At 71.7% G+C, this 55971-nt stretch carries 50 protein-coding genes and 1 tRNA gene (1 of these 51 only partly in view); 22 read left to right on the top strand and 29 right to left on the bottom strand.

All coding sequences use genetic code 11. The features are described 5' to 3' along the window. The 6 genes from lgt to ACIRVF_RS26930 form a co-directional block, all read left to right on the top strand. Positions 1 to 639, top strand: the 3' portion of a protein-coding gene (gene lgt, locus ACIRVF_RS26955) for a prolipoprotein diacylglyceryl transferase (RefSeq protein WP_402822858.1). 447 nt of this gene lie to the left of the window's left edge; the window shows 639 of its 1086 coding nt (coding positions 448-1086); its start codon lies beyond the left edge, outside the window; the stop codon is at positions 637 to 639. Positions 640 to 801: 162 nt separating this feature from the next. Continuing rightward, on the top strand, positions 802 to 1524 hold the full coding sequence (locus tag ACIRVF_RS26950) for a VIT1/CCC1 transporter family protein (RefSeq protein WP_402823025.1): 723 nt from the start codon (positions 802 to 804) through the stop codon (positions 1522 to 1524). Positions 1525 to 1985: 461 nt separating this feature from the next. Further along, the gene (gltB, locus tag ACIRVF_RS26945; RefSeq protein ID WP_402823022.1) at positions 1986 to 6587 is read left to right on the top strand and encodes a glutamate synthase large subunit; all 4602 of its coding nucleotides are present in this window, start codon (positions 1986 to 1988) and stop codon (positions 6585 to 6587) included. Next, positions 6580 to 8040, top strand: a complete 1461-nt coding sequence (locus ACIRVF_RS26940) for a glutamate synthase subunit beta (RefSeq protein ID WP_402822855.1) — start codon at positions 6580 to 6582, stop codon at positions 8038 to 8040. The genes gltB and ACIRVF_RS26940 overlap by 8 nt, the downstream gene beginning before the upstream one ends. A gap of 504 nt (positions 8041 to 8544) precedes the next feature. Further along, positions 8545 to 9411, top strand: coding sequence for a helix-turn-helix domain-containing protein (locus ACIRVF_RS26935; RefSeq protein WP_402822852.1), 867 nt, complete (start codon positions 8545 to 8547; stop codon positions 9409 to 9411). A 48-nt stretch (positions 9412 to 9459) separates the two neighbouring features. Further along, the gene (locus tag ACIRVF_RS26930; RefSeq protein WP_402822849.1) at positions 9460 to 10917 is read left to right on the top strand and encodes an aldehyde dehydrogenase family protein; all 1458 of its coding nucleotides are present in this window, start codon (positions 9460 to 9462) and stop codon (positions 10915 to 10917) included. A gap of 19 nt (positions 10918 to 10936) precedes the next feature. Here the strand turns inward: ACIRVF_RS26930 and ACIRVF_RS26925 are convergent, their stop codons facing one another. From ACIRVF_RS26925 to ACIRVF_RS26895, 7 genes are all read right to left on the bottom strand, one after another. Then, entirely contained in the window at positions 10937 to 11872 is a 936-nt protein-coding gene (locus ACIRVF_RS26925) for an AraC family transcriptional regulator (protein WP_402822846.1), read from the bottom strand. A 21-nt stretch (positions 11873 to 11893) separates the two neighbouring features. Continuing rightward, positions 11894 to 12820 carry an NADP-dependent oxidoreductase gene (locus tag ACIRVF_RS26920; protein ID WP_402822843.1) on the bottom strand — a complete coding sequence of 309 codons (927 nt, stop codon included), beginning with the start codon at positions 12818 to 12820 and terminating at the stop codon, positions 11894 to 11896. Positions 12821 to 12882: 62 nt separating this feature from the next. Continuing rightward, on the bottom strand, positions 12883 to 13032 hold the full coding sequence (locus ACIRVF_RS26915) for a hypothetical protein (RefSeq protein WP_402822840.1): 150 nt from the start codon (positions 13030 to 13032) through the stop codon (positions 12883 to 12885). Positions 13033 to 13105: 73 nt separating this feature from the next. Beyond that, positions 13106 to 14935, bottom strand: coding sequence for a bifunctional metallophosphatase/5'-nucleotidase (locus tag ACIRVF_RS26910; protein ID WP_402822837.1), 1830 nt, complete (start codon positions 14933 to 14935; stop codon positions 13106 to 13108). Positions 14936 to 15191: 256 nt separating this feature from the next. After that, complete coding sequence (locus ACIRVF_RS26905; RefSeq protein ID WP_402822834.1) at positions 15192 to 15743, bottom strand: hypothetical protein; 552 nt, start codon at positions 15741 to 15743, stop codon at positions 15192 to 15194. After that, positions 15730 to 17385, bottom strand: coding sequence for a VWA domain-containing protein (locus ACIRVF_RS26900; RefSeq protein ID WP_402822831.1), 1656 nt, complete (start codon positions 17383 to 17385; stop codon positions 15730 to 15732). Before ACIRVF_RS26900 ends, ACIRVF_RS26905 begins: the two co-directional genes overlap by 14 nt. Beyond that, a complete protein-coding gene (locus ACIRVF_RS26895) occupies positions 17382 to 18479 on the bottom strand; it encodes a substrate-binding domain-containing protein (protein WP_402822828.1) in 1098 nt (365 codons plus the stop codon). Before ACIRVF_RS26895 ends, ACIRVF_RS26900 begins: the two co-directional genes overlap by 4 nt. A gap of 302 nt (positions 18480 to 18781) precedes the next feature. Between ACIRVF_RS26895 and pyk the strand changes: the two genes are divergently transcribed. From pyk to ACIRVF_RS26880, 3 genes are all read left to right on the top strand, one after another. Beyond that, complete coding sequence (gene pyk / locus ACIRVF_RS26890; RefSeq protein ID WP_402822825.1) at positions 18782 to 20212, top strand: pyruvate kinase; 1431 nt, start codon at positions 18782 to 18784, stop codon at positions 20210 to 20212. A 110-nt stretch (positions 20213 to 20322) separates the two neighbouring features. Beyond that, positions 20323 to 20682, top strand: a complete 360-nt coding sequence (locus ACIRVF_RS26885; RefSeq protein WP_402822822.1) for a type II toxin-antitoxin system RelE/ParE family toxin — start codon at positions 20323 to 20325, stop codon at positions 20680 to 20682. After that, positions 20679 to 20978, top strand: a complete 300-nt coding sequence (locus ACIRVF_RS26880) for a helix-turn-helix domain-containing protein (RefSeq protein ID WP_402822819.1) — start codon at positions 20679 to 20681, stop codon at positions 20976 to 20978. The genes ACIRVF_RS26885 and ACIRVF_RS26880 overlap by 4 nt, the downstream gene beginning before the upstream one ends. Positions 20979 to 21035: 57 nt before the next feature. Here the strand turns inward: ACIRVF_RS26880 and ACIRVF_RS26875 are convergent. Continuing rightward, positions 21036 to 21118: transfer RNA gene (locus ACIRVF_RS26875), tRNA-Leu, on the bottom strand. Positions 21119 to 21212: 94 nt separating this feature from the next. Between ACIRVF_RS26875 and ACIRVF_RS26870 the strand changes: the two genes are divergently transcribed. Beyond that, the gene (locus ACIRVF_RS26870) at positions 21213 to 21869 is read left to right on the top strand and encodes an ANTAR domain-containing response regulator (RefSeq protein ID WP_402822817.1); all 657 of its coding nucleotides are present in this window, start codon (positions 21213 to 21215) and stop codon (positions 21867 to 21869) included. Between the two features lie 60 nt (positions 21870 to 21929). Here ACIRVF_RS26870 and ACIRVF_RS26865 read toward each other — a convergent pair whose 3' ends face one another. From ACIRVF_RS26865 to ACIRVF_RS26840, 6 genes are all read right to left on the bottom strand, one after another. After that, positions 21930 to 22646: an ABC transporter ATP-binding protein gene (locus tag ACIRVF_RS26865; protein ID WP_402822814.1), complete on the bottom strand. Its 717-nt coding sequence runs from the start codon at positions 22644 to 22646 to the stop codon at positions 21930 to 21932. Further along, complete coding sequence (locus ACIRVF_RS26860) at positions 22643 to 23464, bottom strand: ABC transporter ATP-binding protein (protein ID WP_402823019.1); 822 nt, start codon at positions 23462 to 23464, stop codon at positions 22643 to 22645. The genes ACIRVF_RS26865 and ACIRVF_RS26860 overlap by 4 nt, the downstream gene beginning before the upstream one ends. Positions 23465 to 23472: 8 nt before the next feature. Continuing rightward, complete coding sequence (locus ACIRVF_RS26855; RefSeq protein WP_402822811.1) at positions 23473 to 25407, bottom strand: branched-chain amino acid ABC transporter permease; 1935 nt, start codon at positions 25405 to 25407, stop codon at positions 23473 to 23475. A 5-nt stretch (positions 25408 to 25412) separates the two neighbouring features. After that, positions 25413 to 26342, bottom strand: coding sequence for a branched-chain amino acid ABC transporter permease (locus ACIRVF_RS26850; protein WP_030281863.1), 930 nt, complete (start codon positions 26340 to 26342; stop codon positions 25413 to 25415). A 144-nt stretch (positions 26343 to 26486) separates the two neighbouring features. Continuing rightward, positions 26487 to 27728, bottom strand: coding sequence for a branched-chain amino acid ABC transporter substrate-binding protein (locus ACIRVF_RS26845; protein WP_402822808.1), 1242 nt, complete (start codon positions 27726 to 27728; stop codon positions 26487 to 26489). A 673-nt stretch (positions 27729 to 28401) separates the two neighbouring features. After that, a complete protein-coding gene (locus ACIRVF_RS26840; RefSeq protein ID WP_402823017.1) occupies positions 28402 to 28866 on the bottom strand; it encodes a PaaI family thioesterase in 465 nt (154 codons plus the stop codon). A 251-nt stretch (positions 28867 to 29117) separates the two neighbouring features. Between ACIRVF_RS26840 and polA the strand changes: the two genes are divergently transcribed. Further along, on the top strand, positions 29118 to 31805 hold the full coding sequence (gene polA, locus ACIRVF_RS26835; protein ID WP_402823014.1) for a DNA polymerase I: 2688 nt from the start codon (positions 29118 to 29120) through the stop codon (positions 31803 to 31805). An 82-nt stretch (positions 31806 to 31887) separates the two neighbouring features. On the opposite strand, the gene ACIRVF_RS26830 is transcribed toward polA, so the two are convergent. Then, positions 31888 to 32430, bottom strand: a complete 543-nt coding sequence (locus tag ACIRVF_RS26830; RefSeq protein WP_402822805.1) for a GNAT family N-acetyltransferase — start codon at positions 32428 to 32430, stop codon at positions 31888 to 31890. A 97-nt stretch (positions 32431 to 32527) separates the two neighbouring features. Further along, positions 32528 to 33439 (bottom strand): S41 family peptidase, encoded by a 912-nt coding sequence (locus ACIRVF_RS26825; protein ID WP_402822802.1) that lies wholly within the window; start codon positions 33437 to 33439, stop codon positions 32528 to 32530. Between the two features lie 57 nt (positions 33440 to 33496). Here ACIRVF_RS26825 and ACIRVF_RS26820 point away from each other — a divergent pair, with 57 nt between their 5' ends. Next, the gene (locus ACIRVF_RS26820) at positions 33497 to 34003 is read left to right on the top strand and encodes an ArsR/SmtB family transcription factor (protein WP_402822799.1); all 507 of its coding nucleotides are present in this window, start codon (positions 33497 to 33499) and stop codon (positions 34001 to 34003) included. A gap of 39 nt (positions 34004 to 34042) precedes the next feature. Here ACIRVF_RS26820 and ACIRVF_RS26815 read toward each other — a convergent pair whose 3' ends face one another. From ACIRVF_RS26815 to ACIRVF_RS26800, 4 genes are all read right to left on the bottom strand, one after another. Beyond that, the gene (locus ACIRVF_RS26815) at positions 34043 to 34795 is read right to left on the bottom strand and encodes a hypothetical protein (protein WP_402822796.1); all 753 of its coding nucleotides are present in this window, start codon (positions 34793 to 34795) and stop codon (positions 34043 to 34045) included. A gap of 201 nt (positions 34796 to 34996) precedes the next feature. Beyond that, entirely contained in the window at positions 34997 to 35731 is a 735-nt protein-coding gene (locus ACIRVF_RS26810; RefSeq protein ID WP_402822793.1) for an alpha/beta hydrolase, read from the bottom strand. A gap of 246 nt (positions 35732 to 35977) precedes the next feature. Further along, positions 35978 to 38488, bottom strand: a complete 2511-nt coding sequence (gene hrpB, locus ACIRVF_RS26805; protein WP_402822790.1) for an ATP-dependent helicase HrpB — start codon at positions 38486 to 38488, stop codon at positions 35978 to 35980. 5 nt (positions 38489 to 38493) lie between these two features. After that, positions 38494 to 39450: a class I SAM-dependent methyltransferase gene (locus ACIRVF_RS26800; protein WP_402822787.1), complete on the bottom strand. Its 957-nt coding sequence runs from the start codon at positions 39448 to 39450 to the stop codon at positions 38494 to 38496. Positions 39451 to 39788: 338 nt separating this feature from the next. On the opposite strand from ACIRVF_RS26800, the gene rpsA reads away from it, so the two are divergent. After that, positions 39789 to 41279 (top strand): 30S ribosomal protein S1, encoded by a 1491-nt coding sequence (gene rpsA / locus ACIRVF_RS26795; RefSeq protein WP_238740199.1) that lies wholly within the window; start codon positions 39789 to 39791, stop codon positions 41277 to 41279. A 224-nt stretch (positions 41280 to 41503) separates the two neighbouring features. Then, positions 41504 to 43753, top strand: a complete 2250-nt coding sequence (locus ACIRVF_RS26790) for an MMPL family transporter (RefSeq protein ID WP_402822784.1) — start codon at positions 41504 to 41506, stop codon at positions 43751 to 43753. A gap of 3 nt (positions 43754 to 43756) precedes the next feature. On the opposite strand, the gene ACIRVF_RS26785 is transcribed toward ACIRVF_RS26790, so the two are convergent. Then, positions 43757 to 44188: a MarR family winged helix-turn-helix transcriptional regulator gene (locus ACIRVF_RS26785; protein ID WP_402822782.1), complete on the bottom strand. Its 432-nt coding sequence runs from the start codon at positions 44186 to 44188 to the stop codon at positions 43757 to 43759. Positions 44189 to 44249: 61 nt separating this feature from the next. Between ACIRVF_RS26785 and ACIRVF_RS26780 the strand changes: the two genes are divergently transcribed. Together ACIRVF_RS26780 and coaE are read left to right on the top strand one after the other, a co-directional pair. After that, positions 44250 to 44894 carry an MBL fold metallo-hydrolase gene (locus tag ACIRVF_RS26780; RefSeq protein ID WP_402822779.1) on the top strand — a complete coding sequence of 215 codons (645 nt, stop codon included), beginning with the start codon at positions 44250 to 44252 and terminating at the stop codon, positions 44892 to 44894. 32 nt (positions 44895 to 44926) lie between these two features. Then, entirely contained in the window at positions 44927 to 45526 is a 600-nt protein-coding gene (gene coaE, locus ACIRVF_RS26775; protein ID WP_402822776.1) for a dephospho-CoA kinase, read from the top strand. Between the two features lie 20 nt (positions 45527 to 45546). Here coaE and ACIRVF_RS26770 read toward each other — a convergent pair whose 3' ends face one another. Then, a complete protein-coding gene (locus tag ACIRVF_RS26770; RefSeq protein ID WP_402822773.1) occupies positions 45547 to 46011 on the bottom strand; it encodes a sensor histidine kinase in 465 nt (154 codons plus the stop codon). Between the two features lie 253 nt (positions 46012 to 46264). Between ACIRVF_RS26770 and ACIRVF_RS26765 the strand changes: the two genes are divergently transcribed. Continuing rightward, entirely contained in the window at positions 46265 to 46804 is a 540-nt protein-coding gene (locus tag ACIRVF_RS26765; RefSeq protein WP_402822770.1) for a GNAT family N-acetyltransferase, read from the top strand. Positions 46805 to 46820: 16 nt separating this feature from the next. Here the strand turns inward: ACIRVF_RS26765 and ACIRVF_RS26760 are convergent, their stop codons facing one another. Beyond that, on the bottom strand, positions 46821 to 47549 hold the full coding sequence (locus ACIRVF_RS26760) for a hypothetical protein (protein ID WP_402822767.1): 729 nt from the start codon (positions 47547 to 47549) through the stop codon (positions 46821 to 46823). Between the two features lie 70 nt (positions 47550 to 47619). Between ACIRVF_RS26760 and ACIRVF_RS26755 the strand changes: the two genes are divergently transcribed. Further along, positions 47620 to 48510, top strand: coding sequence for a LysR family transcriptional regulator (locus tag ACIRVF_RS26755; RefSeq protein WP_402822764.1), 891 nt, complete (start codon positions 47620 to 47622; stop codon positions 48508 to 48510). Positions 48511 to 48638: 128 nt separating this feature from the next. Next, entirely contained in the window at positions 48639 to 49196 is a 558-nt protein-coding gene (locus ACIRVF_RS26750; RefSeq protein WP_402822761.1) for a hypothetical protein, read from the top strand. 128 nt (positions 49197 to 49324) lie between these two features. Here the strand turns inward: ACIRVF_RS26750 and ACIRVF_RS26745 are convergent, their stop codons facing one another. Further along, positions 49325 to 50140 carry a hypothetical protein gene (locus ACIRVF_RS26745; protein WP_402822758.1) on the bottom strand — a complete coding sequence of 272 codons (816 nt, stop codon included), beginning with the start codon at positions 50138 to 50140 and terminating at the stop codon, positions 49325 to 49327. A gap of 659 nt (positions 50141 to 50799) precedes the next feature. Between ACIRVF_RS26745 and ACIRVF_RS26740 the strand changes: the two genes are divergently transcribed. Both ACIRVF_RS26740 and ACIRVF_RS26735 read left to right on the top strand, forming a co-directional pair. Then, positions 50800 to 51165 carry a hypothetical protein gene (locus ACIRVF_RS26740; protein WP_402822755.1) on the top strand — a complete coding sequence of 122 codons (366 nt, stop codon included), beginning with the start codon at positions 50800 to 50802 and terminating at the stop codon, positions 51163 to 51165. An 88-nt stretch (positions 51166 to 51253) separates the two neighbouring features. After that, on the top strand, positions 51254 to 51862 hold the full coding sequence (locus tag ACIRVF_RS26735; RefSeq protein ID WP_402822753.1) for a hypothetical protein: 609 nt from the start codon (positions 51254 to 51256) through the stop codon (positions 51860 to 51862). Between the two features lie 81 nt (positions 51863 to 51943). Here ACIRVF_RS26735 and ACIRVF_RS26730 read toward each other — a convergent pair whose 3' ends face one another. From ACIRVF_RS26730 to ACIRVF_RS26720, 3 genes are all read right to left on the bottom strand, one after another. After that, positions 51944 to 53209: an alpha/beta hydrolase gene (locus tag ACIRVF_RS26730; protein ID WP_402822750.1), complete on the bottom strand. Its 1266-nt coding sequence runs from the start codon at positions 53207 to 53209 to the stop codon at positions 51944 to 51946. Between the two features lie 97 nt (positions 53210 to 53306). Then, positions 53307 to 53831 carry a DUF6879 family protein gene (locus ACIRVF_RS26725; RefSeq protein ID WP_402822747.1) on the bottom strand — a complete coding sequence of 175 codons (525 nt, stop codon included), beginning with the start codon at positions 53829 to 53831 and terminating at the stop codon, positions 53307 to 53309. A 10-nt stretch (positions 53832 to 53841) separates the two neighbouring features. Beyond that, positions 53842 to 54315, bottom strand: coding sequence for a hypothetical protein (locus tag ACIRVF_RS26720; protein WP_402822745.1), 474 nt, complete (start codon positions 54313 to 54315; stop codon positions 53842 to 53844). A gap of 127 nt (positions 54316 to 54442) precedes the next feature. Between ACIRVF_RS26720 and ACIRVF_RS26715 the strand changes: the two genes are divergently transcribed. After that, positions 54443 to 54880 (top strand): MerR family transcriptional regulator, encoded by a 438-nt coding sequence (locus ACIRVF_RS26715; RefSeq protein ID WP_402822742.1) that lies wholly within the window; start codon positions 54443 to 54445, stop codon positions 54878 to 54880. A gap of 159 nt (positions 54881 to 55039) precedes the next feature. Here ACIRVF_RS26715 and ACIRVF_RS26710 read toward each other — a convergent pair whose 3' ends face one another. Beyond that, positions 55040 to 55558 carry a DUF6879 family protein gene (locus tag ACIRVF_RS26710; protein WP_402822739.1) on the bottom strand — a complete coding sequence of 173 codons (519 nt, stop codon included), beginning with the start codon at positions 55556 to 55558 and terminating at the stop codon, positions 55040 to 55042. Beyond that, a complete protein-coding gene (locus tag ACIRVF_RS26705) occupies positions 55530 to 55772 on the bottom strand; it encodes a hypothetical protein (RefSeq protein ID WP_402822736.1) in 243 nt (80 codons plus the stop codon). Before ACIRVF_RS26705 ends, ACIRVF_RS26710 begins: the two co-directional genes overlap by 29 nt. Positions 55773 to 55971 lie beyond the last annotated feature (199 nt).

Below are 55971 nucleotides of genomic sequence, written 5' to 3'. Positions count from 1 at the left end.
CTGTACGGGCGGCCGACCACGCTGCCCTGGGGCCTGGAGATCCACAAGGTGCTGCCCGACGGCGAGGTCGTGAGCGGGGTCTTCCACCCGACCTTCCTGTACGAGTCGATCTGGGACGTGGCCGTCGCGCTGCTGGTGATCTGGGCCGACCGGCGCTGGAAGCTGGGACACGGCCGGGCGTTCGCCCTGTACGTGGCCGCGTACACGGTGGGCCGGTTCTGGACCGAGTGGCTGCGGATCGACGAGGCGCACGTCTACTTCGGCCTGCGGCTCAACGACTGGACGTCGATCGTGGTGTTCCTCGGCGCCGTGGCGTACTTCGTGATCGTCGGGAAGAAGCGGCCCGGGCGCGAGGACCCGGCGAGCATCGACCCGGCGGCGCACGCCGAGGCGGAGCAGGCCGGGGAGAAGGCGGCCGGGGAGAAGGCGGCCGGGGAGAGGGCGGCCGCGCACGAGGCGGCCGGCGAGAAGCCCGCCGGGGGGAAGGCGAAGGGCGAGGAGCCGAGCGAGAAGGTCGACGGGGAGAAGCCGTCCCGGATCGTGGACGGCGACGGGGGCGAGGAAGCGGACCCGCAGCCGGCCGTCACGGCCTCCGCGGCCGCCGAGAAGACCGGCAAGGACGCCGGGAACCCCGTCTGAGCAGGCACTTCCGCTGACTGAGGCTGCCCTTCGCGAAGCTTGCGAAGGGCAGCCTCAGCATCGTTCGGGAAGCCTTATCTTGCTGGAAATGCCCAGGTCAGGCGGGCTACGGTCGTGGTGACGAACCAAAGACCGAGGGGAAGAACCGTGACTGCGAGCACCCTGGAAGCCGAGCCGGTCCAGCACCCGCGGATACCCGCGGCCGACCACCACCGGGACGTCAACGGCGGCTGGCTGCGGCCCGCGGTCTTCGGCGCGGTGGACGGCCTGGTGTCCAACTTCGCGCTGATGACCGGTGTGGTCGGCGGGGCGGTGTCCAACGGCACGGTGATCCTCACCGGGCTGGCGGGCCTGGCGGCCGGTGCCTGCTCGATGGCGGCGGGGGAGTACACCTCGGTGGCCTCGCAGCGGGAGCTGGTGCAGGCCGAGATCGAGGCCGAGCGGCTGGAGCTGAGCCGCAACCCGCACGGCGAGCTCGCCGAGCTGGCGCAGCTGTACGTCTCGCGCGGGGTGGACCCGGAGCTCGCCCACGAGGTGGCCCGGCAGCTGTCCCGGGACCCCGAGCTGGCGCTGGAGATCCACGCGCGGGAGGAGCTGGGGATCGACCCCGGCGACCTGCCCTCGCCGCTGGTCGCGGCCGGCTCGTCCTTCCTGTGCTTCGCGCTCGGCGCACTGCTGCCGCTGCTGCCGTACCTGCTGGGGGCCACCTCGCTGTTGCCCGCGCTGGTGCTCGCGGCGCTCGGCCTGTTCGGCTGCGGCGCGGTGGTGGCCCGGGTGACGGCGCGCAGCTGGTGGTTCAGCGGGCTGCGGCAGCTGGTGCTGGGCGGGGCCGCGGCCGGGGTGACGTACCTTCTCGGGGTGCTGATCGGCGGGCACGTCGGGTAGCCCGCGGATGCCCGGGCGGGGCGACGGCCGGTCGACGAGACTGCATGGTTATGCCGGGCAGTGCGTGACGTTTCACACATGGACGTCGCGCGCTGCCCGGCTTCGTCTCACCATCCGGCCCTCGGAGCCGCGGAATCGCATCCGGCGGGGCCGGTCTCGGAATGGATTCCCAGGTGCCCATGATCGGCTTGTGTGGCGATCCGGTTTCGCCCCTGTTTCGGGCCGTAGGTCGTTGGGCACAATCGTCGGGACGTGCACTGTGGCACGTCCTCTTCCTCCAGCCCGCTGACCTGCGCGTCCGTCCGCCATGTGGACGGGGCATTCCGCTTCTCGGGATCCTGGGCAACCATGTAACTTGCACGACATCGCACCACCGCACCACCGCATCAGGGCCAACGTCGTCCCTACTTGCACCAACTTGCCGAAAGACGACGACGGGAGAGCCGATGCTGTCTGCATCCATGCACTCCGCCAACGAGCCCCAGGCCGGCGCCGCCCGCCAGCCGTACGCGCTCGTGCCGGATGCGCGACCTGCTGCTCAGGGCCTGTACGACCCGCGAAACGAGCACGACGCCTGTGGCGTCGGTTTCGTCGCCACGCTGACGGGCATCGCCGACCACACGATCGTCGAGCAGGCGCTGAACGTCCTGCGCAACCTGGAGCACCGCGGCGCCACCGGCGCCGAGCCGGACTCCGGTGACGGCGCGGGCATCCTCACCCAGATCCCGGACGCCTTCCTGCGCGGGAAGGTCTCCTTCGAGCTCCCGGCCGCCGGCTCCTACGCCGTCGGCATCGCCTTCCTGCCGGACGAGGACGCCGCCGACGCCGCCGCCGTCGCGCAGATCGAGGCGATCGCCGCCGAGGAGGACCTGACCGTCCTCGGCTGGCGCGACGTGCCGGTCACCCCGGACCTGCTCGGCGCCACCGCGCGCAGCGTGATGCCCCGCTTCCGGCAGCTCTTCCTGGCGCACGGCGAGAAGGCCGGCATCGAGCTGGACCGCGTCGCCTTCGTCGTCCGCAAGCGGGCCGAACGCGAGGCCGGGGTGTACTTCCCGTCGCTGTCCGCCCGCACCATCGTCTACAAGGGCATGCTGACCACCGGCCAGCTGGAGCCCTTCTTCCCCGACCTGTCGGACCGCACCTACGCGTCCGCCATCGGCCTGGTGCACTCGCGGTTCTCCACCAACACCTTCCCGAGCTGGCCGCTCGCCCACCCCTACCGCTTCGTCGCGCACAACGGCGAGATCAACACGGTCAAGGGCAACCGCAACTGGATGCACGCCCGGGAGTCCCAGCTCGCGACCGACCTGATCCCCGCCAACAAGAACGGGCAGGGCCTGGAGCGGATCTTCCCGATCTGCACCCCGGACCACTCCGACTCCGCCTCCTTCGACGAGGTCCTGGAGCTGCTCCACCTCGGCGGCCGCTCGCTGCCGCACTCGGTGCTGATGATGATCCCGGAGGCGTGGGAGAACCACGCCACCATGGACCCGGCCCGCCGCGCGTTCTACCAGTACCACTCCAACCTGATGGAGCCCTGGGACGGCCCGGCCTGCGTCACCTTCACCGACGGCACCCGGATCGGCGCCGTGCTCGACCGCAACGGCCTGCGCCCGGCCCGCTACTGGGTCACCGAGGACGGCCTGGTCGTGCTCTCCTCCGAGGTCGGCGTCCTCGACATCGACCAGCAGAAGGTCGTCCAGAAGGGCCGCCTGCAGCCCGGCAAGATGTTCCTGGTCTGCCTCGACGAGAACCGGATCGTCCCCGACGAGGAGATCAAGGCCGCCCTGGCCGCCGAGCACCCCTACGAGGAGTGGGTCACCGGCGGGCAGATCCAGCTCGCCAAGCTCCCCGAGCGCGAGCACATCGCCCACACCCACGCCTCCGTCACCCGCCGCCAGCAGACCTTCGGCTACACCGAGGAGGAGCTGCGCGTCATCCTCGCGCCGATGGCCCGCACCGGCGCCGAGGCCCTCGGCTCGATGGGCACCGACTCGCCGATCGCCGCCCTGAGCGAGAAGCCGCGGCTGCTGTTCGACTACTTCGTGCAGCTCTTCGCGCAGGTCACCAACCCGCCGCTGGACGCCATCCGCGAGGAGCTCGTCACCTCGCTGCTGTCCAACCTCGGCCCCGAGGGCAACCTGCTGACCGCCGAGGCCGCCTCCTGCCGCTCGGTCGGCATCACCTTCCCGGTGATCGACAACGACGAGCTGGCCAAGCTCGTCCACATCAACGCCGACGGTGACCAGCCCGGGCTGAAGGCCGTCACCCTGTCCGGCCTGTACAGGGTCGCCGGCGGCGGCGAGGGCCTCGCCGCGCGCCTGACCGCGATCGCCGCCGAGGCCGACGCCGCGATCGCCGACGGCGCCCGGATCATCGTGCTCTCCGACCGGCACTCCGACGCCGAGCACGCCCCGATCCCCTCGCTGCTGCTCACCTCCGCCATCCACCACCACCTGATCCGCACCAAGCAGCGCACCCAGGTGTCGCTGCTGGTCGAGGCCGGTGACGTCCGCGAGGTGCACCACGTCGCCCTGCTGATCGGCTACGGCGCCGGCGCGGTCAACCCGTACCTGGCGATGGAGTCCGTCGAGGACCTCGTCGCGCAGGGCGTCTTCATCGAGGGCGTCGAGCCCGAGAAGGCGATCAAGAACCTGATCAAGGCGCTCGGCAAGGGCGTCCTCAAGGTGATGTCCAAGATGGGCATCTCCACCGTCGCCTCCTACCGCGGTGCCCAGGTCTTCGAGGCCATCGGCCTCTCCCAGGACCTCGTCGACGGCTACTTCGCCGGCACCACCACCAAGCTCGGCGGCATCGGCCTGGAGGAGATCGCCCGCGAGACCGCCGCCCGGCACGCCAAGGCGTACCCGGCCTCCGGCATCCCGGCCGCCCACCGCGCCCTGGAGATCGGCGGCGAGTACCAGTGGCGCCGCGAGGGCGAGCCGCACCTGTTCGACCCGGACACCGTCTTCCGGCTCCAGCACTCCACCCGCAACCGCCGGTACGACATCTTCAAGCAGTACACCGACCGGGTGAACGAGCAGTCCGAGCGCCTGATGACGCTGCGCGGCCTGTTCCAGCTGGACGGCCTCGGCCGCGAGCCGATCCCGGTCGAGGAGGTCGAGCCGGTCTCCGAGATCGTCAAGCGCTTCTCCACCGGTGCCATGTCGTACGGGTCGATCTCCCGCGAGGCCCATGAGACCCTCGCCATCGCGATGAACCGCCTCGGCGGCAAGTCCAACACCGGTGAGGGCGGCGAGGACCCGGACCGCCTGTACGACCCCGAGCGCCGCTCGGCGATCAAGCAGGTCGCCTCCGGCCGGTTCGGCGTCACCTCCGAGTACCTGGTCAACGCCGACGACATCCAGATCAAGATGGCCCAGGGCGCCAAGCCCGGCGAGGGCGGCCAGCTGCCCGGCCACAAGGTGTACCCGTGGGTCGCCCGGACCCGGCACTCCACCCCGGGCGTCGGCCTGATCTCCCCGCCGCCGCACCACGACATCTACTCGATCGAGGACCTGGCCCAGCTGATCCACGACCTCAAGAACGCCAACCCGGCCGCCCGCATCCACGTGAAGCTGGTCTCCGAGGTCGGCGTCGGGACGGTCGCGGCCGGCGTGTCCAAGGCGCACGCCGACGTCGTCCTGGTCTCCGGCCACGACGGCGGCACCGGCGCCTCGCCGCTCACCTCGCTCAAGCACGCCGGCGGCCCCTGGGAGCTCGGCCTCGCCGAGACCCAGCAGACCCTGCTGCTCAACGGGCTGCGCGACCGCATCGTGGTCCAGACCGACGGCCAGCTGAAGACCGGCCGCGACGTCGTCATCGCCGCGCTGCTCGGCGCCGAGGAGTTCGGCTTCGCCACCGCCCCGCTGGTCGTCTCCGGCTGCATCATGATGCGCGTCTGCCACCTGGACACCTGCCCGGTCGGCGTCGCCACCCAGAACCCGGTGCTGCGCGAGCGCTTCTCCGGCAAGCCCGAATTCGTCGTCAACTTCTTCGAGTTCATCGCCGAGGAGGTCCGGGAGATCCTGGCCTCGCTGGGCTTCCGCTCGATCGAGGAGGCCGTCGGCCGCGCCGAGCACATCGACGCCCGGGCCGCGATCGACCACTGGAAGGCCGCCGGGCTCGACCTGGCCCCGCTGTTCCACGTGCCCGAACTGCCCGAGGGCGCCGCCCGCCACCGCACCACCGACCAGGACCACGCCCTGGACAAGGCCCTCGACAACCAGCTGATCGAGCTGGCCCAGGACGCCCTGGAGCGCGGCGAGTCGGTCCGGTTCGAGCTGCCGATCCGCAACGTCAACCGCACCGTCGGCACCATGCTCGGCCACGAGGTCACCAAGCGGTACCGCGGCGAGGGCCTGCCGGAGGGGACGATCGACGTCACCTTCACCGGCTCGGCCGGACAGTCCTTCGGCGCCTTCCTGCCCAAGGGGATCACCCTGCGGCTGGAGGGCGACGCCAACGACTACGTCGGCAAGGGCCTCTCCGGCGGCGTGGTCGTGGTCCGCCCGGCACGCGAGGCCGCCGCCATCGGCAACGACGCCCAGAACCACGTGATCGCCGGAAACACCATCGGCTACGGCGCCACCTCCGGCCGGATCCACCTGCGCGGCAAGGCCGGTGAGCGCTTCGCCGTCCGCAACTCCGGCGCGACGCTCGTCGTCGAGGGCGTCGGCGACCACGGCCTGGAGTACATGACCGGCGGCCGGGTCGTCATCCTCGGCGAGACCGGACGCAACCTCGCGGCCGGCATGTCCGGCGGCATCGCGTACGTCCTGGACCTGCGCCCCGCCAACGTCAACGACGGCATGGTGGGCATCGAGGCCCCCACCGCCGCCGACCGCGACTGGCTGCGCGAGACCGTGCAGCAGCACTACGAGGAGACCGGCTCCACCGTCGCCGCCGAGCTCCTGGCCGACTGGGGCAGCGGGGTCTCCCGCTTCTCCAAGATCATGCCGACCGACTACAAGGCAGTGCTCGCCGCCAAGGACGCCGCTGAGCGCGATGGCCTCTCCGAGGCCGAGACCACTCGCAAGATGATGGAGGCGGCACATGGCTGACCCCAAGGGCTTCCTGACCACGCCCAAGCAACTGGCCGAGCGCCGGCCCGTGGACGTTCGCATCCGGGACTGGAACGAGGTCTACGTCGAGCGCAGCCTCCTGCCGATCATCACCCAGCAGGCCGGCCGCTGCATGGACTGCGGCATCCCCTTCTGCCACAACGGCTGCCCGCTCGGGAACCTCATCCCCGAGTGGAACGACCTCGCCTACCGCGACGACTTCACCGGCGCCATCGAGCGGCTGCACGCCACCAACAACTTCCCGGAGTTCACCGGGCGGCTGTGCCCGGCACCCTGCGAGTCGGCCTGCGTGCTCGGCATCAACCAGGACGCGGTGACCATCAAGAACGTCGAGGTCACCATCATCGACAAGGCCTGGGACCGCGGCGGGGTCACCCCGCAGGTCCCCGAGCGGCTCTCCGGCAAGACCGTCGCCGTCGTGGGCTCCGGCCCGGCCGGCCTGGCCGCCGCCCAGCAGCTCACCCGGGCCGGCCACACCGTGGTGGTGTACGAGCGCGCCGACCGCATCGGCGGACTGCTGCGCTACGGCATCCCCGAGTTCAAGATGGAGAAGCGCCACATCAACCGCCGCATCGAGCAGATGCGCGCGGAGGGCACCCGCTTCCGCACCGGTGTGCACGTCGGCGAGGACATCACCGGGCAGCAACTGCGCGAGCGCTTCGACGCCGTCGTGGTCGCCGCCGGCGCCACCACCGCCCGCGACCTCCCGGTGCCCGGGCGCGAGCTCAAGGGCGTCCACCAGGCCATGGAGTACCTGCCGCTGGCCAACAAGGTGCAGGAGGGCGACCTCGTCGACTCGCCGATCAGCGCCAAGGGCAAGCACGTGGTCGTGATCGGCGGCGGCGACACCGGCGCGGACTGCGTCGGCACCGCCCACCGCCAGGGCGCCCTGTCCGTCACCCAGCTGGAGATCATGCCGCGCCCCGGCGAGGAGCGGCCCGGGCACCAGCCGTGGCCCACCATGCCGATGACCTACAAGGTCACCTCCGCGCACGAGGAGGGCGGCGAGCGGGTCTACTCCGTCAACACCACCCACCTCACCGGCGACGAGGACGGCAACGTCCAGGAACTGCACCTCGTCGAGGTCGAGTTCAAGGACGGCCGGTTCGAGCCCGTGCCCGGCACCGAGCGGACCATCCCGGCCCAGCTGGTCACCCTGGCCATGGGCTTCACCGGGACGGACGTGAAGAACGGGCTGGTCGAGCAGCTGGGAGTGGACCTCGACGCGCGCGGTAACATTGCCCGCGACGGCCGGTTCGCCACCAATGTCGATGGCGTGTACGTCTGCGGAGACGCCGGCCGAGGCCAGTCGCTGATCGTCTGGGCCATCGCGGAAGGCCGTTCGGCCGCCGCCGCGGTGGACAAGTACCTGGGCGGCAAGACCCCGCTTCCCGCCCCGATCCGGCCCACGGACCGCCCCCTGGTGGTCTGACGGGCCCTGACGGTCCGACCGGCCCCACCCCGAACCCCCGGCGCCGCATCGCCGGGAGCTCAACCCGCTGCCCCCGCCAGCGTCGCCGGGCCAACGCGGTCTCCTGGCGCCTGCCCTCTTCCCCGACCAGTTGGAGGGCGGGCGCCGTCGCGTTCCCCGGGGGCCGTTCGCGAGTGCCTCCCCGGGCCCGCTCGCGGGCGCTTCGCCGGGCCCGTTCCCGGGTAACTTCGCCGCACCCGTTCCCGGGCGTTCCCCCGGGCTTCCCGGACGGTTTCCGCGCGCTTCGGACGCGTTCCCAGGCGCTTCTCACCTTCGCTCTCACCCGCTTCTTACCGGCGCCCCCACCTGCGCCTTCGCACCCGCCCCGGGAACCGCCTCACAGCTTCCTCCCAGGCTTCGCACAGCGGCCGGAACGCACCCCGGGACGGACTGTTGTTCGTCGGTGCCAGGTGGCAGACTGCCGCCGACGGCCGGGGGGCTGCGCGAGTGCGGAGGTTGACTTCGATGGGCACGACTCAGGCAGGCGGAGGCGCCACCGTACGGCGCCTGCTGCTCGGCAGCCAGCTGCGCAAGCTCCGCGAGTCCAGGGGCGTCAGCCGCGAGGAGGCCGGGTACTCCATCCGCGCCTCCGAGTCCAAGATCAGCCGGATGGAACTCGGCCGGGTCGGCTTCAAGGAACGCGACGTCGCCGACCTCCTCACCCTCTACGGCGTCGACTCCGAACAGGAACGCGCCAACGTGCTCGGACTCGTCCGGGAGGCCAACGCCACCTCCTGGTGGCACGACTACGGCGACGTGCTGCCCGCCTGGTTCCAGAACTACCTCGGCCTGGAGGAGGCCGCCGCCGAGATCCGCAGCTACGAGGTCCAGTTCGTCCACGGGCTGCTGCAGACCGCCGACTACGCCCGCGCCGTCATCGCCGCCGGCTGCCACGGCCTCCAGGACGAGGAGATCGAACGCCGGGTCGAGGTCCGCCGCAAGCGCCAGGACCTGCTCACCGCCGAACACCCGCCCGAGCTGCTCGCCGTCCTCGACGAGGCCGCGCTGCGCCGCCCCTGGGGCGGGCCGGAGCTGATGCGCGGCCAGCTCGACCGGCTGCTCGAACTCGCCGAACTGCCCAACGTGCGGCTGCAGGTGCGCCCCCTCGGCGGCGCCGCGCTGAGCGCCGAGAGCGGCGCGTTCAGCGTGCTGGGCTTCAGCGAGGCCGAACTCGCCGACGTGGTCTACCTGGAGCAGTTCACCACCGCGCTCTACGTGGACAAGCCCGCCGAGGTCGCCTCCTACCGGCAGGCGATGGACGGGCTGCTCGCCGAGAGCCTGGAGCCCGCGGCGACCCGCGCGCTTCTGCACTCCGTACGCCAAGAGCTTTGACACATCAGTACGATGAGGTCCCATCAGGTCGGGCACGAGAGGGATCAGATGTCGTACTTCTCCGAGTTGGCGCTGCAGTACATCGACGGCGAGTGGTGCGGCGGCAGCGGCTCCTGGGACATCGTCGACGTCGACCCGTACACCGGTGACAAGCTGGCCACCATCACGGTGGCCACCGTCGCCGAGGTCGACCGGGCCTACCGTGCCGCCGAGCACGCCCAGCGCGGCTGGGCCGCCACCAACCCGTACCAGCGGCGGCTGGTCTTCGAACGCGCGCTGCGGCTGGTCGAGGAGCGCGAGGACGAGATCGTGCGGGCGATCACGGCCGAGCTCGGCGGCACCGCGCTCAAGGCGGGCTTCGAGCTGTCCCTGGTCAAGGACACGCTGCGGGAGTGCCTGCACCTGTCGGTGGCCTCCGAGGGGCGGCTGCTGCCCTCCACCGCGCCCGGCAGGGAGAACCGCCTGCTCCGGCTGCCGGTCGGCGTGGTCGGCGTGATCAGCCCGTTCAACTTCCCGCTGTTCCTGGCCCTCAAGGCCGTCGCCCCGGCGCTCGCGCTCGGCAACGGCGTGGTGCTCAAGCCGCACCAGGAGACCCCGGTCGTCGGCGGCAGCCTGATCGCCAAGCTCTTCGAGGACGCGGGCCTGCCGCCCGGCCTGCTGAACGTGGTCATCACCGACATCGCGGAGATCGGCGACAGCTTCCTGGAGCACCCGGTGCCCAAGGTGATCTCCTTCACCGGCTCCGACCAGATCGGCCGGCACGTCGCCACCGTCGCCGCCGCCCACTTCAAGCGGACGGTGCTGGAACTCGGCGGCAACAGCGCGCTGATCGTGCTGGACGACGCCGACCTCGACTACGCGGTGGACGCCGCCGTGTTCAGCCGCTTCGTCCACCAGGGCCAGGTCTGCATGGCCGCCAACCGGGTGCTGGTCGACCGCAGCGTGCTCGCCGAGTTCACCGAGAAGTTCGTCGCCAGGACCGCCTCGCTGACCGTCGGCGATCCCCGGGACCCGGCCACCCACATCGGCCCGCTGATCAACTCCGTCCAGGCCGACGCGATCAACGCCCAGGTCGACCGGGCGATCGCGGCCGGCGCCACCGCGCTGCTGCGCGGGGAGACGACCGGCAGCCTCATGGCGCCCACCGTACTCACCGACCTGGCCGAGGACGCGCCCATCCTGCGGCGCGAACTCTTCGGCCCGGTGGCCCTGCTGGTGCCCTTCGACGGCGAGGACGAGGCCGTCCGGATCGCCAACGACACGCCCTTCGGGCTCAGCGGCGCGGTGCACACCGCGGACGTCGAGCGCGGGGTGCGGGTCGCCCGGCGGATCGAGACCGGCATGATCCACGTCAACGGCGGGACCATCGCGGACGAGCCCGGAGTGCCGTTCGGCGGTGAGAAGAACTCCGGAGTCGGCCGGCTCAACGGAGAGTCCACGGTGGACGCCTTCACCACGGTGAAGTGGATCTCGGTACAGCACGGCCGGGCGCCGTTCCCGTTCTAGGGACGGCGGGCAGGGCGGTTCACGCGGCGCGGGCCTCCCGGCGGTAGCCGCCGGGGGCCCGGCCGAACTCCCGCTTGAACGCCTTCGCGAAGGCGTACTCCGAGCCGTACCCCGTCTGCGCGGCCACCGCCGTCAGCGGCGCCTCCGACTCGCGCAGCAGCCGGGCGGCGGTGGTCATCCGCCAGCGGGTCAGGTACGCCATCGGCGGCTCGCCCACCATCGAGGTGAAACGACGGGCGAACGCGGCCCGGGACAGGCCCGCCCGGTCCGCCAGGGACTCCACCGTCCAGGCGGTCGCCGGGGCCTCGTGGATGGCGTTCAGGGCGGGTGCCACCGCGCTGTCCCGCAGGGCGGCCGCCCAGCCGGCGGCCGCCGCGGGGGGCTGGTCCTCGAACCAGGCCCGCAGGACGTACAGCAGCAGCGAGTCGATCAGGGCCGGGACGATCCCCGTCGAGCCGATCCGCGGGTTCTCCAGCTCGGCGCCCAACAGCTGGACGGCGGCGGCCAGTTCGGGATGACGGCCGTGCCTGGTCGGCAGGTGGATGACGGCCGGCAGCTGGCGGACCATCGGGTGCGGGCGGCCCTGGTCCAGGTGGTAGTTGCCGCACAGCAGGCTGGTGCGGGCGCCGTCGCCGCCGATCGTCAGGGTGCCGATCGGCGAGTCGTGGTCGATCCGGCAGGCCCCGGCGTCCACCGGCGGGGTGTCCGGGGTGTCGGCCAGGACGTGGCCCCGGCCGTCCCGCAGGAAGATCACGTCCCCGGGGCTGAGCGGGACGGGCTTACCACCGGCGGCCGGGTCGGCGGGGACCATCCAGCAGGTGCCGTACAGCACCACGTGGAAGCCGGCTCCGGCCACCGGGGGCAGCCGGAGGGCCCAGGGCGCGCGGCCCTCGGTGCGCACCGACGCGGGGTGCGCCGTGCGCATCGAGGCCAGTGCCTCGGTCAGGATGTCCATCGCCCGCCCCCGGGGTTCTCGTCACTCAACGGTCAGTACGACCTTGCCCCGGACGGTACCGGAGGCGACCAGCTCGTGGGCCCGGCCGGCCTCGGCGAGCGGGAACACCTCGGCGACGTGCGGGCGGATCCGGCCCTCGTCGACCAGGGCGGCGATCGCCTCCAGCCCGGCGTAGTCGGGCTCCACCGAGACGCCCGCGAAGCGCCGTCCGGCGGCCTCGATCTCGGCGGCCAGCTCCTGGTTCCAGTGCTCCATGATGCTGACCAGGGTGCCGCCCGGCTTGAGCACCCGCAGGGCGCGGGTGCCCTCGGAGGAGGAGTCGAAGACGATGTCGACGTCCTGGACGGCCTCGGTGTAGTCCGTGGTCCGGTAGTCGATCGGTTCGTCGGCGCCGATCTCCTTGAGGAAGGCGTGCTTGGGCTCGCCGGCGAGGGCGATCACGTACGCGCCGCGGGCCTTGGCGATCTGCACGGCGAGGTGGCCGACGCCGCCGGCCGCGCGGTGGACCAGCACCCGGTCGCCCTCCCCGACCTTCGCCAGGTCCACCAGGCCCTGCCAGGCGGTCAGTGCGGCCAGCGGCAGCGCGGCGGCCCGGGTGTGGTCCAGGGAGGCGGGCTTGCGTGCCAGCTGGCGTGACGGCGCGGCCACGTACTCGGCGTAGGCGCCGGCCGCGCGGGGGAAGAACGGCATCCCGTACACCTCCTCGCCCACCCGGTAGCGGGCGCCCGGGCCCGCCTCCTCGACCACCCCGGAGAGGTCCCAGCCCACCGTGAACGGCGGCTCGCCCAGCAGCGGGAACGCCCCGGCCCGCACCGCCACGTCCACCGGGTTCACCCCGGCGGCCTTCACCCGCACCAGCACCTCGCCGCTCAACGGCTTCGGGCGCTCCACCTCGGCCACCTGCATGACCTCGGGGCCGCCGAACTCCTGCTGCACGATCGCGCGCACTGCCTTCTCCCTCGTGATGGTCCGTTCAACACCGGCCCGTTGGTGGGCGGTTCGTGATGGACTCAACGATAGGGAGAGCGAATGAGCGGATGAATATCCTTCAGTCTCGGCTGGATGTCCGATCGTCTCGCGGCACGAGTGGATCGGCTGGGGTGGCGGATGAGGCCGTCGGTGGCGAGCTCGAAGTCGAAGAGAATCCGGAACGCGCTCATGGCTCCGTTCCTCCACCGGGAACGCACGAAGGCCGTCTGCGCGAGGGCAGACGGCCTTCGTGGAAAGGCGCGACTAGAACACCGGCTGGCCGGCGCGGACGAGGCGCCAGGAGTCGGTGAAGAAGTCGGCGGGGTCGATGACGCCCTTGGCCTTGACCCAGGCGATCATGGTGTTGCGGATCTCGTCGGAGTTCGCCCAGACCGACTTGGCGGTCGCGACGTGCGGGAAGTTGCCGCCGCCGTTGGCGCGGTAGTTGTTGACCGCGAGGACGAACTGGGCGTTGGGGTCGATCGGCTTGCCCTGGAAGCTGAGGTTGACGATCCGGCTGCCCTTGGGCCGGGCGATGTCGATGTCGTAGCTCAGGCCGTAGAGCGAGTCGTAGTTGTAGTCCGGGGTGTCCTCGGCGTTGGTCAGGGTGTCCTTGTTGACCGGGGCGCCCGCGGCGAGCTGGTTGTAGTACTTGGCCGAGAACTCCAGGTAGTCCTTGAGCTGGGCGCCCGTCAGGATGCGGGCCTCCAGGGTGTTCTCGTAGATGTACAGGCCGGCCGCGTCACGCAGCTTGACCTGGCCGGCCGGGATCAGCGCGGTGCGGTTGAACGGGGCGGCCTGGGCCAGGACCGGGAGGTTGGCGTACTGCCCGCCCGCCAACGCGGCCTTCACGGCGTCGGCCTGGACCTTGCCGATGAGGTCGATGATCGGGGTGGCCTTGAACCGGGCGTCGGCGATGGACAGCTCGATCTTGCTGGTGCCGATGTTCTGGTTGACGTACGCCACGACCTTCTTGTGCTGGCCGAGGATGGCGTCGCTGATCTCCGGGTTCTCCGGCACGGTGTTGGAGTTCAGCACCCGGGCGGAGACCGAGGCGACCTTCCAGTGGCCGTCGGCGAACTCGACCTCGAAGTCGAAGCAGCTCAGGCGCTGGCCCCAGCACAGCGGCTCGGAGAGCACGACCGTCTTTCCGGTCTTCTTGTTGACGATGAGGCGCTGGGCGACCTCCTTGTGGGTGTGGCCCACCAGCACCGCGTCGATGTCCGGGACGGTCGCGGCCATCTCGCCGGAGGCGTCCTCGGGCCAGGGGAGCTGGTCGCCGTAGGTGGTGGCCTCGTCGATGCCGGAGTGGGCGGAGACCACGATGACGTCCGCGCCCGCGGCCTTCATCCGGGGCACGTACTTGGCGGCGGTCTCGACGATGCCCGGGAAGACCATCTTGCCGGCGACGTTGGCCTTGTCCCAGATCGCGATGCCCGGGTTGGTGAGGCCGAGGATGCCGACCTTGATCGGGGTGTCCTCGTCCAGCCACACCTCCTTGATCACGTACGGCTTGAAGGCGGGCTTCTCGTTCTTCGCGTGCAGCGCGTTGGCGCCCAGCAGCGGGAACTCCAGCTGGTCCTCGAAGGCCTTCACGGTGGGGATGCCGTAGTTGAACTCGTGGTTGCCGAGCGCCGCGGCGTCGTAGCCCATGAGGTTCATGGCGACGGCCATCGGGTGGTCCGGCACGTTGTCGCCATCGGTGGCGATCGGCTCGATCCGGGCGTAGTAGTAGGTCAGCTGGGTGCCCTGGATGATGTCGCCCGAGTCGATGAGCAGGCAGCGGTCCCAGCCCTTCTCCTCGCGGACCTGGTTGGCCAGGGTCGAGACCTTGGCGAGGCCGACCGCGTTGTGGGCCTTGTCGACGTACTCGGCGTCGGTGAAGTAGTCCCAGTTGAGCACCCGGCCGTGGAGGTCGGTGGTGCCCATGACGGTGAAGGCCTGGCGGCGGGGCTTGCGCTTGTTGCCCTTGGCGGCCGCCGTGTCCGGCTCGGCGGCCGCGGCGGCGGGGGCGGCGGCGGCTCCGCCGGCCAGGGCGGCGCCGGCGGCGGTGGCGGCGGACCGGGTGACGAAGTCACGGCGGTTCAGGGGCATGGACGACTCTCCCGAGTGGGACCGACGGCGGATGGGCCGTCAAGTTGTGGACGTACGAAGTGCGTGGCGCACCCGCGGCTGCGGTGACGCGCGTAGAGGGACGCGCGTAGAAGTGTGCCGTGCGGGCCGGGCCGCTGGATAGCCCTCCGACGTTTCCAACAGGTGAGATCTTGGCGACTCGTTCGTGACCGGGATGGGCGGAGGAGGGGTGGTACGGGGCGGAACGGACGGTGTCCCGCTTCCCGGTGAAAGCCGCTCAGCCCAGCTCGGCGGCCAGCTGCTTCACCTCCCGGCCCAGCTCGCCGGCCGGGTCCGGGGCGTCCGGGCCCGCCCACGGCAGCCAGGTCCGGGCCCGCAGGTAGCCGTCCACCGCCACCGGCAGCCGGTGCCGGACGATCCGCTCGGCCACCGGGCCGGGCCCGGTCTCGCGCAGCGCCGCCAGCAGCGCGTCCACCCCGGCCGCGGCGGGCAGCGGGACGGTGTCCAGGTAGGCGGCGAGCGCCTCCAGCTCCGGATCGGACGGCGGAGCGGCCTGCTCGGGCGCCGGGGTGGCCTCCTCGGGCGTCGGGGCAGCCTCCTCGGGTGGTGCAGGCGGCGGCGGGGACGGCTGAGCCGACGGCGGCTTCGGGCCGGGCGTCAGCAGCGCGCCGGCCCCGTACAGCCCCGCCACCACCCCCGGCCACCACGCCCCGCCCAGGCCGGCGAAGTGCAGTCCCAGCCCGAGGGCGCCGCCCCCGCAGCCGACCAGGTTCCTGGTCGACTCCAGGTACCGCAGCGCCCTCCGGCCGTACCCGTCACTGGTAGCCACGGATCTCCTCGAACACCCCGTCCAGCGAACCACCGCCGTCGAACAGCTTGCCGCCGCTCACGTCCGCGATCCCCTGCAACTGACCCACCGCCGCCTCGCCGAACTTGATCGGGAACACCGGGATCGACTTCTCGGCGGACGGCAGCGCGTCGTGGAAGCGCCTGAAGTCGCCGTCCGTGGCGCCCTCGTTGCTCTCCCCGTCCGTCATCAGCACGATCGAGGTGAAGCGGTCGTCGCCCGCCGCCCTCTGCTGGGCCTCGATCACCCGGTACGCCTGCTCCAGCGAGTCGTACAGCGCCGTACCGCCCTCGGCCCGCAGCGACTGGACGTCGGCGTTGATCGACGCCAGCTCCGCCTCCGGACCGGGCGTCCCGCCCGAGGGCGGCACCACGTGGGTCTTCGTCCACTTCACCTGCGAGGCGAAGGAGATCAGCGTCACCTCCTCGCGGTCCCGGAACCGCCGCACCCCGCGGGTGTCGTCCGTGCCCGTCAGCCGGCCCAGCGCCGTCTTCAGCGAGCTCAGCCGCGAACCGTCCATCGAACCCGAGGTGTCCAGCACGTACACCGTCCTCGACGGGCGGCGCAGCTCGTTCTGGTACGAGGCCAGCAGACCGTCCGCCACCGCCCGCGTCCCCGGGAACGGCAGCTCGCGGCGGCGGTCGGTCGGCAGCCCCGCCGCCGGGGCCGCGCCCGCCGTCACCGGGCGGCGCAGCGTCAGCTCCGAGATGCGCTGCTGCACGTCCTGCTTCAACAGGTAGGCGGTCAGCCGCTGGAAGGACTCCCGCTCGCCCTGCCCGGTGGAGGACAGCAGCGACAGCGGGTAGTCCGCCGAGACCACGCCGTCCACCGGGCGCACCACCGTCAGCCGCTGCTCCGGCGGCAGGGTCCTGTTCATCGACAGCAGCACCGACTCGTAGTTCACCAGCGCGCCCACCTTGCCCGGCTCGGCCCGGGTGTACGCCTGCGCCAGCCAGCCCGAGGAACCCGAGGTCAGCTTCTGGCCGGTGAAGAACTGCTTCAGCTGCGGCGTCGCCTTCTGCACGTCCGCCTCGGTCAGCGCCGCCCCCGCGCCCGAGAACGCCGAGGCCACCGCCACCAGGGTGGAGAAGCCGGAGTTGGAGCGCGACGGGTCGGACATCCCGTACGACAGCTTCCCGGCCGCCGCCGCGTCGCCGATCTGCGCCCAGGAGACCTTCGAACCGTCGCCCCAGCCGAGGTCGGCGAGCACCGAGGAGCGCACCCCGACCGCCACCGGGGAGACCATCACCGGGGTCTCCGACAGCACCTTGGACCTGCCGGCCGGATCCAGCCGCAGGTACTGGTCGGACGGGAACCAGACCGCGTCGTACCTGCCGTCCGCCCGGCCCGAGGACACCGTGTCCGCACCGTCCAGGGTGCCGGTGAAGGCCAGCTGCACCGTCACCCCGGTCGCCTTGCGGGCGTCGTCCAGGACCGGCTGGAGGTCCTGCAGCTCACTGCCGGCCAGCACGCGCAGCACCCCGGGGCGCGCCGTCCCGGCGAGCGAGCCGGTCGGGTCCGGGGGCGGCACCGGGGCGGGCGAGGAGGTGCAGGCGGTGGCCGCGGCGAGGACGGCCGCCAGGGCAGCGGTCAGCCAACCGCGTCGCGTCGTCGGGTGGTTCACTTCGGGCTCCCCTTGGCCGCGGCCGTCAGTTTGAGCAGGTTGTCCAGGGACGGCACCGGCGACTGCTTCACCCTCGCCGCATTGAGGTCCTGGGCGAAGGCCGGCTGCCTGCTGCCCTTCACCAGTTCGGCGAAGGCGCCGGGACGGGCCTGCGGGCGGAAGCCGAACCGCGCCTCCAGGGTGCGCAGCCCGTCGTCGTCCTGGAGCAGGGCGGCCAGCTTCCTGCCGTTCTCGGTGCGGGCGACGATGGTGTGGTCGGAATAGACCGTGGTGTCCGGGTACATCACCACCGTGTCGCCGGCCGACTGGCCCTGCGCCGTCAACGAGGCGACCTGGGACTCGTACCCGAACAGCAGCGGATTGCCGACGCCCGCCTGGAAGTCCCGGAACGGCTCGTCGCTGCTGCTCTTCTGGCCGCCCTGCATCGCCGTCGCCCGGTGCAGCACCGGCCGGGCGGCCTCCACCCCCGCGTCGTCGGACACCACCTGGTGGTTGTTGAGCACGTACGACAGCAGCGCGACGTACAGCGCGCCGGAAGAGGAACTCTCCGGATCGGTGGTGGTGACGTAGATCGGCCCGGCCAGATCGCCGTGCCCCTCGGTGCCCGTCAGGTCCTGCCACCGGCGGTTCGCCTTCAGGGCGTTGACGTACTCGTCCATCCTGAACGTCCAGACACCCGAATCGTCCGGCGCGGCCAGCCTGTTGTCCCTGAGGATCTGCGCCACCGGAGCGTGCGCCACCACCACCAGCGGCGAGTAGAACGGCACCAGCGGCGAGTCCTGCTGCCCCCAGTTGCGCTGGATCTCGCGGGCCGGCGCGGTGCTCGCCGGGAACGCGAAGTCCAGACCCGCGTTGTTCCTCGCCTGCTCGCTCATCGTCCAGGAACCGGTCGAGTCGGCGTGGACCTCCAGGCCGTGCTTCGCCAACTCGGCCTTCACATCAGGGCTTTCGAAGAACGCCCGCTTCTCCGAACCGATCAGCCCGGTGACCGTGACCGCCTTCGGCGGTTCCGGGTCGCCACCGTCCGGGACCAGCGCGTACGTCACCCCGCCCAACAGGGCCAGGGCGGCGAGCACCCCCAGAGCGCGTCTCATGCCGAGCGCCTCCCCCTCGTCGCTCCGTCCCGGGCGCGGTTACCCGGGGGTGACGAGCGTCCCGCCGAGCGGGGAGCACGGCCGGAAGAGGCGGTGAACCAGGGGTGAACACCGTTTCACGGAATCGCATCGGCCGGGAGCTCCGGGGGCCGTCCGCAGGCCGCTCCCACCCGGCCGCGGGCAGGCCTTCGCACACCGGTCCGATGCCGTGTCAGATTGTTCAACTCGCCTTACCCCAAAGGTCATCCCGCAGTCCTGACCCACGTCGAGGTTACGCGCCGGTAATGCCTACCCTCAGCAGTATGCGCCGAGCAAAAATCGTCTGCACCCTCGGGCCGGCCACCGACTCGTACGACCAGATCAAATCCCTGGTCGACGCCGGGATGGACATCGCCCGACTCAACCTCAGCCACGGCTCCCACGCCGAACACGAGGAACGCTACCGTCGCGTCCGCAAGGCCGCCGACGAAACCGGCCGGAGCGTCGGCGTCCTCGCCGACCTTCAAGGCCCGAAGATCCGGCTCGACACCTTCGCCCACGGACCCGTACTTCTCGAACGCGGCGACGAGTTCACCATCTCCACCGACAAGGACGTCGTGGGGGACAAGGACATCTGCGGCACCACCTACCCCGGCCTCGCCGGCGACGTCGACCGCGGCGAACGCATCCTCGTCGACGACGGACGGGTCACCCTGGAGGTCGTCGACGTCGACGGCCCCCGGGTGCGATGTCTCGTCATCGAAGGCGGACTCGTCTCCGACCACAAGGGCCTCAACCTCCCCGGCGTCGCCGTCTCCGTCCCCGCACTCAGCGACAAGGACGTCGCCGACCTGCGGTGGGCGCTGCGCACCGGGGCCGACCTGATCGCGCTCTCCTTCGTCCGCAACGGGCGCGACATCGAGGACGTGCACCGGGTGATGGACGAGGAGGGACGGCACGTCCCGGTCATCGCCAAGATCGAGAAGCCGCAGGCGGTCGAGAACCTGGACTCCATCGTGGACGCCTTCGACGGCATCATGGTGGCCCGCGGGGACCTGGGCGTGGAGATGCCCCTCGAACAGGTCCCGCTCGTCCAGAAGCGCGCCATCACGCTCGCCAAGCGCAACGCCAAGCCGGTCATCGTCGCCACCCAGATGCTCGACTCGATGATCAACGCCTCCCGGCCGACCCGCGCCGAGGCCTCCGACGTCGCCAACGCGGTGCTCGACGGCACGGACGCGGTCATGCTCTCCGGGGAGACCTCGGTCGGCAAGTACCCCGTCGAGACGGTCAGGACCATGGGCCGGATCATCGAGGCCGCCGAGAACGACGTCCTCGCCGCAGGACTGCCCCCGCTGACCACCGGCAGCAAGCCGCGGACCCAGGGCGGCGCCGTCGCCCGCGCGGCGGCCGAGATCGGCGACTTCCTGCACGCCAAGTACCTCGTCGCCTTCACCCAGTCCGGCGACACCGCCCGCCGGCTCACCCGCTACCGCTCACCCATCCCGGTGCTCGCCTTCACCTACGAACCGGCCGTGCGCAGCCAACTCGCCCTCACCTGGGGCGTGGAGACCTTCCTCGGCCCCTTCGCCCCGACCACCGACCAGATGGTCGAACAGGTCGACGCGGCCCTGCTCTCGCTCGGCCGTTGCCAGAAGGGCGACATCGTCATCATCACGGCGGGCTCGCCCCCGGGCCTCGCCGGCTCCACCAACCTCGTCCGCGTCCACCACGTGGGGACCCTGGACGTCTGAGCAGATTCCGAGCGGCCGTTCGAGGGCGGCATCCCTCGTTCAGAGGGATGCCGCCCGTCGGCCGTCGAATCTGCGGCTAGAGCCTGTGGCGGCTCCATAACATCCGTGTTATGACATGGGGAGAGGTGGAGCTCGAACCGGAGGTCCGGGACTGGATCCTCGGGCTGGGCCAGGACGATCGGGAGACGGTAGCGTTCTACGTCGACCTGCTCGCCGTTCGTGGCCCGCTGCTCGGGGAGCCGCACACCAGGCAACTGGACGGCAAGCTTCGGGAATTGCGCTTCCACCTGAACGAGCTGGACATGCGCATCACCTACTGGATCGCGTCCGGCAGGAGGATCGTCCTGCTGACCGTCTTCCGTAAGACGCGCATGCGGGAAGTCGGCGAGGTCGACCGCGCGAGGCGGGCGCTGCGCCGCTGTGTAGCCGAACAGCACACCGTTGATGAGGAAGAGGAGTGGGCGAGATGAGCGAGCGCACGTCCTGGCGTGTCATGCGCGAGGAGATTCTGAATCGACCGGGTGCCGGTGCGGCGTACGAGGCGGCGCGGATCCGGTTCGAGCTGGGGGAGAAGGTTCGGCTGCGCCGGGAGGCGCTCGGCATGACCCAGGCGCAGCTGGCGGCGGCGACCGGCATGCAGCAGCCCGCGGTGGCCCGCTTCGAGTCGGGCGGAACCATGCCCACGATCGTCGTACTGGAGCGGTTCGCCGAGGCACTCGGCATGCGGCTCATGGTCGAGCTGGAACCGTTGGAGAAAGCGGGATGAGGCACGCGGAATCCGGGGCGAAATCCGGAAAAGGCTGAACAGCCGAGGTGAGAGGGGTGCCGGGTGCGGGATTCGAACCCGCAAGCCCTTTCGGGCAGATGTGTTTGAGACATCCGTGTATGCCGTTCCACCAACCCGGCGGGGTCAGTCCCGACAGAGCATACCGGCTGTGTGTGGTCGGCCGCTGCTAGGTACCCTCGATTACTGCAGTACCCCGCCGGAACTAGGAGCGCAGTGAGCACCGCCGACGAGCAGGCACAGCCGCTTGAGACCGATTCGCCCCAGATCACCCGGATCGTGATCGCCGAGGACGAGGCGCTGATCCGCCTCGACCTCAAGGAGATGCTGGAGGAGGAGGGGTACACCGTCGTCGGCGAAGCGGGGGACGGCGAGACGGCGGTACGGCTGGTGAAGGAGCTGAAGCCGGATCTGGCGATCTTCGACGTGAAGATGCCGGTGCTGGACGGGCTCTCGGCCGCCGAGCAGATCCACGAGGAGCACCTGGCTCCCGTCCTGATGCTGACCGCGTTCTCGCAGCGGGAGCTGGTGGACCGGGCCCGGGACGCCGGGGCGATGGCGTACATCGTGAAGCCGTTCTCGAAGTCGGACCTGGTGCCGGCGATCGAGATGGCGGTGTCGCGGTACACCGAGATGCGGGCGCTGGAGAAGGAGATCGGGGATCTCACCCAGCGGCTGGAGACCCGGAAGCTGGTGGACCGGGCGAAGAGCGTGCTGCAGACGAAGTTCGGGCTGAACGAGCCGGCGGCGTTCCGGTGGATCCAGAAGACGTCGATGGACCGCCGGATGACGATGGCGGCGGTGGCCGAGGCGGTCATCGAGGAGGGCGAGGCCCAGGACCGCAAGAAGGCGGAAGAGGGCGCGTCGGAGTAGAACGCATGGCGAAGGGGCCCGGCAGAACGTTTCTGCCGGGCCCCTTCCGCGTGTGCGGGCTCAGTCCTCGCCGAGGTACGCCTTGCGGACGGACTCGTCGTGGAGGAGGTCCGCGCCGGTGCCGGAGAGGACCACGCGGCCGGTCTCCATGACGTAGCCGCGGTCGGAGAGCGACAGGGCGGCCTGGGCGTTCTGCTCGACCAGCAGGATGGTCGTGCCGCTCGCCTTGAGCTCGACGATGGTGGACATGATCTTCTGCATCATCAGCGGGGAGAGACCCATCGAGGGCTCGTCCAGCATGAGCAGCTTGGGCTGGGACATCAGCGCCCGGCCCATGGCGAGCATCTGCTGTTCGCCGCCGGAGAGCGTCCCGGCCGCCTGGCGGCGGCGTTCGCCGAGGATGGGGAACAACGAGTAGGCCCGTTCCACGTCCGCCGTGATGCCGGCCGCGTCGGTGCGCAGGAAGGCGCCGAGGAGGAGGTTCTCCTCGATGGTCATGCGGGGGAAGATGTGGCGGCCTTCGGGGGAGTGGGCGAGGCCGAGGGCGACGATCTTGTGGGCGGGGACGGTGCTGAGGTCCTGGCCGTCGAAGGTGATCCGGCCGGCGGTGGGTCGGAGGAGGCCGGAGAGGGTGCGCAGGGTGGTGGTCTTGCCGGCGCCGTTGGTACCGATGAGGGTGGTGACCTCGCCCTGGTTGACGGTGAAGCTGATGCCCTTGACGGCTTCGATCTTGCCGTAGGCGACGCGGAGGTCCTCGACCTCAAGGAGTGCGGTCACTGGTCGGTCTCCGTAACGGTCTCCGGCACGGCCGGGGTGGTGCCTTCGAGCGGGGTGCCGAGGTAGGCGCTGATGACGCGTTCGTCGTTCTGGACGGTCTCGCGGTCGCCTTCGACGATCTTCTGGCCCTGGACGAGCACGGCGGTGCGGTCGCAGAGGTTGAAGATGAACCGCATGTCGTGCTCGATGACGAGGACGGAGACGCCCTGGTCGCGGATGGCGAAGACGAGTTCCTCGGCGGCCCGGGTCTCCTGGGGGTTCATGCCGGCGGTGGGCTCGTCGAGGAGCAGCAGGCCGGGGTCGGAGGCGAGGGCGCGGGCGATTTCGAGCTTGCGCTGTTCGCCGTAGGGGAGGTTGCGGGCGAGGTGGTCGGCCTTGTCGGCGAGGCCGGTGAAGGCGAGGAGTTCCATGGCCTTGGCGCGGCTCTCGGCTTCGGCCTTCTTGTAGCGGGGGAGGCGGAGGATGGCGGAGAAGATGCCTTCGTCGGTGCGGGTGTGGCGGCCGACGAGGACGTTTTCCAGGACGGTCATGTTGGCGAAGAGCCGGATGTTCTGGAAGGTGCGGGCGATGCCGGCCTGGGTGACGAGGTGGGGTTTGGGGGGCAGGACGGTGTCGCGGTAGCGGACGGAGCCCTCGGTGGGGACGTACAGGCCGGTGAGGCAGTTGAAGAAGGTGGTCTTGCCGGCGCCGTTGGGGCCGATGAGGCCGATGATCTCGCCTTCGCCGACGGTGAGGGAGACGTCGTTGACGGCGGTGAGGCCGCCGAATCGCATGGTGACGCCGGTGACGTCGAGCAGGGGCGCGGTTGTGGTGGTCATCTGGCGGGTCACGCCCCTGCCTTGGTGAGTGCGGTGGTGTCGTCGTCGTCGAGGGGTTGGGCCGGTTCGTCGGCTTCGTGGAACTCCAGTTGCCGGCGTCGGTTGGGGATGAGGCCTTCGGGGCGGACGCGCATCAGGACGATGAGGGCGGCGCCGAAGACGAGGAGCTGGTAGTCGGAGAGGAATTCGAGTTTCTTGGGGATGAGGAAGAGGAGGGTGGCGCCGGCGAGTGGGCCGCTGATGGTGCCCATGCCGCCGAGGATGACGGCGGCGAGGAGGAAGGCGGAGTTGGGGGGCAGGGCGTCGGCGAAGGTGTACTGGTCGGGGGTGACGGTGTAGGTGACGTGGGCCTGGACGGTGCCGGCGACGCCGGCGAGGCAGGCGCCGAGGGCGAAGGCGAGGAGTTTGAGGCGGAAGCCGTTGATGCCCATGGCTTCGGCGGCGGTCTCGTCCTCGCGGATGGCGATCCAGGCGCGGCCGATGCGGGAGTTGCCGACTCGTGCGAAGACCAGGACGACGAGGGCGGTGACGAGCAGCATCAGCAGGTAGTAGTTGCCGAAGCGGCCGATCTGGAGGCCGCCGAGGGCGTGGGTCTGGCTGAAGTCGAAGCCGAAGATGTTGAGTTCGGGGATGCGGGGGATGCCGTTGGAGCCGTTGGTGACGTTGGGGCCGGTGGTTCCGTTGAGGTTCTGCATGGTGATGCGGAAGATCTCGCCGAAGCCGAGGGTGACGATGGCGAGGTAGTCGCCGCGCAGGCGCAGGGTGGGGGCGCCGATCACGACGCCGAAGACCATGGAGACGGCGGCGCCGACGAGTACCGCGGCCCAGAAGGGCAGTTGGACGTGGATGGGTGAGGCGGGGGAGCCGGAGACCAGGGCGGCGGCGTAGGCGCCGACGCCGAGGAAGGCGACGTATCCGAGGTCGAGCAGGCCGGCGAGGCCGACGACGATGTTGAGGCCGAGGGCGACGGTGGCGAAGATCAGGATGTTGGTGGCGACCGAGGCGTACTGCTCGCCGGTCTGGAACGGGAAGCTGGCGGCGGCGGCGAAGGCGGCGCCGGTGGTGACCGGGCGGTACTTGATGGTCAGTGCGCGCAGTCTGCCGAGCAGGCCCGAACCGGCGAGTGCGGCGATCATGAAGGCGACGAGCAGGAGGTATCCGATGAAGAGCTCGCCGTAGTCGGTGTCGATGCCGAAGGTGATCGCGTAGGAGCCGACGCCGAAGGCCGCGACGATGAGCAGGACCTCGACCCAGGAGGGGAGTTCGCGGGGCGTGGGGAGGGGGCGGTCGATCTTGCCGAGGCGCAGCCGGCTGTTGGCGAGGTGGCCGAGCTGGAGCAGCAGGACGGCGCCGGCGGCGATGGCGAGGGCGCCGGAGAGGGCGGTCATCACGGGGGCGACGGGCTTGTCGCCGGGGATGGCGTGGGCGGCGATCCAGCCGATGGGGGCGGCGGGCAGGAGCAGGAAGAGCCGCTTGTCGAGGATGCGGAGGGGGACGTGGGTGCGCCGGTCGAGGGGGAGGCCGAGGGCGCCGAGGAGGCCGAGGAGGCCGCCGGCGGCGAGGACCCAGCCGCCGGGTTCGAGGTTGGCGAGGCCGCCGAGTTCGGTGGAGATGGCGGCGACGGAGTAGGCGGCGACGGCGAGGGCGCCGGTGGCGGCGTAGAGGACGGCGTTGTTGCTGCGGGTGGGGGCGGCCCAGCGCAGGCCGGGGGTGCCGCGGGTGGCGAGCAGCAGGGCGAGGGTGAGGAGGCCGGCGGTGACGGCGAGCCACTGGAGGCCGGCGGGGGAGCCGTAGTAGGTGAGGTCGCCGGGGAAGTCGCTGGTCCAGGTCCAGGACATGGCCGCGGAGGCGGCGACGGCGAGGGCGCCGAGGCCGGTGAGGGCGGTGGCGGCGGTGGCGGGCAGCGGGATGACCGGGGTGGTCTCGGTTCTGGTGGTGGTCATGGTGGTCACGCCCTGTCCGCGACGCGCTCGCCGAGCAGGCCCTGGGGCCGGACGAGGAGCACGAGGATGAGGAGTACGAAGGCCCAGACGTCCTTCCAGGCGCCGCCTCCGAAGAGGTGCATGCCGGGGAGGTGCTGGATGTAGCCGGTGGCGAGGGCTTCGGCGAGGCCGAGGGCGAGGCCGCCGAGCATGGCTCCGTAGATGTTGCCGATGCCGCCGAGGACGGCGGCGGTGAAGGCCTTGAGGCCGAGGATGAAGCCCATGCGGAAGTCGACCTGGCCGCTGCGCAGTCCGTAGGCGACGGCGGCGACGGCGGCGAACGCGGCGCCGATGGCGAAGGCCATGACGATGATGCGGTCGGTGTCGATGCCCATCAGTTTGGCGGTGTCGGGGTCCTGGCTGGTGGCCTGCATGGCGCGGCCGGAGCGGGTGCGGGTGACGAACCAGCCGAGGGCGAGCATGCACAGGGGGGCGGCGATGATGAGGAAGAGGTCGCTGCGCTGGACGGTGACGGAGCCGAGGCTGAAGGGGTCGCCGGGGATCTTGGGGAAGACCCGGGCCTTCTTGGCGTCGGGGTAGAAGGAGAAGACGAGTTGCTGGAGGAAGATGGACAGCCCGATCGCGGTGATCAGCGGGGCGAGCCGGGGGGCGTTGCGCAGCGGCCGGTAGGCGAAGCGTTCGGCGGCGACGGCGGTGAGGGTGGAGACCAGGATGCCGGCGATCAGCATGAGTGGTAGGGCCAGCCAGAGGGTGGTGCCGCCGGGGAGGGCGAGGTAGGCGGTCAGGGCGCCGAAGCCGCCGACCATGACGATCTCGCCGTGGGCGAAGTTGATGAGCTGGACGATGCCGTAGACCATCGTGTAGCCGATCGCGACGAGGCCGTAGAGGGCGCCGAGGATCAGGCCGTTGGCCAGCTGCTGCGGTAGGTCGTGCACCGCTGGGCCTCCGTAGTGCGTTCTGGGGTGTCCGCGTGGGTGGTGGATGTGGGGGCGCGCGGGGGCACTCGTGGCGCCCCCGCGCGCTGGTGGTGCTGGGTGTGTCGGTGCCGGTGCTGCCGGTGTGGGGTTCCGGCGGGGCGGTCAGCCGTTGAAGGTGCCGGACTTCTCGACGGCCCACTTGCCGTTCTTGACGGTGTAGACGGTGAGCTGCTTGTTGGTGGTGTCGCCGAACTCGTCGAAGGAGACCTTGCCGGTGACGCCGTCGAAGGAGACCTTCTGGACGGCGTCGCGGACGGCCTTGCGGGCGTCGCCGGTGGGCAGCTTGCCGTTGTTGGCGGCGACGACGTTCTTGACGCCCTCGATGATGGCCCAGGCGCTGTCGTAGGAGTAGCCGCCGTAGGTCTCGTAGGCGTCCTTGTAGTTGGCGGCCTTGTAGTCGGCGATGAACTTCTTGGCGGTGTCGAGGGTTTCGACGGGCAGGCCGACGGCGGTGGCGTAGTCGCCCTGGCTCTTGGGGTTGAGCTTGATGAACTCGTCGCTCTGGATGCCGTCGCCGCCCATCAGGGGGATGTTGACGCCGGCGTCCTTGAGCTGGAGGGAGAGCGGGCCGGCGGCGGGGTACTCGCCGCCGTAGTAGACGGCGTCGGCGCCGGAGGCCTTGACCTTGGTGACGATGGCGGAGAAGTCGCGGTCGTCGGGGTTGACGTGCTCCTCGCCGGCGAGGGTGCCGCCGAGCTTGGTGAACTCGCCCTTGAAGGTGGCGGCGAGGCCGGCGCCGTAGGTCTTCTGGTCGTCGATCAGGAAGACCTTGGTCTTCTTGGCGTCGTTGTAGAGGAACTGGGCGGCGAAGGGGCCCTGGACGGCGTCGGTGGTGGCGGTGCGGAAGTAGGACTTGAAGGGGCGCTTTTTGTCGCCGGTGGCCCACTTCTCGCCCTGGCTGAGGGCGACGCCGGTGTTGGCGGGGGAGATCTCGGTGAGGCCGGCGTCGTCGAAGATCTGCTGCATCGACTGGGCCACGCTGGAGTTGAGGGGGCCGACGACGCCGAGGACCTTGGAGTCGCTGACCAGTTGGGTGGCGTTCTGCTGGCCGGGGGCGGGCTTGGCGGTGTCGTCCAGGGCCTTGACCTCGAACTTGACGCCGGGGACCTCGTTGGTGGCGTTGGCGGTCTTGACGGCGAGGTCGACGGAGTTGCGGATGCCGAGGCCGAGGGCGGAGAGGTCGCCGGTGAGCGGGGCGTCGACGCCGATCACGACGGTGGTGCTGCCGCTGTTGTCCTTGCTGCCGGCGTTGTCGCCGGACTTCCCGCCGCGGGAGCCGCAGGCGCTGAGGCTGAGGGCGCCGATCACGGCAATGCTCACGACAATTGCTGAACGGTGACGCACGAGGGTCCCCTTCGGTTCAGGAGGCGCCCGCGCCGATTGGCGGGAGCCGGGATGCGCGGAGGGCCGGGCCCTTTCCGGATGGCGCGGTGACTGGCCGTGACTCTAGATGTCGTGGGGGCGGCTCGGGCAGTGGTGTGGGCAGGCTGTGATTCTCTTGTTATGAGCACACGGAGCATTTGTCTCAGCATGTGGCCGTTCCGGCTCGACCGACCCTGAACTTCCGGGTGTTTAGGCCCTGGTGAAGTGATGTAAGGGCCAGAAATGGGGGTTGCGGCTGGCATTGCCGATAATCGGACACTGGTGTCCGATGTGCTGCTTTCGAGCGTGCACGTCCGCATTGCGGACAAGAAGGGCGCGGCGAAGGGGCCCCTGACCCTTGTGGAGCGCCGGAACTGCCACGTGCGTGGATTTCCTACTTATTACGCTGCGTTACAAAGGGTGGAGAAGGGCTGGGGGGAGGGGTGGGAGACGCGTCGATCGCACCCGGACATGCCGACGCCCCCTCGCTCAGACCAACGCCTGCCCAGGTGGGCGGAGGGTCAAACGAGGGGGCGACCAAGGGAATTGGTGTCCGCGGGGCCGAACGGGCCGTGTCCGACGGCCGGTTGGACGCGTACCGCCGGGGCCGGGTGTACTGCGTGCCCTGTCCGTGCCGTGCGTGCCGCCGTGCCTGCTACAGGTCGCGCAGCATGCAGGTCAGCCGGCAGCTGGTGACCCGCTTGCCGGTGTCGTCGGTGATCGCGATCTCGTACGTGGCGGCCGTGCGGCCCTTGAACACCGCCGTCGCCACCCCGGTGACCAGGCCGGAGGTGGCCGAGCGGTGGTGGGTGGCGTTGAGGTCCACGCCCACCGCGTAGCGGCCCGGGCCCGCGTGCAGCATCGCGCCGATCGAACCCAGCGTCTCGGCCAGCGCCGCCGAGGCGCCGCCGTGCAGCAGCCCGTACGGCTGCTGGTTGCCCTCCACCGGCATGGTGCCGACGACCCGGTCGCCGGAGGCCTCGACGATCCGGATGCCGAGCTTCTCGCCGAGGTGGCCGCCGGAGAAGGTCTCCGGGCTCACCCCGAGCTTGGCGAAGTGGTCCAGCACGTCCTGCGGGACCTTCAGGACGGGGGCGGTGCCGGGGGTCGCGTCGGCCATGTCGGTCATGGGGAACTCCTGCCGCTCGGGTTGTTCGGGGTGTCGCGTCGTGGTGCTGCCTGTGATCGTACGACCGTCCTACTCGCTGGTATCGGGGGTGGTCGAACTGGCGCGGCGCCCCTTTTGTCGGTGCCGGGCCATAGGATCGGTGGCCGGAAGTGGAATCGGCAGGAACGGACGTTGACGTGGCTACGCAGAGTACGGAAAAGGGCGCGACGGGTGACGGCGGGGCCGGCCCGCGGCCCCGGCTGATGCTGCTCGACGGGCACTCGATGGCCTACCGGGCCTTCTACGCCCTGCCCGTGGAGAACTTCAACACCTCCACCGGCCAGCCCACCAACGCGGTCTACGGCTTCGCCTCGATGCTCGCCAACACCGTCCGCGACGAACAGCCCACCCACCTCGCCGTCGCCTTCGACCTCTCCCGGCAGACCTTCCGCTCCGCAGAGTTCCCCGACTACAAGGCCAACCGCGCCAAGACGCCGGACGAGTTCCGCAGCCAGGTCGGCCTGATCGGCGAACTCCTCGACGCCATGAACGTCCCCCGGATGACGGTCGAGGGCTTCGAGGCCGACGACATCATCGCCACCCTGGCCACCGCCGCCGAGGCGGCCGGCTACGACGTCGACATCGTCACCGGCGACCGCGACTCCCTCCAGCTGGTCACCGACCACGTCACCGTGCTCTACCCCACCAAGGGCGTCTCGGAGCTCACCCGCTTCACCCCCGAGAAGGTCACCGAGAAGTACGGCGTCACCCCGCGCCAGTACCCCGACCTCGCGGCCCTGCGCGGCGACCCGTCCGACAACCTGCCCGGCATCCCCGGCGTCGGCGAGAAGACCGCCGCCAAGTGGGTCAACCAGTTCGGCTCCTTCGACGAACTCGTCGCCCGCGCCGACGAGGTGAAGGGCAAGATCGGCGAGAAGCTGCGCGACAACCTCGACTCCGTCAAGCGCAACCGGGTACTCACCGAGCTGGTCCGCGACGTCGAACTCCCGCTGGGCGTCGCCGACCTGGCCCGCCGGCCCTTCGACAAGGCCGCCCTCGGCACCCTGATGGAGTCGCTGGAGTTCCGCAACGCCAACTTCCGCGACCGGGTCTTCGGCATCGACCCGGCCGTCGGCGAGGCCTCGGCCGAGCCCGAGCTCGCCCCCGGCGTCGAGGTCGACGGCGAACTGCTCACCGACCCCGGCACGCTCGCCGCCTGGCTGGGCGAGCACGCCTCCGACGGCAAGACGACGGTGGCGCTGGCCGCCGTCTACCAGTGGGCGCTCGGAACCGGCGAGGTCACCGAAGTCGCCCTCGCCGCGGGGGAGTCGGCCGCCTGGTTCGACCCGGCGCTGCTCGCCGAGGAGGACGAGCGGGCCTTCGCCGGCTGGCTCGCCGACGCGGCCGCCCCCAAGGCCCTGCACATCGCCAAGCAGGTCATGCGCGCCTTCGCCGAACGCGGCTGGACCATCGCCGGGGTCGTCGCCGACACCGCGCTCGCCGCCTACCTGGAGAAGCCCGGCCGCCGCACCTTCACCCTGGAGGTCCTCGCCGAGGAGTACCTGGCCCGCTCCCTCACCCCCGCCCCGGCGGCCGAGAGCGGCCAACTCGCCTTCGACGCGCCGGAGGAGGACCCGGCCGCGCACGCCCAGGCCCTGATGCTCCAGGCCCGCGCCGTGCTCGACCTCGCCGCGCTCTTCGACACCCGCCTCGCCGAGGTCGGCGCCGCCGGGCTGCTCCACGACATGGAACTGCCCATCGCGGCCCTGCTCGCCCGCATGGAGCGCTACGGCATCGCCGCCGACCGCGAGTGGCTCACCCGGCTGGAGACCCAGTTCGCCGTCGAGATCCAGCGCTGCGTCGAGGAGGCCCACGCCGCCGCCGGGCGGGAGTTCAACCTCGGCTCGCCCAAGCAGCTGCAGGAGGTCCTCTTCGGCGACCTCGCCCTCCCCAAGACCAAGAAGATCAAGACCGGCTACACCACCGACGCCGACGCGCTCACCTGGCTGGCCACCCAGACCGACAACGAGCTGCCCGTCATCCTGCTGCGCCACCGCGACCAGGCCAAGCTGCGCACCACCGTCGAGGGCCTGCTCAAGACGGTCTCGGCCAAGGGCCGGATCCACACCACCTTCAACCAGATGGTCGCCGCCACCGGCCGGCTCTCCTCGCAGGACCCGAACCTGCAGAACATCCCGGTCCGGACGGAGGAGGGGCGCGCCATCCGCCGCGCCTTCGTCGTCGGGGCCGGGTACGAGTCGCTGCTCACCGCCGACTACTCGCAGATCGAGCTGCGGATCATGGCCCACCTCTCCGAGGACGAGGCGCTGATCGAGGCCTTCGCCTCCGGCGAGGACCTCCACACCACCGTCGCCTCCCAGGTCTTCGAGGTCCCCGGCGCCGCCGTCGACGCCGAGATGCGCCGCAAGATCAAGGCGATGTCCTACGGCCTCGCGTACGGGCTGTCCGCGTACGGGCTCTCCCAGCAGCTCGGCATCAAGCCGGCCGAGGCCCAGGGCCTGATGGACACCTACTTCGAGCGCTTCGGCGGCGTGCGCGACTACCTGCACCGGGTCGTCGACGAGGCCCGCGCCACCGGCTACACCGAGACCCTCCTCGGCCGCCGCCGCTACCTGCCCGACCTCAACAGCGACAACCGCCAGCGCCGCGAGATGGCCGAGCGGATGGCCCTCAACGCCCCCATCCAGGGCTCGGCCGCCGACATCGTCAAGATCGCCATGCTGCGGGTGGACGACGCCCTGCGCGCGGCCGGGCTCACCTCCCGGATGCTGCTCCAGGTGCACGACGAAATCGTGCTGGAACTCGCCCCGGGCGAGCGCGAGCAGGTCGAGACCATCGTCCGCGAGCAGATGGCCGGCGCCTACCCGCTGCGCGCCCCGCTCGACGTCTCCGTCGGCGTCGGCGCCAACTGGGAGGCCGCCGCCCACTGACGGTCTTTCTCAGGGCGGGCCCGGGCACACGGGGTGTCCGGGCCCGCCGATCTCGGGTCGCGGCTGCCGGAGGGCTTCTCGCCTACGGCTGCGCCGGGGCCCGGGAGCTGCTCCGGAAGTCCGGGTAGCCCAGGATGAGCAGCTTCTCGGCCGGGTTGAGGCCGTAGGGGACCACCTTGCCGGTGAGTTCGAAGCCGAGCCGCCGGTAGAACGCGAGCGCCCGCTCATTCTCCTCGTGCACGCCCAGGGTCAACCACCGCACGTCGGTGTTGACCTGGGCGTAGCGGATGCTCGCCCTCACCAGGTCGGCGGCGGGGCCGACGGGTCCGCGGTGCTTCGGGGACACGTAGACCGAGTGGACGTGAACGTGGTCCGGGACGTCCGGGAGGGGCCCGACACCGGCGATCCCGACCCAGTTTCCGGCCTCGTCGGCGGCGACGAACGTGGCCGACTCCTGGGCGGAGGCCTCGACGGCGGCCTGCTGCCGCCAGACGTCGTCGGGGAGGGCGGCGGTGTCCTCGTAGGAGGAACTGAAGGCCGTGGGTGAGTCGCGCAGTGCCTCCAGCCTGATCGAACGGAGTTGCCGGTGCTCCGTGCCGGCCATTCGGCGTATGACGTGGTGCATGGGGCCGACTCTCGCAGATTCGGATCAGGCCGAGGTCATGGCCTGCGGTCCGCTCCGGACGGGCCCCCGATCCCGCGGGCCGCCGACCGGACGGGGATCAGGCCAGGCGCTCCAGGGCCAGGGTCAGCGCGTGGTCGAGGGCCGCGTCGGCGGCGCACGGTGCGTCGGGCCGGACGCCGGTGCCCTCCCAGTTCGTGCCGGAGACCGGGTTCTCCGCACGGGCGACGGGCACGCTCAGCTCCAGGTGCGGGTGCACCGTCCAGCCGTCGCGCGGGTGGGCGCCGCCCCGGGTGGCCTCCCCGACGATCACGGCGCGCCCGAGCTGCTGCAGGTCGTAGGACAGCTCCTCGGCCGCGGAGAAGGTGTGCGCGCTGGTCAGCACGTAGACCGGCTTGTCGGCGCCGAAGCGGGCACCCGGTACGAACGGGGGCGTCCAGAACTGCTCGGCCACCTCTCCCTGCCGCGAGACCAGGGTGTTGAGGTGCGTGCGGCTGTCGAGCAGGTAGCCGCAGATGAAGGCGACGGTGTCGGGGTCGCCACCGGTGTTGCGGCGCAGGTCGAGTATGAGGGCGCGGGCGGGGGCCACCAGCGAGAGCGCCGCGGCCAGGGGCTGCGCCGCCCAGTCCAGCGGGAACATCTTGGGTGCGATCTCCAGCACCGCGACGCCGCCGTCGAGGAGTTCCACGCGCGGGACACCGCCCATGGAGGCGTCGAACTCCCTGCGCATCGCGGCGAGTGCGGCCTCGCCCCGGTTCGGCGGCACCGGCACGGCGTGGTACTTGAGGGCCAGGTGCAGGTCGCCGTTGACGGTCCGCAGGTCCGCGGTGACCGCCTCGGCCAACTCCTCGGCGGATCCCGCCGCGTAGGCACCCCCGGTGCTGCGGCTCCGCAGCAGGGCAGCCAGTTGCCGGGCGACATCGGGGAAGACGTAGTTCTCGCTGACCAGGTCGGCGATCGACTCGACGACGGCGGCGGCGTCCAGCGCGGGAGGCATGGTGGTGGAGGTCATGGGAGGGAGTAGAGCAGTGGCTTGCCAAAGCGTCAAACGTACTTAACGCTTGATCCGATGAGCCATCAACCGGACGAGAACGTCCAGCGGATCAGCACTCCCGCGCAGCACACCGCACTCGCCCACCCCGTGCGCCAGCGCCTGCTCTTCGCCCTGAGCGCCCGGCCCTCGACGATCAGCCGGCTCGCCGCGCGGCTGGGAGTGAACAAGGGCAGCGTCTCCCACCACCTCCGGGTGCTGTGCGAGGCGGGGCTGGTCCAGGACGCGGGAACGCGACGGGTGCGCGGCGGCACCGAGAAGTACTACCGGAGGACCGCCGAGCGGCTCCTCGTCGACGAACCGCAGCCCGAGGGCACGGCCGCACTGTTCGGCGCCGTCGCCCAGGAGCTGGACCGCTCGCCATTCGACCACCTCCTGACGCTGCGCCACATCCGGCTCACCCCGGCCAAGGCGGCGCGGCTGGCCGAAGCACTGGCCGCACTGGTCGACGGGACGGAGGAGGACCAGGAGGGCGAGCCGGTGCACGGCCTCCTGGTGACGCTCTACCAGCAGGCCGGGTCGTAGCGGCGGGGCGGCCTGCCGAAGTGGTGGGGGCGGCGGGCCTCAGTGGATGAGGAGGGCCTTGACGCCGGAGAGGATCGGGACGAACTGGTACCGACCGTCGCCCTGGCCGCAGGAGGGCTTGGTGTCGGGGGTGTTGGAGACGTTCGTCCCGGCTCTGAACCGCCCGTCCCCGCTCGGCCCGAAGGTCGTGAGGTGGTCGCGGTAGTCGTCGAAGTAGTACATGCACTGGTGCAGGTTCAGGTACCGCCCGGCGGTCAGGTCCAGGGGCGTGACGCTCGACAGCAGGGGGATGGGGTGGTCGGTGCCCCCGCCGCCGCAGCTGACCGCGGTGTCGCGGGTGTCGGAGACCTTGGTGCCGGCGACGAACTTGGCGTCGGTGGTCCCCACCACCGTGGTGAGGTGGTCGAGGTCGAAGTCGCTCCAGAACATGCACTGGTGCAGGTTGAGGTAGCGGCCGGACGTCAGGTCGTACGGTTCGGCGGCCGTGTAGACGTTGTGCTCGTACCTCCCGTCCCCGGGGCCGCACACGGCGTCGGTGACGGGGGTGTCGGAGACGTTCGTCGCCGCGCTGAAGCGCCCGTCGAGACTCGGGACCAGGGTGGTCATGAGGTCGAAGGTGGGCGCCCCGAGCGGGCTGCTGTAGACGCACTGGTGCAGGTTGAGGTACCGGGCGGCCGGGGCCTGTGGTGCGCCGTGGACGGCCGGGGCAGCGGCGGCGGGGGCCGGGCCGGCCAGTGCGGTGACGAACAGGGCGGCGGCGCCGAGCGCGGCGGAGCGGGGGGCGAGGCGCATGGGTCCTCCGGGGTGGGGGTACGGCCGCTCCGAGTGAGGGCCGGCAAGCAGGAGGTTTCCCGGGGCATCGGGCGGCCCGGGGCGCTGAGCTCGCAACTTCACCTGAAAGGAGCGGGCGCCGGGCCGGAGCACAGCGGCGGAGCGCCGGGATCTGCCCTCGTCGAGCAGATCCCGGCGTCCCGGCCTACCGCCTGCCGGGCGTCACTTCAGGTGCCGGGTGAAGAACCGGGCCGCGGCGTCCCCCGCGAACTGCGGGACTCCGGTGTGCCCGCCCATATTGGCGTGCAGGGACTTCTCCTTGGAGCCGAAGGCGTCGAACAGGTCCAGGGCCGCCTGCCGGTCGTTCCCCTCGTCGTCCCACTGCAGCAGGACGTGCAGCGGAATGGTGACCTGGCGGGCCTCCTCGAAGGTGGCGCGGGGCAGGAAGCTCCCGGCGAAGAGCCCGGCGGCCACGATGCGCGGCTCGACCACCGCGAGGCGAACGCCGATGGAGATCACTCCCCCCGAGTACCCGACGGGGCCGCCGATCTCGGGCAGCGACAGCAGGGCGTCCAGGGCGGCCTGCCATTCCGGGACCGCCTTGTCGACGAGCGGGAGGGTGAGGGCGTCGATGACCTCGTCGCTGACCGGTTCGCCGGCCTCCATGACCCGGCGCAGGTCGGCGCGGGCCTGCTCGACGGCGGCCCAACGGGGCCGGTCGCCGCTTCCGGGAAGTTCGATGGTGGCTGCGGCGAAGCCGTCCGCCACCGCGGTCCGGGCCCGGGCCGCCAGTCGGGCGTGCATCCTGTGCAGCCCGAGCGGGGGGTGGCCGAGCAGGATCAGCGGTACCGGTGCGGACGCGGATGCGGGCGTCCACAGGATGCCGGGGATCTCGCCAAGGGTGAACGTCCGCTCGACGACACCGTCGTCGAGGTGCTGTTCAGCAGTGAAGTGCATGGTCGTGCCTTTCGGGAGTGCTCATGACGGCGCTCCCGGACGACCTATCGCCCGACCGTGACCCCGGAGGGGAGCACCCATGTCGATACTGCGTTCACGGGTACCACCTCCTCGTTCTCTCGCACGGTCTCCGAAAACGTAGCAGGGGGCTCGGTAGTCCTCCAAACGGTTTTCCGCGCGGGCTCCGTGGCCGAGGAGTGCTCGTGGGCAGGCCGGGCGCGAAGGGCTCCTCGCTCTCCTGACGTGTCAGTTCCTCGGATTGGTCCGGCGGGTGGGCTCTGCCGTGGTCGGGTCCTCCGGCCAGGGGTGGCGGGGGTAGCGGCCCCGCAGGTCCGCGCGGACGGCGTGGTAGCCGTTCTTCCAGAAGCTCTCCAGGTCGCCGGTGACGGCGGCCGGGCGGCCGGCGGGGGACAGCAGGTGGATGGTCAGCGGGACGCGGCCTGCGGCCAGGGTGGGGGTCTTGGTCCAGCCGAAGAGCTCCTGCAACTTGACCGCCAGCACCGGGCGTTCGGTGCTGTAGTCGACGCGTGTCTTCGAGCCGGACGGCACGGTGATCCGCTCCGGCGCGAGTTCGTCCAGGCGTCCCGCTTCGCCGGTGGCCCAGGGCAGCAGGCGTTGCAGGCCGGCGGTGGTGTCGATCCGTGCGAGGTCGGTACGGCGGCGGGCGCGGGAGAGTTCGGGTTCCAGCCACTCGTCGGCGCGTTCCAGCAGCGCCGCGTCGGAGACGTCCGGCCACGGGTCGCCGAGGGCGGCGTGCAGGAAGGCGAGACGCTCGCGCAGGCCGGGGGAGGGCCAGGTCAGCAGGGCGCTGACGCCCTCCCGGGTGAGGCCTTCGAGGAGGGCGGCGCGCACGAGCGAGGGTTCCGGGCGGTCGAGGGGCTTCTCGGAGAGCTCGATGGCGCCGAGGGCTTCGAGCCGGCGGGAGACGACTTCGGCCCGGCGGGTGTCCCAGTGGACCTCCTCGCGCGAGGCGAGCAGGGCCGCGCCGGCCTGGCGGGCGGTGTCCTCGTCCAGGGCGGCGGCGTGCAGGATGCGGGCGGAGTGCGAGCCGGCCGGGCGGTCGGCGACCGCGACGGCGAGCCAGGGCAGCGCGCCGAGCCGGGTGCCGGGGGCGAGTTCGGCGGCCGTTCCCGAGGCCATCAGGTACGGGCTGCGCTCGCCGGGCGCGGGCCGCTCGACCCGGGCGCGGGCGATGCGTTCGGGGAAGGCGAGGGCGACGACGAGGCCGGCGGCCGTCGCGTCGGGCAGCGGGGTGGCGGGTTCGTCGGAGGTGGCGCGCTGGAGGCGGCGGACTTCGTCGCGCCAGCGTCCGGCGTAGGGGTCCTTGGAGGTGCGCACCGTCCGCCAGACGGCGTTGAGGTCGTCACCGAGGGCACGCGGAGGTTCCTCGGAGAGCAGGGCGACCACCTCGGCGGCCCGCCGCGCGCCGACGGCGGGAGCCCCGTCGACCAGGGCGCGGGCGAGCCGCGGGTGCAGCCCCGTGCGAGCGAGCCGCACACCGCGCGCGGTGGCGCGCCCGTCGGGGGAGACCGCGCCCAGGGCGACGAGGGTCTGCCGGGCCGCGGTCATCGCCCCCGCGGGCGGAGCGTCCGGCAGGGCGAGGCCGGTGGCGTCCGGATCGCCCCAGCAGGCGGCCTGGAGGGCGAACGAGGTGAGGTCGGCGATCGCGATTTCCGGCGTGGGGAACCGTGCCGCACGCGCGTCCTCGGCCTCGTGCCAGCAGCGGTACACCGTCCCCGGGGCCTCGCGCCCAGCACGGCCCGCGCGCTGTCGGGCGGCGGCGAGCGAGGCCCGTACGGTGACGAGCCCGGCGAGGCCACGCGCGTGGTCGGTGCGGGGTTCGCGGGCGAGGCCGGCGTCGACCACGACGCGCACGCCGGGCACGGTGAGCGAGGACTCGGCGACGGCGGTGGCGAGGACGACCCGTCGCGAGGCGGACGGAGTGAGGGCGGCGTCCTGGACGGCCTGCGGCGCCCGCCCGTGCAACTGGAGCACCTCGGCCGCCACACCGCCCAACTGCCCCGCCACCCGGGCGATCTCGCCGACGCCGGGCAGGAAGCAGAGCACGTCACCGTCGCGTTCCGCCAGAGCCCGCCGGACGACCGCCGCGACGTGGTCGAGCAGCGCCGGGTCGACCCGGGTCCCGTGCGCGGGCCGGACGGCGCGCGGCGGGGGCGCCTGGACCACGTCCACCGGGTGGGACACCCCGTGCGCCTCCACCACCGGCGCACCGCCGAGGAGTTCGGCCCAGGCCTCGGTGTCGGAGGTGGCCGAGGCGCAGACCAGCCGCAGTTCGGGCCGCAGCGCGGCCCGGACGTCCAGCAGGAAGGCGAGCGCGGTGTCGGCGTCCAGGTGCCGTTCGTGGCACTCGTCCAGGAGGACGACGTCCACCCCGGGCAACTCCTGGTCGCGCTGGAGCCGTTGCAGCAGCACGCCGGTGGTGACCACCTCGACGACCGTCTCCGCTCCGACGCGACGCTCCCCGCGCACGGTGTAGCCGACCCGGCCGCCGACGGACTCGCCGAGCAGCCAGGCCATCCGCCGGGCGGCGGCCCGTACGGCGAGCCGGCGCGGTTCGGCGACCAGGACGCGCCGGACGGCACCCGGTTCCAGCAGCCCCGCCAGGGCCAGCGGCACCAGCGTCGTCTTGCCGGTGCCGGGCGGGGCGGCGAGGACGGCGGTGCCGTCCGTGTCGAGCGCCTCGTGCAGGGCGGGCAGGGCGGTGCGGACCGGCAGTTCGCGCCACGCGGGGTTCACGGGGCTCAGCCCCGTTCGGTGACGAAGATCGCCGTGCCGGGGATCAGCCGCCCGCGCAGCGGGGACCAGCCGCCCCACTCCTGTTCCAGCCCGGCCGGCCACTCGGGCTCGACCAGGTCGATCAGCCGGAAGCCGGCCGCGACGAGCTCGCGGACCCGGTCGCCGAGGGTGCGGTGGTGCTCGACGTAGGTGGCGTTGCCGTTCTCGTCCTGCTCGACGTAGGGGGTGCGGTCGAAGTAGGAGGACATCGCGGTGAGTCCCTCGACGCCGGGCTTGTCGGGGAAGGCCCAGCGGATCGGGTGGGTGACCGAGAAGACCCAGCGCCCGCCGGGCCGCAGCACCCGGTGCACCTCGCGCATCAGGCGCTCTGTGTCGGCGCTGAACGGGACGGCGCCGTAGGCGGAGCAGGCGAGGTCGAAGGAGGCGTCGGCGAAGGGCAGGACGGCGGCGTCGGCCTGGACGACGGGGACGGGCGCGGTGCCGCGGCCGAGGTCGATCCGGCGGGAGTGCTGGAGCTGGCGGTAGGAGATGTCCAGGGCGACGGGGCGGGCGCCGCGGGCGGCGAGCCAGCGGGAGCACTGGGCGGCGCCGGCGCCGATCTCCAGCACGTCGCGGCCCGCGACGTCACCGAGCAGACGGGCGTCGGCCTCGTCCAGGCCCTCGGGGCACCAGGTGAAGCGGTCGTCGCCGAGGAACTCGCCGTGCTCGTCCTGGTACTCGTCGGCGTTGCGGTCCCACCAGTGCCGGCTCGCCCGGCTGCTCTCCCCGAGCCCGGCCGCGCGCCGCACCGCGTCGTCGCCGGTGGCGTCCTCGTCGACCTCGTCGACGGATGGGTCAAGATCGTGAAGGGAGGACTGGGGGGTGGTGGCCACGGTGACAATGCCCATCGCGTAGGGTATGGAGTGCGGAAGCGCCGCTGCCGCGAACCGGCCCCTCTCAGGGCCGGATCCTGGCGGTGGCATCCGGGGAAGGGCCCCTGCGAGCGCCACCGCGCGGTGCGCAATCGGAGGATATGGCCTGATCCGTACCGGGCTCCACCGTCTTGCCTCTCTTGGCGTTGACCGTGCCTGGCCGTCCCCGTATGCTACAAGTTGCGCTGCGGGCCTGCGCGCCTCGGACGGAGCAGGTCGCGCTCGCATCTGTCGAAGACCCCACGGTCGCAAGACGGACGCCGGTTCTCGTTGTCACGGGACCACCGGTGCGCCGTGTTCTTGGCTGTCCGGCTTTCGGTGGGAGCGATACGGGCCCTCCGCGTGGCATTACCTACGACTTTCATGTCCGTACCGGAGCCCTTTTCCTAATGACGAGCCCCACCGACTCCTCCCTCAGCACCACCCCGCAGGTCGCGGTCAACGACATCGGCGACGCGGACGCGTTCCTCGCCGCGATCGACGAGACCATCAAGTACTTCAACGATGGCGACATCGTCGAGGGCGTCATCGTGAAGGTCGACCGTGACGAGGTCCTCCTCGACATCGGTTACAAGACCGAGGGCGTCATCCCGTCCCGCGAGCTCTCGATCAAGCACGACGTTGACCCGCACGAGGTCGTCGCCGTCGGTGACAACATCGAGGCCCTGGTTCTCCAGAAGGAGGACAAGGAGGGTCGTCTCATCCTGTCCAAGAAGCGCGCTCAGTACGAGCGTGCCTGGGGCACGATCGAGAAGATCAAGGAAGAGGACGGCATCGTCACCGGTACCGTCATCGAGGTCGTCAAGGGTGGTCTCATCCTCGACATCGGCCTCCGCGGCTTCCTCCCGGCCTCGCTCGTCGAGATGCGTCGCGTCCGCGACCTCCAGCCCTACGTGGGCAAGGAGCTTGAGGCCAAGATCATCGAGCTGGACAAGAACCGCAACAACGTGGTCCTGTCCCGCCGTGCCTGGCTGGAGCAGACCCAGAGCGAGGTCCGCCAGACCTTCCTCACCACCCTGCAGAAGGGCCAGGTGCGCTCCGGCGTCGTCTCCTCGATCGTCAACTTCGGTGCCTTCGTGGACCTGGGTGGCGTCGACGGCCTGGTGCACGTCTCCGAGCTGTCCTGGAAGCACATCGACCACCCGTCCGAGGTCGTCGAGGTCGGCCAGGAGGTCACCGTCGAGGTTCTCGACGTCGACATGGACCGCGAGCGCGTCTCCCTGTCGCTGAAGGCGACCCAGGAGGACCCGTGGCAGCAGTTCGCCCGTACCCACCAGATCGGCCAGGTCGTTCCGGGTAAGGTCACCAAGCTGGTTCCGTTCGGTGCGTTCGTCCGCGTGGACGAGGGCATCGAGGGTCTGGTCCACATCTCCGAGCTGGCCGAGCGCCACGTGGAGATCCCGGAGCAGGTCGTCCAGGTCGGCGACGAGATCTTCGTCAAGGTCATCGACATCGACCTGGAGCGTCGTCGCATCAGCCTGTCGCTCAAGCAGGCCAACGAGGCCCTGGGTGCCAACCCGGCCGAGGTCGAGTTCGACCCGACCCTGTACGGCATGGCCGCCTCGTACGACGACCAGGGCAACTACATCTACCCGGAGGGCTTCGACCCCGAGGCGAACGACTGGCTGCCCGGCTTCGAGAAGCAGCGTGAGGAGTGGGAGCGCCAGTACGCCGAGGCGCAGGCCCGCTTCGAGCAGCACCAGGCCCAGGTCATCAAGAGCCGCGAGGCCGACGCCGAGGCCGCTGCCGAGGGTGGCGACGCCGTCGCCGCTGCCGCCGGTGGCTCCTACTCGTCCAGCAGCGACGAGGGCTCGGGCGCCCTGGCCTCCGACGAGGCCCTGGCCGCCCTGCGCGAGAAGCTGGCCGGCGGCCAGAGCTGAGGCTCTCGCCCCCCGCTAGCTGACAGCTAGGGAACGGGCCCCATCCGGATTCGTCCGGGTGGGGCCCGTTCCGCGTTTCCCGGGCCGGCGCGCGCCCTTCGTTTTCTGGTTTGACTTATGTGCGGTTTATGTGTAGGGAAATGTGAGATGAGGCTCATCGCCCTGCTATAGGCCGGAGTTCGGGTTGCACCTACATTGAGTGGAACTGCCCGAAAGGCTCCTCCATGCGCAACCCCTCCCCCGCCGCCCCCACCGCTGTGGTCGGCGGCCGGCTGGCCGCGATCGGCCGGTTCTGCTTCCGCCACCGCCGTTGGGTGCTCGGCTTCTGGGCCGCCGTCCTGGTCGCCGGGGTGCTGATCGGCGGCCGGGTCTTCGAGGGTTCGGTGGCCGGGGCCTCCTCCGCCTCCGCCGAGGCCGACCGGGGCAGCGCGGTGGTCGCCGCGGCCGATCCGGTCAAGGGCACGGTGACCGCGGTGGTCGACGGCAAGCCGGTGGACGACCCGGCCGTGCGCGCGGCCGTCCAGCGGGCCACCGCCGGGATCGCCGCCCTGCCCGGGGTCTCCGGCGTCCAGGACGCGTACGGCCCGGGCCCCGGCCCGGCCGCGCTGCGGGCCACCGACGGGACGGCGAGCCTGGTCGCCGTACGGATGGCCGCCGACGCGAGCTCCGCGCAGACCGACACGGTCACCCACCGGCTCGCCGCGCTGGACGGAGCGGCCGGGGCGCACGTGACCGTCGGCGGGGACCTGGTGCTCCAGCAGGAGGTCAAGAAGCAGACCGAGCAGGACACCCGCTTCGGCGAGATGGTGACCCTGCCGCTCACCCTGGTCGTGATGGTGCTGGTCTTCGGCGGTCTGGCCGCCGCCTCCCTGCCGGTGATCGGGGCCGTCGCCTCGGTGGGCGGGGCGCTGCTGGCCATGTTCGGGTTCAGCCGGATCATGGACATCGACACCAGCGTGCTGCCGATCGCCACCGTGCTGGGGCTCGGGCTGTCGATCGACTACGCGCTGCTGATGGTGAACCGTTTCCGCGAGGAACGCGGCCACGGCGCGGGCATCGCCGCCGCCGTCGAGCGCACCGCCGCGACCGCCGGGCGCACCGTCGCCTTCTCCGGGCTGACCGTGGCCGTCGCGCTGTCCGGACTGTTCGTCTTCACCAGCCCGGTGCTGGGCGCCGTCGCCGCGGCCGGGGTGAGCGTGGTGGTGATCGCGGTCGCCGCGGCCCTGACCCTGGTCCCCGCGCTGCTCGGCTTCGCGGGCTCGCGGATCAGGACGCCGAGCGCGCCCGTCCCGGACGAGGGCTTCTTCAGCCGGACCGTCCGCCGGGTCCGCAAGCGGGCGGTGCTGGTGACGCTCGCCGCGGTGGCACTGCTGATGGCGGCCGGGGCGCCCTTCCTGCACGCCGAGATGCGCAGCTCCGGCGCCGCCGTGCTGCCCACCTCCTCGGCCGGGCGGCAGGTCGCCGAGGCGGTCGACCACCGCTTCCCGCAGGTCGCGGCCGCGCCGATCACCGTGGTGGTCGAGGGTGGAGCGAAGGTGGCGCAGGCGTACGCGGACGACGTGGTCGCCGAGCTGCCCGGAGTGAGCGGGGTGCGGGCGGTGACGCCGGTCGGCGACAAGGTGTCGACGGTGGACGTGCTGGTGCACGGGGATCCGCAGGGCGACACGGCCAAGCGGGTGGTGGACGAGCTGCGGGCCGATCGGGGCGGGCTGAGGACGTACGTCACCGGCGGCGCGGCCTCGGTGGTGGACTTCAAGGACGAGCTGATGTCGCGCGGCCCGTGGGCGCTCGGCCTGGTCGCGGCCGGGACGCTGCTGCTGCTGTTCCTGATGACCGGCTCGGTGGTGATGCCGGTCAAGGCGCTGCTGATGAACCTGCTGTCGCTGGGTGCCTCGCTCGGCGCGCTGACCCTGGTGTTCCAGGACGGGTGGCTCAGCGGGCTGCTCGGTTTCAGCCCGACCGGGGGGCTGGAGACCTTCATCCCGGTGCTGGTCTTCGCCTTCGCCTTCGGGCTGTCGATGGACTACGAGGTGTTCCTGCTCGCCCGGATCAAGGAGCTCACCGAGCGTGGGCACGGCTGTGTCCGGGCGGTGGAGCTGGGCGTCCAGCGCAGCGGTCGGATCATCACTTCGGCGGCGTTGCTGATGGTGATCGTCTTCGCGGGCTTCGCGCTCGGGGACATGCTCATGGTCAAGCAGATGGGCATCGCGCTGGCGGTGGCCGTCGCGGTGGACGCCACCCTGGTGCGCTGCCTGCTGGTGCCCGCCGCGATGAGCCTCTTCGGCGAGTTCAACTGGTGGGCGCCCGCTCCGCTGCGGCGGCTGCACCGGCGGTTCGGGCTGAGCGAGCACGTCGACCTGCCGGAGATCGAACAGCCGGTGATCCCGGCGCAGGCGCAGGCGCAGGCACAGACGCAGAGGGAGCGGCCCGAGCGGCCGGAGCTGGTCGGGTCGGGGTCGGGGCAGGCGCCCTAGCGGTCAGCTGAGGCGCTGGAGCAGTTCGACGCTCGCGCGCAGCTGGGCCCGTTCCTCGGCGCTGAGCCGGGTCTCGATGGCGGTGGCGATGTGGTGCTCGCGGCGGGCGCGCTGGTCGAGCAGGGCGGCGCGGCCGGCCTCGGTGGCGGCGATCAGCTGCTTGCGGCCGTCGGTGGGGTGGGGCTGCTGGGCGACCAGGCCGGCTTCGGTCATCAGCGCGACGGTGCGGGCCATCGACTGGTGGCGCACGCGTCGGCGGTCGGCGAGTTCGGCGACGGTGTAGGAGCGTTCGTCGCGGACCAGCAGGCCGAGCACGGCGGCCTGGTTCGGCGGCAGGTCGTCGTTGTCGCGCAGGGTGCGGACCAGGCTGCCGAGGGCGGTGCGCAGGTCGGCGGCGAGGTCCAGGGTGTCCGGGTGCGGGGCGTCGCTGGTCATGGGAGAAGTCTATCCGGACGATATGCAGCAAGACTGTACAGCTGTGCTGTATGGTTTTGGCATGCGAATCACCAAGTTCGGACACGCCTGCGTACGCATCCAGCACGACGACGCCACCCTGGTCGTCGACCCCGGCGCCTTCACCGACCCCGTCGCACTGGCCGGGGCGGACGCCGTTCTGATCACCCACGAGCACATGGACCACTTCGAGGAGTCCCGGCTGCGCGCCGCGCTGGAGGCCGACCCCGCCCTGCGGGTGTGGACCAACGGCGCCGTCGCCGCCCAGCTGGACGGCCTCGGGCAGCGGGTCACCGTGGTCGGCGAGGGTGACGCCTTCGAGATCGGCGGGGTCGGCGTCTCGGTGCACGGCGAGTGGCACGCGGTGATCCACCCGGACGTCCCGCGGGTGAAGAACATCGGCTTCCTCGTCGACGGCCGGCTGTTCCACCCCGGCGACGCCTTCACCCTGCCGCCGCACACCGTGGAGACGCTGCTGCTGCCGCTCGCGGCGCCGTGGAGCAAGGCCTCCGAAGTGATCGACTACGTCCGGGAGTCGGGCCCCCGCCGGGCCGTCCCGGTGCACGAGGCGACGCTCAGCCCGATCGGGCAGATGGTGGCCACCCGACTGCTCGGGCCGGACGGGCCGGGCGTGGGCGGCGCGGAGCTGGTGGTGCTCGGGGAGAGCGAGAGCCTGGAGCTGGGCTGACGGCCCCGGTGCCGCGCCGGTAGCCTGGCGCCATGCTGAAGATCGGACTGACGGGTGGCATCGGCGCGGGCAAGAGCGAGGTGTCCCGGCTGTTCGCCGCGCACGGCGCGGTGATCGTGGACTCCGACCTGATCGCCCGCGAGGTGGTCGCCCCCGGGACGGACGGCCTGGCGGCCGTGGTCGCCGAGTTCGGCCCGCAGGTGCTGCGGGAGGACGGCACGCTGGACCGCCCGGCCCTCGGGGCGATCGTGTTCGCCGACCCGGAGAAGCTCCGGGCGCTGAACGCGATCGTCCACCCGCTGGTGCGGGCCCGGTCCGCCGAACTGGAGGCGGCCGCCGCACCGGACGCGGTCGTGGTGCACGACGTGCCGCTGCTCACCGAGAACGGGCTGGCCCCGCTGTTCGACCTGGTCGTGGTGGTCGACGCCGACGACGAGGTACGGGTGGAACGGCTGGTGCGGCTGCGCGGGATGGCCGTCGAGGAGGCCCGGGCCCGGATGGCCGCGCAGGCCTCGCGGGCGGACCGGCTGGCGATCGCCGACCTGGTGATCGACAACGGCGGGCCGCTGGAGGCGCTGGCGGCGCGGGTCGACGAGGTGTGGGCGGAGCTGGTGGAGCGGGCCGCCGCGTAGCGGCCGCCTCCGTTCCGGGCTCAGTCCGCCCTGAGCGGCAGTCGGGCCCGGACGGCGAAGCCGCCCTCGGGGGTCGGCCCCGCGTGCAGGGTGCCGCCGAGGTCGTCGGCGCGGGTGCGCATTCCGTGCAGGCCGTGGCCGCCCGAGGGCAGGACCGGGCCCGGACGGTCCGTCCGGCCCGACCCGCTGGGATGGGCGGAACGGCCGTGACGGGTGGGGGAGTTGACCACCGTCAGGCGCAGCCCGTCCGGTTCGACCGCGACCGTGACGGCGACCTCGGCGGCCGGGGCGTGCTTGTGGGCGTTGGTCAGCGCCTCCTGGACGATCCGGTGGGCCGCGTACTGCACCTTGGGCCCTGGCGCGGGCAGTCCGTCGTCCGGGCCGGTGACGGAGAGGCCCACCGCCGGGCCGGCCTGCCGGGACTCCTCGGCCAGGGTGGGCAGGCCGCGCAGCGAGGGCGCCTGGTCGGAGGCCGGGGTCAGCAACCCGAGCAGGCGGGCAGGCGCAGCAGGGGGCCGGGCAGCGGTGGCGCGAGGAGGTCGTCGGCCGGCTGGTCGGTGGGCCGGCGCATGAGGGGCATGCTTCCGCACCGGGGGCATCCGGGGTGATCTCCGGGCCGAGGTGGCCGGTATCGAGTGGCCGGTATCGAGTGGCGGGTATCGAGTGGCGGGCATCACCGGTACCGGGCTGCCGGGACGGGACTTGGACGCCGAACCACTGGGAAGGGAGCATGGAGTGATGACTGATCGTTTTTCTGCGGAACCGCTGGCCGTCGAGCGGTTGGAGGAGTACTCCCGCGCCCATCAGGAGGAGATCCTCGGCCCGGGCGAGGACCCGTACGGCGTCGCCTACACCGGCTTGACCTTCCGGCCCAAGGACATCCACTTCGGCGTCCGGGCCGCCGACGGCCGGTTGGTCGCCCACGCCGGGCTGCTCCCCGTCCCGCTCACCGTCGGCGGCACCGACCTGGAGGCGGTGGGCGTCGGCGGGGTGTGCGTCGCCGCGGAGCGGCGGGGCGAGGGCCTGGCGCACGCCGTGGTCGGAACCGCCGTCGACCACGGGCGCGCGCTGGGCTTCCGGTACGCGCTGCTGTTCTGCCGCCCTCCGCTGGCGGTGTTCTACCGGGGACTCGGCTTCCGCGGGGTGGCCGAGGAGGTGACGGTCGAACAGCCGGAGGGGCGGCTCGCGGTGATGCCGCTGTGCACCATGTGGCGGCCGCTGGCGGCGGACGCCGAGTGGCCGGAGGGTCCGGTGCGGCTGCGCTCACTGCCGATGTGACGGGGCCGGCGCCCGGTCAGACGGGCGTCGCCTCGCCGAGCGCCGCGTGGGCGACGGCGGCCTCGGCCAGGGCGCGGATCATCGGGTGGGCCCGGGTGCCGTCGCCGGACAGCTCGGGCTGGAACAGCGAGGCGAGGAAGAACGGGTGCCCGGGCAGCTCCAGGACCCGGACCTGGCCGGACCCGTCCGCGCCGCTGAAGCGCAGCCCGTGGGCTCCCAGCCGGTCCAGGTAGTCGGCGTTGAGGCCGTAGTTGCAGTGGTAGCGCTCCATCGTGTCGGTGGCGCCGAGGGCGCGCTCGGCCAGGGTGCCGGGGGTGATGACGACGGCGCCCTCGTGGCCGACCAGGGAGCAGGCGAGCGGCACGATCACCTGCTGCTCGCGGTCCGGGTCCTGCTCGCCGTGGACGGCCTCGCCGAGGTCGCAGACGTTGCGGGCGTACTCCAGCACCGCGTGCTGGAACCCGGCGCAGGTGCCGAGGAAGGGGATGCCGCTCTCGCGGGCGGTCCGGATCGCGGCCAGGGCGCCGGCCTCGCTGCGGTACGGGCTGCCGGGCAGCAGCCAGATCGCGTCGAAGCCGTCGAGCGCGCCCGGTGCCCCGGCGTCCTCGGTGGGGATCCAGTAGGCGTCCAGGACGAGCTGGTCGCGCTCGGCGAGGGCGTCGAGCAGGCCGGGGATGCGGGCGTGCGAGCGGACGGCGGGCGAGCGGTCGCCGACCAGGGCGATCCGCGGGGTCAGGTAGGTCATGCGGCTATCCTGGCCCCGCACCTGAGATCAGCGCCAACGATGATTTCTTACCCATCGATCAGAACGGTTGATGACTGCCGTGGATCCGCAGCAACTGCGCACCTTCGCCACCGTCACCCGGCTCGCCTCCTTCTCCGAGGCCGCCCGGGAGCTCGGTTACACCCAGTCCGCGGTGTCCCAGCAGATCGCCGCGCTGGAGGCGGACCTCGGCACCGCCCTGCTGGTGCGCCGGCCGGTCGGCCCGACCGTGGCCGGGCGGCGGCTGCTGGAACACGCCGTCCCGCTGCTGGTCCGGCTGGAGGCGGCGCGCGCCGACGTCTCGCGCCTGGCCGGTGCCCCCAGTGCCCGACTGGTGCTCGGGGCCACCCCGTTGGCGGTCGGGGCGGCACTGGGGCGCGCGCTCGGCGAGGTGCGCCGGGCGTACCCGCTGGTGGAGCCGGTGGTCCGGGTGCTCGCCCAGGACGTGCTGGCGGCCCGGGTCGCCACCGGCGAGGTCGACCTCGCGCTGATCGACGGGCTGGCCGCGCCCAGCGACCCGCTGCCGCTGCCCGAGGTCGGCCCGCTGACCACGGTCGCGGTGGACGAGCGGCCCGTCGCCGTCGCCCTGCCCGCCGGGCACCCGCTGGCCGGACGCGCCGGACTCGCCCTCGCCGACCTGTCGGCCGCGCGCTGGCTGGACGCCCCCGACCTCACCCCGACCGCGGCCCGGCTGCGCGCCGCCGCCGGCACCGACGGCTTCCGTCCCGCCACCCGCTACCGCGGCACCGATGTGCACGGGCTGCTCGCGCTGGTCGCCACCGGGCACGGGCTCACCCTGCTGCCCGAGCCGGTGGTGGCCGGGGCGCCCGGCGTCGACCACGCGCCGATCGCCGCGCCCCGGTTGGTGCACCGCACCGAACTCGTCCACGGCAGCCTGCCCGAGGGGCCGGCGGCGCTGCTGGCTCGGCTGCTGGTCGACTGACGCGCGGGCGGATGTGGAGGGGCGGTCACCACTCGTTCACGTCCCGGGGCTGACGGCGGTCGCGTGAACGGTGCTGTCATGGGCACAGTCGCCCGGCGATCGGCCGGGCCGGCCCAGGAGAGCGCCCCATGATGCTCCGTCAGCGTCTCACCGTCGTCGCCGCGGCGGCCGCCCTCGCCGCCGCCGGGCTCGCCACCGGCACCGCGCAGGCCGCCGTCTCGGCTCCGCACGTTGCCGCCAAGTCCGGAACCCTCGCGGCGAGTTGCTCGCAGGCGTACCTGCCGCTGCCCGACCCCACCTGCACCCCCGGCGCGTACAACCCGGCCGTCACCCAGGCCACCATCGGCCAGACCATCTGCGTCTCCGGCTGGACCGCCACCGTGCGCCCGTCGACGAGCTACACCAACGCGCTGAAGGTCCAGCAGATAGCCCAGTACGGCTACTCGGACACCAACCTGTCGGACTACGAGGAGGACCACTTCGTGCCGCTGGAGCTCGGTGGCGCGCCGCGCGACCCGCGCAACCTGTGGCCCGAGCCGCGGTACGGCAACGAGCCCGCGCAGAGCAAGGACTCGGTCGAGACCAGACTGAAGAACGCGGTGTGCGCCCACAAGGTGACGCTGGACGCCGCCCGGAGCGCGATCGCGAGCGACTGGACCACGGCGCTCAGCCGCCTGGGGCTCTGAGCCGGCGGGCGGAGTGATGCCGCCCGGTCCGTCCGGTCCCCTGTGCCGGACGGGCCGGGCGGCCGTCTGTGTGGGTGGTGCGGGGCCGCTGGGGTCAGCGGCCCGTCGTGCGGGTCGGCGGTCCGGATCTAGTAGCAGCCGGGAAGGGCCTCGCAGAGCGCCGACGTCATGCCGGTGCCGACGTACTTGTCGTCGGGCGCCTTCCAGGCGTCCTTGGGCTGGGCGCCGCCCTTGGTGGTGGCCCAGACGGACAGTTCGCTGACCGTCCCGCCCGCGGTGACCACGTACTCGTGCAGGGTGGCCGTGGAGCCGTCGGCCTGCGGGACCGTCACCGTGGCGGCGAAGTAGGGCGCGTCACCCGCGCTGCTGACCTTCACGGTGGCGCCCGGTGCGGACTTGGCGCAGTCCTTGACGGCCGCGACGAGGTCGTCCCTGATGACGCCGGCGCTCTGGCCGTTGCCACTGCTGTGGGTCGGGTCACCCCAGAAGAAGAGCGTCTGCTGGGCCGTCCAGCGGTCGCCACCGAAGCCCACCGACGCCTTGGCCTTGGCGGTGCCCTCGGTGAACAGGTACTCCTCGCCCTTGGGGAGCGGGGAGTGGCACAGCTCCATGCCCTTGAAGCCGACCGCTCCGGTGACCGGCTTGGCGTTGGCGGCCAGCGGGGCGTAGTGGTAGCTCTCGTCCATCGGGATGCTCTTGGTGTCCATCCAGGCCTTGGCCGGGATGCCGCCCTTGGCGTCGGGCTTCGGCGAGCTTCCCCCGGTGGCGGGAGCGCCGGTGGGCGCTCCGGTGGGCGCCGGGCCGGTTGCCGCGGTGCCGGTCGGTGCGGGGGCGGCGGTCTTGCCGCCGTCCTGGCCGCCGTTGTCCGGGCCGCAGGCGCTCAGGGCGCCCACGCAGAGCAGGGCGGCGGCGGTGGCGGTGACCAGTCGGGTGCTGCTGCGCAACTGACGATTCCTCGCGTGTCCGGTGTCGTGGTTCCGGGCGGAGGCCGGGGAGGGCGGCGCTGCGGCCACCCGTCCTCGCCGCCCGGCCGACCCGTGGCTGCGGGCACTCGGCATGGCTGTTCCTCCCCCGTTTCGTGCTGCCGTCAGGCCCCCTGGCTCCGCAGCTCACCGCTGGTCTGAGGGTCGGTCAGAGCGGGTGCTGCGTCGACGGCGGACGAAACCTATGCCACGGGGGCGCCGGGAGCAAAGCGGGATCCTCTCCGGGGGCCGGGCGAGTGCGGCAGTTGCAGCGGGCCGGTGGGGAACATGTGTGCGGCCGCGGCGGAAGCGATGTCCGGCCCGCGCCCCCGGCCCGCGGATCCGCCCACCCCGGGGCCCGGCCGATCCCTTGCCGGGCGCACGGTCCGGCGGTGGATCGTACCCGTCCCGTACCCCGCCCGCCCGGCCCGCCTACCCGGCCGACACCAAGGCTTCCTCCTCTTCCCTGCGAGAAGAAGAGAGCAGCGCTGCTCTGCGGGCAACGCGCGACGCTTCGGTACGGACGGTGACACCCAGTACTCGGAGCGTGTGGCGTATGTCAGATGTTGACCCTAATATTGCGTGCTCGAAAGAGTTGCCGGGGGAATCGGTAGCAGAAACGTTCACTCTGGGGGGATGCGATGGTTGATCTTGACTTCGAGCGGCGGATGAATCCGTGGCTCTTCGACAGTTCCGGAAACCTGACGGACGCGGCGAAGAAGCAGTTCCCGGACCTGGCGGCCGCAGCGTCCGGAACCGCCGCGCCTGCCTACACGCCGAGCGTACCGTCGGGTGCGCCGGCCGTAACGGTCAGTGTGGAGGCCCTGACCCGAGCCGCGACGAATGTCGACACCCTGAAGACCAAGTTCGCACAGGCATGCAAGCAGCCCTCCGCCCATGTCTCCGCAGTCGACAGCCTTCTGGAAACGCCGGCCACCACGGCTGCCAACGGGACGAAGCAGGGATTGGCGGACGGGGCCGTCATGACGAGGGCGATCCATGCCTGAGATTCCGGGCGGGGTTGCCGGCGCCGATGCCGTAGCCCGGAGGCGCTGGCGACCGCGACGCCGATCAGTCATCGCGACGGCACTGGTCGTGATCATCGGCGTCGGCGGCGGGACGTGGTGGTGGGCGTCGAGGGACCCCTTGAAGCTGCCCGACAGCGCCTGTTGGTCACTGGTGGATCGAAGCGACCTCCTGCCGCTGGCAGGAGACGCGGGAGGAACGTTCGCCGTGCGGCACAGGACGGAGGGTCAGTACGACGACGGCTCCCGGTTCACGCCGGGAGTGAGGCACCAAACGTGCGTCGTCGACGGGCACCAGCGCGTATTGCTGGTGCTCGATGTCTGGGGAATCGACGAGGACTCCTTTCACAGGGAGTACGAGTTGGGATTCCGAATGCCGAGTTGGGCCCCGGAGCAGCAGCTGAGTCTCGGCCCCGACCTCAAGGCCTGGGCGGGCGTCAATGCAACTCGGTTGGCGTTCCGCTGCGACAACCTGGTGGCCAGGGACAAGGACGTAGCCGCCGTGGAGATCGCGGTCGAGGGGGGCCTGCGGACGGCCGATGTGAAGAGTGCATCCGGTCAGCAGGCCCGGCTGGACATAGCGCTGAAGGTCGCGAGGCAAACAGTGGACCGGTCACTCCTGTGCCAGAACAAGGTCGCGTTCCCGGACAAGCCGGTGGCGGCGGCACTTCCGTTCTAGGGCGAATTCTGAGGGCGTGTCCGGCAATTCCCGCGCCGGGCGAGAAATCGTCGGACACGCCCTGCGCCCGGGGCCCGGCCGTTACGACTGGGGGTGGGTGCCCGGGACGCCGAGTTGGGCGGCGAGCCAGGGGAGGGCCTGGGTGAAGGTGGCGGCGCCGGTCTGCCAGGTGTGCTTGCCGGAGCCGACGGTGGAGGTGGTGCGGATGCCGTCCCGCTTGGCGGCCGCCTCCAGGGTCTTGGCGGCCTCGATCTGGCCGTGCTCCTCGTCGCCCTGGCCGAAGTAGCCGGAGACGCCCTGGTACTTGGGGTGGTGGGCGAGCACGGTCAGCGGGTCGTGGGCGGCCCAGGCCGCCGCGTCGCCGCCGTACAGCTCCTGGATGGTGTGGTCCTTGTCGCCGATGTACGGGCCCTTGTCGCCGGAGAAGTCGCCGAAGTGGGCGAAGCGGTTCGGGTGTTCGACGACCAGGTCGACGGCGCAGGTGCCGCCCATCGACCAGCCGGCCACACCCCACTTGTGGGGGTCGGTGGCGGCGTTGAAGGTCTTCTGGATGTACGGCGGGACGTCCTTGAGCAGGTGGCTCTCGGAGTTGCCGTGCGGCCCGTCCACGCACTCGGTGTCCACCCGGAAACCTCCGGTGGCGTCCACGAAGACGAGGATCGGGGCGAAGCCGTTGTGCTTGGCGGCGAACTCGTCGGCGGTCCTGACCGCGTTGCCGGAGCGGATCCAGTTGTCGGGTGCCGCGAACTCGCCGCCGATCATCTCCAGCACCGGCAGCTTGGGCCGGCTCTGGCTGCGGAACCAGGCGGGCGGCAGGTAGACCAGCTCCTGGCGGTGGGCGAATCCGCTCGCGGTGTCGGGGATGTCGACCTGGACGATGCGGCCCGTCCTGGTCTTGCCGTGGATCGAGCCGAGTTCGGCCAGGGTGATCTGGTCCGGCAGCGGCTGGCCGCTGAGTTCGCCGATCGCGTCGTCGATCGTCGGGTAGTAACCGGTGGCGATGTTCACGCTGTTCGCGGCGCAGAACAGCGCCAGCAGCACGGTCGGTGCCACCAGCAGCCGTCGCCACCACCTCGCGCCGCGCCAGCCGAATCCCAGCACCGAGAGCGCCGCGATCGCCACCCCGCTCCACAGCCACACCCCGAACGGGATCGGGTCGGTGAGCCCGCTCAGGGTGAGCACGCCGACGGCGAGGACCGCGGTGATCGCCAACGCCGTCCCGAGCGCGATCGGCCCCCACTTGCGCTGCCAGGTCCGGTCCCGCCAACCCGCCGCCGCCACGAACAGGGCGAGGGCGGCGGCCTGGACCGTCCAGGGGAACCAGCCGTCGAGCAGGGAGACGTTCATGCGCGGAGGCTAGGCGCGGCGGATGAGAAGGGGGTGAGAAGGCTGACCGTCCGCTGACCGGCTGCTGGGAGCCGGCTGGGAGCCGGCGCCCGTGGGCTCAGACGGTGAAGCGGTCGTGCGGGATCCCGCGCTCCCAGACGGCCTCGAAGGCGGTGGAGACCGTCTTCACCAGGGCGGGGTCCTCGGTGAACTCGTGCCCGGCCCAGGCGCCGTCACCGGTGAACCAGTGGAAGAGGACCAGGCGGTCGTCGATCAGCCAGAGGTCGTTGCCGGGCAGGGCGAGGTCGGAGGCGAGTCGGCGGGGGAGCCAGCGGACCAGCTCCCCGGCCGCGAGGTTGGCGGTGGTGAGGGCGTGCTCCCAGCGGATGTAGTCCGTCACGGGCTCGGAGACGATCCGGGCCCGGCGCAGGACGACGCCCCGGGCGACGGTCTCGCGCACCAGGGGCAGCCAGCCGGCCCAGAAGGCGGAGTCCGGGTCGAGGTCGACGGCGCCGGAACGCCTGAACTCCTCGAAGGCGGCCGCCTCATCGGCGACGCCGTAGACGTCACGCATCTCCAGGTGGACGGCCGTACGCCGCGCGCCCCTCAGCAGGGCGGAGAAGTCCGGCACGTTCTGCGTCATCGCACACCTCTCACGGGGTGGGGTCGGGCTCGGTGCGGCGGGCGGAGGCGAGCAGGGCAGCGCGGTCCCGCCACCACGGCAGCAGCTGCACGACACCGAACGTCGCCTCCAGGACGAAGAAGAACCACAGCACCCGGGTGGCGCCGTGGGCCAGCGCGTACGCCTGCCACGAGGCGAACAGCGTACGCGCGATTCCGTCCAACAGGCCGTGCAGCGCCCGGGGTTGGAGGATCCGCAGGAGCGCCCAGACGATCACGACCGAGCCCATCAGGTTCGCGTACAGGGTCTGGAACGGGTTGAGGGCGGGCAGGGTGCCGAGTCCGAAACGCGTACTGAGCGAGGACAGCGCGCCGTGCAGCAGCGCGTACGTCCACGGGGTCGCGAATCCCGCCGTGACGACGAGGTCGTACCAGGCGCTGGAGCGTACGAGGCGGACGTAGGCGGCGGTGCGGGGAGGGGCGAGCGGGGCGGGCTGATGGGTCATGAGGGGGCTCCTGCCGGTCTCTGGTGGAGGACGGCCTCACGGTAGACAGTGGAGTACTGTCCAAGGTCAAGCCCACCGTTCGGCGGGGGACGGCGGGGGACGGCGCGGGATCGTTCGGCGGAGGATCATGAGGATCGGGGAGCTGGCCGCGCAGGCGGGCGTCAGCAGGGACACCGTTCGGTTCTACGAGAGGATCGGCCTGCTCGAAGGGCGGCGGCAGGCCAACGGCTACCGCGACTTCCCGCCGGAGGCGGTGGCCTGGCTGCACTACGTCCGCACCGCGCAGACGCTCGGCTTCACGCTCGGCGAGATCGCCCGGCACGGCGAGCAGCTGCGCGACGCGCCTGACGGCGCGGAGGCGCTGTCCGCGCTTCTGCGGGACAAGATCCGCATCATCGACGATCGGATGGCCGAGCTGGCCTCGCTGCGGGCGGACCTGGACGCGCGCGTGGGCACCGGGTGCCCGCTGCGCGATTCGAGTCAGCCGGCGAAGCCCGCCGGCTCCGTCCAGCTGGAGAGAACAGAGAGCGAGTTGGCGGTTTCGGAGCCCAGTTCGACGTTGTAGACGCACAGGGTCTGCTCCGCGTCGCCCGGGGCATGGAAGGACTCGTAGGAGACGCGCAGGTCCCCGACGAACGGGAACGGCAGTTGAGGCCGACCGCCGGATGCAGGGAAACGGGCGGCCCCGCGCGATGCGTGGGGCCGCCCGTGGATCCGGCTCAGATCAGATGGTGTACTTCTCGTGTGGGATCGCTCGATCCCACACGGCTTCGAAGGCGTCCGAGCAGAGCTTCACCGCACCCTCGTCCTCGGTGAGTTCGCCACCCAAAGCGTCACCGTCACCAGAGAAATGGCCCCAGCGGACCAGCCGGTTGTCGAACAGCCAGAAGTCGTTGCCCGGGAGCGCGATGGTCGATGCGTTGCGCCTGGGAAGCCAGCGCACCTGCTCACCGGCGCGGACGTTCGGGAACGTCACGTCGTACTCGTACCTGATGTACTCGCTCACCGGCTCGGAGACGATGCGGGCCCGGCGGATCTCCACGCTGCGGGCAACGGACTCGGCGGTCACGGTCAACCACGGCCTCCACCATGAGGCCCGGTCGTCGGGGTCCAGACGGTGGCCTGCCCTCCACGCGTGAAGGGCAGGGTCATCCTCCATGTAGCCGTCGCGCATCTCCAGGTGCACCGCTGAGCGCTGGGCCTTCCTCAGCAGTTCATCGATCTTCGGAACGCTCTGCGACATCACATGCCTTCCTCAGCGCCTGCACCATTCGGGCGGGAACGCGCACGACGGCCTCGTGGTCGGGAACGTCACCCGTCGTCAAGCACGCGGCCTCGGTGTTCCCGTCGATCTTCCAGCCCTGGATGACCAGGTCGGAAGTGCTCTCGTCGACCCAGATGGTGGGCGAGTCCCCGTCGGGGCTGTTGGGATCCTTCGCGATGAACCGCAGCGACATGATGTCCTCCCGCGCCTACGCGTTGCGTGGTGGGGCACACGGTCTGTCGCTTCCATGGTGGCTTGGGGGGGGAGGGGCGCTGTCAGGCACTCGGACGAGTTCGTTGGACGGGGGGGGCCCCCGGGGTCGCGGGGCCCCCCGGGGGTTGCGGGCTCGGGGGGGCGGGGACGCGCCGGCCCGCGGTGCCGCGCCCGAACCC

This window comes from Kitasatospora sp. NPDC101157 (assembly GCF_044768255.1).
In the GTDB taxonomy this organism is placed as follows: Bacteria; Actinomycetota; Actinomycetes; order Streptomycetales; family Streptomycetaceae; genus Kitasatospora.
This window is presented reverse-complemented; position numbering and strand designations above follow the sequence as displayed.

Excerpts from the sequence above, each read along its gene's own strand:
- gltB (WP_402823022.1), top strand. The coding sequence starts at position 1,986 with ATGCACTCCGCCAACGAGCCCCAGGCCGGCGCCGCCCGCCAGCCGTAC.
- ACIRVF_RS26940 (WP_402822855.1), top strand. The coding sequence starts at position 6,580 with ATGGCTGACCCCAAGGGCTTCCTGACCACGCCCAAGCAACTGGCCGAG.
- ACIRVF_RS26935 (WP_402822852.1), top strand. The coding sequence starts at position 8,545 with ATGGGCACGACTCAGGCAGGCGGAGGCGCCACCGTACGGCGCCTGCTG.
- ACIRVF_RS26930 (WP_402822849.1), top strand. The coding sequence starts at position 9,460 with ATGTCGTACTTCTCCGAGTTGGCGCTGCAGTACATCGACGGCGAGTGG.
- ACIRVF_RS26925 (WP_402822846.1), bottom strand. The coding sequence starts at position 11,872 with ATGGACATCCTGACCGAGGCACTGGCCTCGATGCGCACGGCGCACCCC.
- ACIRVF_RS26915 (WP_402822840.1), bottom strand. The coding sequence starts at position 13,032 with ATGAGCGCGTTCCGGATTCTCTTCGACTTCGAGCTCGCCACCGACGGC.
- ACIRVF_RS26910 (WP_402822837.1), bottom strand. The coding sequence starts at position 14,935 with ATGCCCCTGAACCGCCGTGACTTCGTCACCCGGTCCGCCGCCACCGCC.
- ACIRVF_RS26895 (WP_402822828.1), bottom strand. The coding sequence starts at position 18,479 with ATGAGACGCGCTCTGGGGGTGCTCGCCGCCCTGGCCCTGTTGGGCGGG.
- pyk (WP_402822825.1), top strand. The coding sequence starts at position 18,782 with ATGCGCCGAGCAAAAATCGTCTGCACCCTCGGGCCGGCCACCGACTCG.
- ACIRVF_RS26885 (WP_402822822.1), top strand. The coding sequence starts at position 20,323 with ATGACATGGGGAGAGGTGGAGCTCGAACCGGAGGTCCGGGACTGGATC.
- ACIRVF_RS26880 (WP_402822819.1), top strand. The coding sequence starts at position 20,679 with ATGAGCGAGCGCACGTCCTGGCGTGTCATGCGCGAGGAGATTCTGAAT.
- ACIRVF_RS26860 (WP_402823019.1), bottom strand. The coding sequence starts at position 23,464 with ATGACCACCACAACCGCGCCCCTGCTCGACGTCACCGGCGTCACCATG.
- ACIRVF_RS26855 (WP_402822811.1), bottom strand. The coding sequence starts at position 25,407 with ATGACCACCACCAGAACCGAGACCACCCCGGTCATCCCGCTGCCCGCC.
- ACIRVF_RS26840 (WP_402823017.1), bottom strand. The coding sequence starts at position 28,866 with ATGGCCGACGCGACCCCCGGCACCGCCCCCGTCCTGAAGGTCCCGCAG.
- polA (WP_402823014.1), top strand. The coding sequence starts at position 29,118 with ATGCTGCTCGACGGGCACTCGATGGCCTACCGGGCCTTCTACGCCCTG.
- ACIRVF_RS26830 (WP_402822805.1), bottom strand. The coding sequence starts at position 32,430 with ATGCACCACGTCATACGCCGAATGGCCGGCACGGAGCACCGGCAACTC.
- ACIRVF_RS26825 (WP_402822802.1), bottom strand. The coding sequence starts at position 33,439 with ATGACCTCCACCACCATGCCTCCCGCGCTGGACGCCGCCGCCGTCGTC.
- ACIRVF_RS26820 (WP_402822799.1), top strand. The coding sequence starts at position 33,497 with ATGAGCCATCAACCGGACGAGAACGTCCAGCGGATCAGCACTCCCGCG.
- ACIRVF_RS26815 (WP_402822796.1), bottom strand. The coding sequence starts at position 34,795 with ATGCGCCTCGCCCCCCGCTCCGCCGCGCTCGGCGCCGCCGCCCTGTTC.
- ACIRVF_RS26810 (WP_402822793.1), bottom strand. The coding sequence starts at position 35,731 with ATGCACTTCACTGCTGAACAGCACCTCGACGACGGTGTCGTCGAGCGG.
- ACIRVF_RS26800 (WP_402822787.1), bottom strand. The coding sequence starts at position 39,450 with ATGCCACCGCCAGGATCCGGCCCTGAGAGGGGCCGGTTCGCGGCAGCG.
- rpsA (WP_238740199.1), top strand. The coding sequence starts at position 39,789 with ATGACGAGCCCCACCGACTCCTCCCTCAGCACCACCCCGCAGGTCGCG.
- ACIRVF_RS26790 (WP_402822784.1), top strand. The coding sequence starts at position 41,504 with ATGCGCAACCCCTCCCCCGCCGCCCCCACCGCTGTGGTCGGCGGCCGG.
- ACIRVF_RS26785 (WP_402822782.1), bottom strand. The coding sequence starts at position 44,188 with ATGACCAGCGACGCCCCGCACCCGGACACCCTGGACCTCGCCGCCGAC.
- ACIRVF_RS26780 (WP_402822779.1), top strand. The coding sequence starts at position 44,250 with ATGCGAATCACCAAGTTCGGACACGCCTGCGTACGCATCCAGCACGAC.
- coaE (WP_402822776.1), top strand. The coding sequence starts at position 44,927 with ATGCTGAAGATCGGACTGACGGGTGGCATCGGCGCGGGCAAGAGCGAG.
- ACIRVF_RS26765 (WP_402822770.1), top strand. The coding sequence starts at position 46,265 with ATGACTGATCGTTTTTCTGCGGAACCGCTGGCCGTCGAGCGGTTGGAG.
- ACIRVF_RS26760 (WP_402822767.1), bottom strand. The coding sequence starts at position 47,549 with ATGACCTACCTGACCCCGCGGATCGCCCTGGTCGGCGACCGCTCGCCC.
- ACIRVF_RS26755 (WP_402822764.1), top strand. The coding sequence starts at position 47,620 with ATGACTGCCGTGGATCCGCAGCAACTGCGCACCTTCGCCACCGTCACC.
- ACIRVF_RS26750 (WP_402822761.1), top strand. The coding sequence starts at position 48,639 with ATGATGCTCCGTCAGCGTCTCACCGTCGTCGCCGCGGCGGCCGCCCTC.
- ACIRVF_RS26740 (WP_402822755.1), top strand. The coding sequence starts at position 50,800 with ATGGTTGATCTTGACTTCGAGCGGCGGATGAATCCGTGGCTCTTCGAC.
- ACIRVF_RS26730 (WP_402822750.1), bottom strand. The coding sequence starts at position 53,209 with ATGAACGTCTCCCTGCTCGACGGCTGGTTCCCCTGGACGGTCCAGGCC.
- ACIRVF_RS26725 (WP_402822747.1), bottom strand. The coding sequence starts at position 53,831 with ATGACGCAGAACGTGCCGGACTTCTCCGCCCTGCTGAGGGGCGCGCGG.
- ACIRVF_RS26720 (WP_402822745.1), bottom strand. The coding sequence starts at position 54,315 with ATGACCCATCAGCCCGCCCCGCTCGCCCCTCCCCGCACCGCCGCCTAC.
- ACIRVF_RS26715 (WP_402822742.1), top strand. The coding sequence starts at position 54,443 with ATGAGGATCGGGGAGCTGGCCGCGCAGGCGGGCGTCAGCAGGGACACC.
- ACIRVF_RS26710 (WP_402822739.1), bottom strand. The coding sequence starts at position 55,558 with ATGTCGCAGAGCGTTCCGAAGATCGATGAACTGCTGAGGAAGGCCCAG.
- ACIRVF_RS26705 (WP_402822736.1), bottom strand. The coding sequence starts at position 55,772 with ATGTCGCTGCGGTTCATCGCGAAGGATCCCAACAGCCCCGACGGGGAC.